Source organism: Guptibacillus hwajinpoensis, assembly GCF_020171785.1.
In the GTDB taxonomy this organism is placed as follows: Bacteria; Bacillota; Bacilli; order Bacillales; family Guptibacillaceae; genus Guptibacillus; species Guptibacillus sedimenti.
On record NZ_JAIVAE010000007.1, the window covers coordinates 115,344 to 173,014 of the forward strand.

At 39.1% G+C, this 57,671-nt stretch carries 43 protein-coding genes (2 of these 43 cut by a window edge); 36 read left to right on the top strand and 7 right to left on the bottom strand.

The genetic code is table 11. The features are described from left to right. The 4 genes from rhaI to LCL91_RS22040 all read left to right on the top strand — a co-directional run. Nucleotides 1-923: the 3' portion of an L-rhamnose isomerase gene (rhaI, locus tag LCL91_RS11565; RefSeq protein ID WP_224882537.1), read on the top strand. Its footprint begins 304 nt before the window's first position; the window shows 923 of its 1,227 coding nt (coding positions 305-1,227); its start codon lies beyond the left edge, outside the window; its stop codon occupies nucleotides 921-923. Then, nucleotides 920-2,401 carry a rhamnulokinase gene (gene rhaB, locus LCL91_RS11570; protein ID WP_224882750.1) on the top strand — a complete coding sequence of 494 codons (1,482 nt, stop codon included), beginning with the start codon at nucleotides 920-922 and terminating at the stop codon, nucleotides 2,399-2,401. The genes rhaI and rhaB overlap by 4 nt, the downstream gene beginning before the upstream one ends. Nucleotides 2,402-2,482: 81 nt before the next feature. Beyond that, nucleotides 2,483-3,247: a DeoR/GlpR family DNA-binding transcription regulator gene (locus tag LCL91_RS11575; RefSeq protein ID WP_224882753.1), complete on the top strand. Its 765-nt coding sequence runs from the start codon at nucleotides 2,483-2,485 to the stop codon at nucleotides 3,245-3,247. Between the two features lie 185 nt (nucleotides 3,248-3,432). Next, nucleotides 3,433-3,567, top strand: a complete 135-nt coding sequence (locus LCL91_RS22040) for a hypothetical protein (RefSeq protein WP_255640015.1) — start codon at nucleotides 3,433-3,435, stop codon at nucleotides 3,565-3,567. Nucleotides 3,568-4,202: 635 nt separating this feature from the next. Here LCL91_RS22040 and LCL91_RS11580 read toward each other — a convergent pair. Beyond that, nucleotides 4,203-4,994, bottom strand: a complete 792-nt coding sequence (locus LCL91_RS11580; protein WP_224882539.1) for a sulfite exporter TauE/SafE family protein — start codon at nucleotides 4,992-4,994, stop codon at nucleotides 4,203-4,205. A gap of 184 nt (nucleotides 4,995-5,178) precedes the next feature. Between LCL91_RS11580 and LCL91_RS11585 the strand changes: the two genes are divergently transcribed. Both LCL91_RS11585 and LCL91_RS11590 read left to right on the top strand, forming a co-directional pair. Further along, entirely contained in the window at nucleotides 5,179-6,156 is a 978-nt protein-coding gene (locus LCL91_RS11585; protein ID WP_224882540.1) for a formylglycine-generating enzyme family protein, read from the top strand. Nucleotides 6,157-6,197: 41 nt separating this feature from the next. Beyond that, nucleotides 6,198-7,079 carry a LysR family transcriptional regulator gene (locus LCL91_RS11590; RefSeq protein ID WP_224882541.1) on the top strand — a complete coding sequence of 294 codons (882 nt, stop codon included), beginning with the start codon at nucleotides 6,198-6,200 and terminating at the stop codon, nucleotides 7,077-7,079. 386 nt (nucleotides 7,080-7,465) lie between these two features. Here the strand turns inward: LCL91_RS11590 and LCL91_RS11595 are convergent, their stop codons facing one another. Then, entirely contained in the window at nucleotides 7,466-8,329 is an 864-nt protein-coding gene (locus tag LCL91_RS11595) for an AraC family transcriptional regulator (RefSeq protein WP_224882542.1), read from the bottom strand. A gap of 140 nt (nucleotides 8,330-8,469) precedes the next feature. On the opposite strand from LCL91_RS11595, the gene LCL91_RS11600 reads away from it, so the two are divergent. From LCL91_RS11600 to LCL91_RS11650, 11 genes are all read left to right on the top strand, one after another. After that, nucleotides 8,470-9,972, top strand: a complete 1,503-nt coding sequence (locus tag LCL91_RS11600; protein ID WP_224882543.1) for an L-fucose/L-arabinose isomerase family protein — start codon at nucleotides 8,470-8,472, stop codon at nucleotides 9,970-9,972. Nucleotides 9,973-10,391: 419 nt separating this feature from the next. Beyond that, nucleotides 10,392-11,735: an ABC transporter substrate-binding protein gene (locus LCL91_RS11605; protein ID WP_224882544.1), complete on the top strand. Its 1,344-nt coding sequence runs from the start codon at nucleotides 10,392-10,394 to the stop codon at nucleotides 11,733-11,735. An 81-nt stretch (nucleotides 11,736-11,816) separates the two neighbouring features. After that, nucleotides 11,817-12,728: a carbohydrate ABC transporter permease gene (locus LCL91_RS11610; protein ID WP_224882545.1), complete on the top strand. Its 912-nt coding sequence runs from the start codon at nucleotides 11,817-11,819 to the stop codon at nucleotides 12,726-12,728. Beyond that, on the top strand, nucleotides 12,728-13,555 hold the full coding sequence (locus tag LCL91_RS11615) for a carbohydrate ABC transporter permease (RefSeq protein WP_224882546.1): 828 nt from the start codon (nucleotides 12,728-12,730) through the stop codon (nucleotides 13,553-13,555). The genes LCL91_RS11610 and LCL91_RS11615 overlap by 1 nt, the downstream gene beginning before the upstream one ends. Nucleotides 13,556-13,606: 51 nt before the next feature. After that, nucleotides 13,607-16,264, top strand: coding sequence for an alpha-L-rhamnosidase (locus LCL91_RS11620; protein WP_224882548.1), 2,658 nt, complete (start codon nucleotides 13,607-13,609; stop codon nucleotides 16,262-16,264). 160 nt (nucleotides 16,265-16,424) lie between these two features. Then, the gene (locus LCL91_RS11625) at nucleotides 16,425-17,945 is read left to right on the top strand and encodes a sulfatase family protein (protein WP_224882550.1); all 1,521 of its coding nucleotides are present in this window, start codon (nucleotides 16,425-16,427) and stop codon (nucleotides 17,943-17,945) included. A gap of 141 nt (nucleotides 17,946-18,086) precedes the next feature. Beyond that, nucleotides 18,087-20,807, top strand: coding sequence for a glycosyl hydrolase (locus LCL91_RS11630; protein ID WP_224882552.1), 2,721 nt, complete (start codon nucleotides 18,087-18,089; stop codon nucleotides 20,805-20,807). Nucleotides 20,808-21,067: 260 nt separating this feature from the next. Beyond that, entirely contained in the window at nucleotides 21,068-21,694 is a 627-nt protein-coding gene (locus tag LCL91_RS11635; RefSeq protein WP_224882555.1) for a YesL family protein, read from the top strand. Nucleotides 21,695-21,937: 243 nt separating this feature from the next. Next, nucleotides 21,938-23,284, top strand: coding sequence for a sulfatase family protein (locus tag LCL91_RS11640; RefSeq protein ID WP_224882558.1), 1,347 nt, complete (start codon nucleotides 21,938-21,940; stop codon nucleotides 23,282-23,284). 227 nt (nucleotides 23,285-23,511) lie between these two features. Further along, nucleotides 23,512-24,276: a DeoR/GlpR family DNA-binding transcription regulator gene (locus tag LCL91_RS11645; protein ID WP_224882560.1), complete on the top strand. Its 765-nt coding sequence runs from the start codon at nucleotides 23,512-23,514 to the stop codon at nucleotides 24,274-24,276. Nucleotides 24,277-24,777: 501 nt separating this feature from the next. Further along, nucleotides 24,778-26,943: a GDYXXLXY domain-containing protein gene (locus LCL91_RS11650; protein WP_224882562.1), complete on the top strand. Its 2,166-nt coding sequence runs from the start codon at nucleotides 24,778-24,780 to the stop codon at nucleotides 26,941-26,943. A gap of 132 nt (nucleotides 26,944-27,075) precedes the next feature. Here the strand turns inward: LCL91_RS11650 and LCL91_RS11655 are convergent, their stop codons facing one another. Next, nucleotides 27,076-28,479 (bottom strand): trypsin-like peptidase domain-containing protein, encoded by a 1,404-nt coding sequence (locus tag LCL91_RS11655; RefSeq protein WP_369522951.1) that lies wholly within the window; start codon nucleotides 28,477-28,479, stop codon nucleotides 27,076-27,078. A gap of 274 nt (nucleotides 28,480-28,753) precedes the next feature. Here LCL91_RS11655 and LCL91_RS11660 point away from each other — a divergent pair, with 274 nt between their 5' ends. Then, nucleotides 28,754-29,623, top strand: coding sequence for an alpha/beta fold hydrolase (locus LCL91_RS11660; RefSeq protein WP_194219119.1), 870 nt, complete (start codon nucleotides 28,754-28,756; stop codon nucleotides 29,621-29,623). A 66-nt stretch (nucleotides 29,624-29,689) separates the two neighbouring features. Here LCL91_RS11660 and LCL91_RS11665 read toward each other — a convergent pair whose 3' ends face one another. Beyond that, a complete protein-coding gene (locus LCL91_RS11665) occupies nucleotides 29,690-30,310 on the bottom strand; it encodes a GntR family transcriptional regulator (protein WP_194219120.1) in 621 nt (206 codons plus the stop codon). A 203-nt stretch (nucleotides 30,311-30,513) separates the two neighbouring features. Here LCL91_RS11665 and garR point away from each other — a divergent pair, with 203 nt between their 5' ends. The 13 genes from garR to LCL91_RS11730 all read left to right on the top strand — a co-directional run bounded on the left by garR (nucleotide 30,514) and on the right by LCL91_RS11730 (nucleotide 51,458). Beyond that, nucleotides 30,514-31,425: a 2-hydroxy-3-oxopropionate reductase gene (garR, locus tag LCL91_RS11670; protein ID WP_255640017.1), complete on the top strand. Its 912-nt coding sequence runs from the start codon at nucleotides 30,514-30,516 to the stop codon at nucleotides 31,423-31,425. Continuing rightward, a complete protein-coding gene (locus tag LCL91_RS11675; protein WP_194219121.1) occupies nucleotides 31,418-32,845 on the top strand; it encodes a four-carbon acid sugar kinase family protein in 1,428 nt (475 codons plus the stop codon). Before garR ends, LCL91_RS11675 begins: the two co-directional genes overlap by 8 nt. Before the next feature lie 19 nt (nucleotides 32,846-32,864). Continuing rightward, entirely contained in the window at nucleotides 32,865-34,214 is a 1,350-nt protein-coding gene (locus LCL91_RS11680; RefSeq protein ID WP_224882566.1) for a GntP family permease, read from the top strand. Nucleotides 34,215-34,441: 227 nt separating this feature from the next. Further along, entirely contained in the window at nucleotides 34,442-34,915 is a 474-nt protein-coding gene (locus tag LCL91_RS11685; RefSeq protein ID WP_194219123.1) for a DUF2243 domain-containing protein, read from the top strand. Next, complete coding sequence (locus LCL91_RS11690) at nucleotides 34,916-35,725, top strand: cytochrome c oxidase assembly protein (RefSeq protein ID WP_224882567.1); 810 nt, start codon at nucleotides 34,916-34,918, stop codon at nucleotides 35,723-35,725. It abuts the gene before it with no gap. Between the two features lie 366 nt (nucleotides 35,726-36,091). Beyond that, nucleotides 36,092-37,048, top strand: a complete 957-nt coding sequence (locus LCL91_RS11695) for an ABC transporter permease (RefSeq protein WP_224882568.1) — start codon at nucleotides 36,092-36,094, stop codon at nucleotides 37,046-37,048. A gap of 15 nt (nucleotides 37,049-37,063) precedes the next feature. After that, nucleotides 37,064-37,981 carry a carbohydrate ABC transporter permease gene (locus tag LCL91_RS11700; RefSeq protein WP_224882569.1) on the top strand — a complete coding sequence of 306 codons (918 nt, stop codon included), beginning with the start codon at nucleotides 37,064-37,066 and terminating at the stop codon, nucleotides 37,979-37,981. A 99-nt stretch (nucleotides 37,982-38,080) separates the two neighbouring features. Beyond that, nucleotides 38,081-39,679 (top strand): ABC transporter substrate-binding protein, encoded by a 1,599-nt coding sequence (locus LCL91_RS11705; protein ID WP_224882570.1) that lies wholly within the window; start codon nucleotides 38,081-38,083, stop codon nucleotides 39,677-39,679. Between the two features lie 70 nt (nucleotides 39,680-39,749). Next, a complete protein-coding gene (locus LCL91_RS11710; protein WP_224882571.1) occupies nucleotides 39,750-41,969 on the top strand; it encodes a LamG-like jellyroll fold domain-containing protein in 2,220 nt (739 codons plus the stop codon). Nucleotides 41,970-42,131: 162 nt separating this feature from the next. Further along, entirely contained in the window at nucleotides 42,132-48,044 is a 5,913-nt protein-coding gene (locus tag LCL91_RS11715; RefSeq protein WP_224882572.1) for a GH32 C-terminal domain-containing protein, read from the top strand. 214 nt (nucleotides 48,045-48,258) lie between these two features. Continuing rightward, complete coding sequence (locus LCL91_RS11720; RefSeq protein ID WP_224882573.1) at nucleotides 48,259-49,284, top strand: LacI family DNA-binding transcriptional regulator; 1,026 nt, start codon at nucleotides 48,259-48,261, stop codon at nucleotides 49,282-49,284. 36 nt (nucleotides 49,285-49,320) lie between these two features. After that, nucleotides 49,321-49,917, top strand: a complete 597-nt coding sequence (locus LCL91_RS11725) for a YesL family protein (RefSeq protein ID WP_224882575.1) — start codon at nucleotides 49,321-49,323, stop codon at nucleotides 49,915-49,917. A gap of 41 nt (nucleotides 49,918-49,958) precedes the next feature. Beyond that, on the top strand, nucleotides 49,959-51,458 hold the full coding sequence (locus LCL91_RS11730; protein WP_224882577.1) for a glycoside hydrolase family 32 protein: 1,500 nt from the start codon (nucleotides 49,959-49,961) through the stop codon (nucleotides 51,456-51,458). A gap of 109 nt (nucleotides 51,459-51,567) precedes the next feature. Here the strand turns inward: LCL91_RS11730 and LCL91_RS11735 are convergent, their stop codons facing one another. Beyond that, a complete protein-coding gene (locus LCL91_RS11735) occupies nucleotides 51,568-51,984 on the bottom strand; it encodes a cbb3-type cytochrome c oxidase subunit I (protein ID WP_224882579.1) in 417 nt (138 codons plus the stop codon). A gap of 168 nt (nucleotides 51,985-52,152) precedes the next feature. Here LCL91_RS11735 and rpiA point away from each other — a divergent pair, with 168 nt between their 5' ends. Continuing rightward, nucleotides 52,153-52,824 (top strand): ribose 5-phosphate isomerase A, encoded by a 672-nt coding sequence (rpiA, locus tag LCL91_RS11740; RefSeq protein ID WP_224882581.1) that lies wholly within the window; start codon nucleotides 52,153-52,155, stop codon nucleotides 52,822-52,824. 60 nt (nucleotides 52,825-52,884) lie between these two features. Here the strand turns inward: rpiA and LCL91_RS11745 are convergent, their stop codons facing one another. Further along, the gene (locus LCL91_RS11745; protein WP_224882584.1) at nucleotides 52,885-53,214 is read right to left on the bottom strand and encodes a winged helix-turn-helix transcriptional regulator; all 330 of its coding nucleotides are present in this window, start codon (nucleotides 53,212-53,214) and stop codon (nucleotides 52,885-52,887) included. A 139-nt stretch (nucleotides 53,215-53,353) separates the two neighbouring features. On the opposite strand from LCL91_RS11745, the gene LCL91_RS11750 reads away from it, so the two are divergent. Beyond that, entirely contained in the window at nucleotides 53,354-53,848 is a 495-nt protein-coding gene (locus LCL91_RS11750; RefSeq protein WP_224882586.1) for a lactoylglutathione lyase family protein, read from the top strand. Between the two features lie 138 nt (nucleotides 53,849-53,986). Here LCL91_RS11750 and LCL91_RS11755 read toward each other — a convergent pair whose 3' ends face one another. After that, a complete protein-coding gene (locus tag LCL91_RS11755) occupies nucleotides 53,987-54,970 on the bottom strand; it encodes a metal ABC transporter solute-binding protein, Zn/Mn family (RefSeq protein WP_224882588.1) in 984 nt (327 codons plus the stop codon). 231 nt (nucleotides 54,971-55,201) lie between these two features. Here LCL91_RS11755 and LCL91_RS11760 point away from each other — a divergent pair, with 231 nt between their 5' ends. The 3 genes in view from LCL91_RS11760 to rpsN are tightly spaced (at most 26 nt apart) and all read left to right on the top strand, a layout consistent with a single transcriptional unit that may run on beyond the window. After that, on the top strand, nucleotides 55,202-56,353 hold the full coding sequence (locus LCL91_RS11760; RefSeq protein WP_224882592.1) for an FAD/NAD(P)-binding protein: 1,152 nt from the start codon (nucleotides 55,202-55,204) through the stop codon (nucleotides 56,351-56,353). A 26-nt stretch (nucleotides 56,354-56,379) separates the two neighbouring features. Then, nucleotides 56,380-57,555 (top strand): GTP-binding protein, encoded by a 1,176-nt coding sequence (locus tag LCL91_RS11765; RefSeq protein WP_224882596.1) that lies wholly within the window; start codon nucleotides 56,380-56,382, stop codon nucleotides 57,553-57,555. A gap of 15 nt (nucleotides 57,556-57,570) precedes the next feature. Further along, nucleotides 57,571-57,671: the 5' portion of a 30S ribosomal protein S14 gene (gene rpsN / locus LCL91_RS11770; RefSeq protein ID WP_224882601.1), read on the top strand. Its footprint extends 169 nt past the window's final position; the window shows 101 of its 270 coding nt (coding positions 1-101); the start codon lies at nucleotides 57,571-57,573; its stop codon lies off the right edge, out of view.

The following is a 57,671-nucleotide window of genomic DNA, read 5'->3' on the forward strand; positions in this document are numbered from 1 at the left end:
ATAATGTTCATCTAGGGGCAGTAAATCCAAATTTGTTTCAAGACGACGATTATAAATTTGGTAGCGTCACCAATTCTGATGCTTCGATTCGTCGGAAAGCAACAGATCATCTTTTAGAGTGTGTAGAAATCGCTAGAACGATTGGTTCTAAAGATGTGAGTCTTTGGTTTGCTGATGGCACAAACTACCCTGGGCAAGCTGACTTTAGGAAACGGAAGCATTGGATGCAAGAGTGTTTGAGTGAGATGTATGAGTCCATGGACGATGATATGAGAATGTTGATTGAGTATAAATTCTTTGAACCAGCCTTTTATCACACTGATCTAGCTGACTGGGGTATGGCCTATAATATGGCTCAGAAGTTAGGTCCACAGGCAGAAGTATTAGTAGATACTGGGCACCACCCCCAAGGAACGAATATTGAACATATTGTTGCATATCTACTAGATGAACAAAGGTTAGGCGGGTTCCACTTTAATAGCCGAAAGTATGCGGATGATGATCTCATAGCAGCCGCCCATAATCCATATGAACTGTTTTTGATTTTCTCTCAAATCGTTTTAGCACAGAAGGATAATGATCCAAGCGTTCGAAAAAATGCGGATAACATTGCATATATGCTTGATCAGTGTCACAATTTGGAACCGAAGATCCCAGCTATGATTCGCTCAATCACGAATATTCAAACACTTTATGCTAAAGCTCTCCTAATCAACTTAGCTGACGTTAAGGAAGCTCAAGAAAGAAATGATGTGTTAGGTGCTGAGCATGCGGTAAGGCAGGCGTTTGAATTTGATGTAGCCCCTCTACTTAAAGCGATGAGAGAAGAATCTGGTTTACCGATTGATCCAATGAAGGCTTACCAGGAAAGCGGTTATGGAGAAAAAATCCTTTCTCGCGGTAAGGGCGGTGCAAGTTGGTGAGCGTTTTAGCGGTTGATATTGGCGCTGGTAGCGGCAGGGCGGTGCTAGCTGAGCTAAAGGGTGATCTACTTGAACTGGTAGAAATTCATCGTTTTACTAACGATCCTGTCCGAGTGAGCGGACGATTCCAATGGGATATTCTTCGTTTGTTTCATGACATTAAGCTTGCGATAGGAAAGGCGGTTGAAACTGGGGCGAAGCTTGAGGGGATCGCGATTGATACCTGGGCTGTTGACTTCGGACTACTGGGTAAAGATGGAGAGCTCCTAAGGAATCCCTATCACTATCGAGACCATCAAACAGATGGGGTTATGAAAAAAGTTCATGAAGATTGGATTACTCAGGAGAAGCTGTTTGAAAAGACAGGAATTCAGTTCCTAACATTTAATACGATCTATCAATTGATGGCGATGAAAGAAAAGAATGGGTGGTTACTAGAAAAAGCTGAGTCGTTACTGATGATTCCCGATCTTCTGCGCTATTTTTTAACTGGGATAAAGAAAAGTGAATTTACGAATGCGACGACTACACAACTTTTTAACCCTAATTTAATGAAGTGGGATAGCGAGTTACTAGATACTTTAGGGCTTCCTGAGAAAATCTTTCAAGAAGTAGTAGGGCCGGGTACCATTATAGGACATTTAAAAGAAGACCTGTGTGAAGAACTGGAGATTTCTCCAATTCCCGTTATCGCTGTTGGGGAGCACGATACAGCATCAGCTGTAGCTGGCGTTCCAGCATTAGATGAGTCGTTTGCATATTTAAGCTGTGGGACATGGTCTTTAATGGGTACGGAAGTAAAAGAACCGGTGATCAATAAAGAGGCATTGGAATTGAATTTTACAAATGAAGGCGGAGTGGGAGGACGCTTCCGCCTTTTGAAAAACATTATGGGGCTTTGGATACTAGAAGAATGTCGACGAATATGGGGTCATCATGAAAGTACGAATTATGAGCGTTTAATGGAAGAAGCTAAAGAAGTGCCAGCTTTTCGATCTTTCATTGACCCAGATTATCCGTTGTTTTTAAACCCATCAAATATGCCGCAACAAATTCAAGAGTATTGTAAAAATACAAATCAACCGATTCCTGAATCTCGAGGAGAAATTGTCAGGTGCATTATAGAAAGTCTGGCAATGAAATACCGATATGTCTTTGAACGGACTGAAAAACTGTCGGAAAAAGAATTTTTTGGATTGCATATGGTGGGAGGAGGGATAAAAAATAAGATGTTGTGTCAATTTACCTCTAATGCCTTAGGTAAACCCGTCTGGGCGGGTCCTACAGAAGCTAGTGCCATAGGGAATATTCTTGTTCAATTAATGGCTCTAGGTCGAATTACGGGAATTGATGAAGCAAGAAAAATAGCATTGAAAGCAACGAAAATGGCGTATTACTTCCCGGAAAGTCAGGAATCCTGGAAGACAGCTTATGAAAAGTTTTGCCACTACATTGGTGAAAGCCAACCTACGATTTAAGAGGAGAAATAAATTAAATCAAATGATAAAATAAAGAGTGAGAATAGAAGAGTTAATGGTTTAAAGAGAGGTTGAATGCTGATGCTTGTGGCAGAAAGACAGCAAAAGATTGTTGAGCTCGTAAATGAAAAAACAAGTCTTCGTGTTTCTGAATTAAGTCAAATATTTTCTGTGACAGAAGAGACGATTCGACGTGATTTAGAAAAACTGGAAAAGGAGAAAAAACTCCGTCGAAGCCATGGCGGAGCAGTGAAACTTCACCAAAGTGCTAGAGAGATTCCCTATACTGAAAGGGAAGTGACGAATGTACAAGAAAAAAGAGAAATTGCTCTTGAAGCAGTAAAGCATGTTGTGGAACGCGACACCATTATTTTGGATGCGAGTACAACAGCTTATTATATGGCTAAAGCACTGCCCGATGTGCCTATTATTGTTATGACAAATTCTCTTAATGTAGCATTGGAACTTAGCAAAAAGAAAGAAATCACTGTGATATCAACAGGTGGAATTCTAGATTCTAAATCAATGTCTTATCTTGGTCCACTCGCTGAAGCTTCGCTAGAGGATTATCATGTCAACAAAGCTTTCATTTCTTGTAAGGGTATCCATCTAAGCCGAGGAATTAGTGAATCGAATGAACAGCAAGCTCGCATTAAGAGGAAAATGTTAGATACTGCGGATATTAATTTTGTGATGGTTGATTATAGCAAGTTCGGTATCCAGGCATTCGCTCGTTTTGCGGAGTTGGATATGATCGATCACGTTCTTTCCGATCAAAAGCTGGATAATGATTATGTTCAACAATTATCGGAACGTGCAATGAATGTGGTCCGTGTAGATACTTAGATCTTTAAATACGATCCAAATGGAACTCCAGTCAGTTGGCTGGAGTTCCATTTGGAATTACCGGGAATCACTGGGGCGGTTGTAGCGCCACGCAAAGGGTGCATCATATAGTGGGCGGGAATCCCCAGTGAGTAAGATTAAGCAAATCGCTCATATCGAGTCTTGGACATTAGCGGGTAACGGTGATGTTAAGCGTAGACAGCAAGCTAGTTGGCTCAAAGCATAAGCTGAAGGAACAAAGTCCCGAAATTCCAAATGGGAAGGTTCATACTTGGAACCGCGTAGAAAACAACTCTCCTTTAGTCGTTATGCGAGAGTAAAAAAGCTTCCCCAGGGCCAGTGCCCTGACATACTAGACACTGTTATGATTGATCAACGTGGGAGACCCTAAGCGTTCTTTACTTAGAGAAAGTAGGATAATAAAAAAAGGAAGCCTAATAACAATAGGAAGGGTAAGGTTAGGGCATAGTGCAGGTTAATGCGAGAGAGAGGGAATAGTTGCGGTGAATTGAGTGACAAAGCAAGACAATTATTCGAGGATTTGTTAGCCATAATAATCTGCGGTTTAATGTTGTTTGTGATTATAAAGAATATGAAAAAAATGGATGAAACGTTCCCAGGAGAATAATAGAGATGGTGCCTAAGTCATCTTTTGTATCAATTAGCAGTCCTGGTGAGTTAATTCAGGACAACGAGAAGAAGAATGATTAAATGAATTAGATTGTTGAAAAGCTGCTAAATAAGTCTGCTGATGATCCGGATGGTTAATGCACCCCCCCGAAATTTCCGAATATTGGGAGTCTGAGGTGAACATTAAGACGATTAAGGAGTTTGTAAAAAAGGTGACTGGTAGTCATTCATTAGAGGAAGGCAAAGTTTTAAAAGTTACGGATCACTTTAATGAAGAAACGAGCTAGCTACTTATTTTCCTTCTGGTTTTTTAACACCAGCTATATTAATTGAAGAATAATCGTACTCCTATAATTACTAATAAAACAGAAAGCATCTGAATAATAATTTTGCCGGGGATGCGTTGAGATAAAATAACTCCTAGCTGTGCGCCAATTATTACACCGCTTCCCCCCCACATGACAGATACCCAGTCAATACTTCCATAGAAAAATTGGGATAAGACGCCTACGGAGGAGTAGAGACATAATGAAAAGATGGAAGTCGCCGTTGCGTGATGAGTTGATAATTTGAAAACATAGATAAGTATCGGAACGAGTAACCATCCACCACCGATTCCAAGATAACTTGAAAGGATCCCCATTGTTATGCCTAGAGGAATGAACCAATTGAATGAAGGGTGACCAACACCATCAGACTCATCACTCTCTTCTTTTTCCAATAGTGTAGGCGGTATTTTAGGGGAGCGATTTAAAGTTTTACTGAATAAAAAGACGCCAAGAGCAACAAGTATAGTTGCAAATATGACATAAAAATATTGGGAGGAGTACCTATGAAGAAACCAAACACCCAAGATTGATCCTGGTAACGCACTTATTCCTATAGTAAGACCAGTTTTATAATCAATTAGGTTTTGCCTAGCGTATCCTATGACACCTGAAAGAGAGTTTATAAGTACAATAACCATCCCTGTACTGGAAGCAAGTACCGGATTCATTTGAAAGATTAGTAACAGAGCCGGGACAAAAATAAATCCTCCACCGGCGCCGACGATTGTACCATAACCGCCTGCCAGAATTCCGATTATAAGAATTAACACCCCAATACCTATGTCCAAGTGAATTCCCCCTTAGTTGATTTTCTATTAAATTTTCTCACTTCGGGTCCAAACTGTAAATTCAGTAAATGTAATATGGTATAACAAAATAGAATAGCCGTCATTTTTTTGTTACGTGATACAATTTTAATAATTACGATACTAATCTGTTATTAATTCTATTTGATAAGGGATGGGATAACTTATGAATGAAAAGAAACTTCATCACTCCTGCTGTACTGGAAGTCGAGCAGAAGTACAGAGTGACTCTGGAAAAGGAGAAAACGTAAAAAAACGCGAATTTTCTAAAAGAGAGCGGATTAAATTCCGTAATAAGTTGATATATATCCCGGGCGGGGAGTTTCTGATGGGGACAAATGATGAGGAAGGCTTTATATCCGATGGGGAAGGTCCTACTCGGTCTGTGAAATTATCCCCTTATTATATTGATTCTCATACAGTGACGAACGAAGAATTTGCACAGTTTGTCGAAGAAACAGGATACCGTACAGAAGCTGAAATATTCGGTTGGTCATTTGTATTCTATAAATTCCTTCCTAAAGATACTGAAATGAAAGTACAGCAGTTGCCATCAACCCCTTGGTGGTATGCGGCGGAAGGCGCGTATTGGTTCCAGCCGGAAGGGAAGGAATCTTCTATTGAAGAGCGAATGGATCACCCGGTCATTCACGTTTCTTGGAATGATGCCATGGAATTTTGTAACTGGTCAGGAAAGCGGTTACCTACAGAAGCTGAATGGGAAATGGCGGCTCGAGGTGGGTTAGAGCAGAAGAAATTTCCATGGGGAGACGAATTGACTCCTGGTGGAAAGCATTACTGTAATATTTGGCAAGGAGAATTTCCAAAAGTAAACACAGAAGAAGACGGATTTGTCGGAACAGCTCCATCTCAGTCTTTTCCACCGAATGGGTATGGTCTATATAACACGGCAGGAAATGTATGGGAGTGGTGCTCTGACTGGTTTGCAAAAAACTCTGACTTAATTTCTATAGTGAATCCGAGAGGGCCAGTAAAAGGTGAAGCGAAAGTAATACGTGGAGGCTCGTATCTATGCCATCCATCATATTGTAATCGATACAGAGTAGCTGCACGAAGTTCCAACACGATCGACAGCTCTAGCGGAAATATGGGATTTAGGTGTGTAGTTGATGCGAATAGTTAAAGGTATCTTATTCAATAATAAGAGCTGCAGGTGAGTAACCTATGAATATAGAAAGCTTACGAATGTTTTGCCGTGTGGTAGACGAAGGAAGCATTAGTAAAGCGGCGCGATTGGGGTTCGTATCCCAACCAGCGGTCACAAGGCAAATCAGGCAATTGGAAAGTCAGTATGGGTTAGCTTTATTCGACCGGAATGATGGGAAACTAAAGTTAACGAAGGCCGGAAAGGTACTCTATCCATATGCCCGAGAAATCATTGAGTTAGATCATATTTCTCATGAAGCGATGCAAGAAGTCCTTGGTAACCAGGAAACAGTGTTAAATGTTGGTGCCAGTTTAACGATCGGAGAATATTTGTTGCCCGGTTTATTGGGACGATTTAGCAATCTTTATCCAGATATAAAATTCAGCCTGTTGATTGGGAATACACCGTATATGTTATCCAAGTTAGACGCAAATGAAATTGATATTGCAATGGTTGAAAGTGAAGTGAAGAGTGAAGAATATAATATCCAAAAAATTGCTGATGATGAATTGGTTCTCGTGAGTTCCTTTAGGCATTCATGGAGCAAGAAGGATGTCATCAGTATTGACGACCTGGCAGGGGAAAAGATGATATGGAGGGAGAAAGATTCAGGGACGAGACTGATTGTGGAAAATGCTCTCAGGAAGAGAGGAATACTTCATAAGATCACTGATGAGATGGAACTAGGGAGTATGCAGTCCATTAAAAGTGCTGTAGAAGCGGACTTAGGTGTTAGTATTCTCCCTAGAATTACCATTCAAAAAGAATTGAAATATGGAACATTGAGAGAAATTCCGGTAAAAGATTTCACCTTGATGAGAGATTTGTGGATTGTGCAAAAGCTACATCGTTTCAAAAAAAGATCACAGTCAAATTTTGAAAAATTTATATTAAAGTAATCTATTAGTATGGTGACAAATACTAGGTAATAAGTAAAAAATGATAATCTGTTTGAAAGGAACAGAATTAGACATAGAATAAAATTCTTTGAGAAAGTACGTATTCTGGCTACTTGTTACTTTTGTTGAACCATGTAAATTTGGTTCAACCTTTTTTATTGAAAAGAGAATTTTATATTTCGACAATGTTAATTAATTCTCATAATGATTTCTATGGACATAAGTATTAATTCAATATAGAGGCAATACAACTGATATTTCTTAAGTTGTAACAAAGCTACTCAAATTAATTCCCTAAGATTGTACAGGAAAACAAGAATATTTAACGTTGAATATTAATAAAGTGGAAGGTTAAACTGAATAGCCTAAATGAAAAAACAGATATATTATTTCCAACTATTCCTAAATTTCAAAGGCGTTGTACCTACTCTTTTTTTAAATAAATTAATGTAATGGGTAACATTATCAATCCCAATTTGATACGTAATTTCATTAATGGGTAAATCAGTATACTTTAATAAATCCTTAGATTTATTTATTCTTGTTTCGATCAAATACTCAATAGGTGTAATACCTACGGAGGATTTAAATGTTTTCGCTATTTGATATTTGTTTAATTTATATCTCCTAGAAAGGTCATCTAAGGTTATTTTTTTTGAATAATTTTCTTCAAAAAACGATTGTATATCAAAAATGTATGTGGGTATTTTGGTTTCATCGTTGTAATTTGATCGTGTCTTTTCGATCATTAATAGCGTTAGAAGATTTACGATTTCCCTAGCCGTAATGATTTCAAGACTTCTAGTCTTATGCTTTTGTAAATTTATCATGGTACGAATGATATTTTGAGCTGTATTATCTTTAACCGTAGTACATACATTGTGATCTTGTGAAAAATCTAAATAATAATTCTCTACTTGACTCCCGTTAATATGAACCCAGTAAAATTCCCATAGTTCTTTACTAGTTTGATAATATTGATGATTTCTACAATCTATAAAGCATATTGTATTTGGTTCTAATAAATATTCTTCATTTTGATAGAACAGCCTCCCTTCACCGTTTCGTGTATAAATAATCAAATAGGACTCAAGGTTATGTCTCTCTGTAAAGTAAGATGAATATGCTTTAAAGTGTCCAACTTCCTGAATGTATAAATAAGAATTTACAGTATGTTTTGACGGGTTTAGTGAGAGCCTCAAAGAATCCTCCGTCCAATCAAAAGAACCATCTTCTAACCAAGCAGACAAAGTAATTCCCCCTTTTTTTAATTATGTAATATCCAAGTTAATTCCACCAAGATACTATTATTTTTTCACAATATAAGTCGATGTTATTACAAATGATAACGCGTACAATTATGATAATTCAGATAATAAGGAGGGTAAAGATGTCTCAAGTAAATACATTAATAAAATATGATAAACCTAAAATCGGTCTCTATTCAACCGGTCTTAATGCATATTGGGAGCAGTTCCCTGGTCTAAAAAAAAGGTTGATGGGTTACGGTAAATTTCTTGAAGCTAATATGAGCGAGTGGGGTGAGATTTATAACTTCGGATTGGTTGACTCAGCAGATAAAGGAAGAGAGGCTGGAAATTATTTTAACACAAATAATGTAGATATTATATTTGTACATGCAGCCACCTATGCAACGAGTTCTATGATCCTGCCGATTCACCAACGATCGAACGCAAAAGTAATTATTCTAAGTTTACAGCCGACTGATCAATTAAATTACAAAGAAACAAATACTGAAGAATGGTTAGCTAATTGTGGAGCTTGCCCTGTTCCAGAATTCGCAAACGCTTTTAACCGTTCGGGTATTGAATACAAAGTAGTAAGTGGCTTGTTAGGCCTTGACAAGTCATCGGATATTTCTGTTGCAAACGAAGTAACAAAAAGTCATCCACAGGCAATTCGTGCTTGGAAAGAAATTAAGGACTGGATTCAGGCCGCATATGTAAAAAGTGTATTAAATAATGCGAAATTTGGTTTTTTAGGCAATACCTATAATGGGATGCTTGATTTATATAGTGATTTTACCATGATTCAAGCGCAAACGGGCATTCAAGTGGATGTTTTGGAAATGTGTGACCTTAATGAAATAATGCAGAAGGTAACAGATGCAGAGATAAGACAGAAAGAAAAACAAGTGAAGGATATGTTTCTAATAAGTGAAGACTCTCCTTCAGAAAAACTAGCAAAGAAACCGACTAAGGAAGCATTGAATTGGTCATATCGTGTAGCGGCCGCTCAAGAGAAATTAGTGAATGAAAGAAAGCTAGATGGTTTAACTTATTATTACCACGGAGCACCTGCCAATGCTTATGAGAAACTGCAAAGTGGATTTATTGTAGGTAATTCTCTTCTTACTGCGCGAAATGTTCCGGCAGCTGGCGAGGGTGATCTAAAAACAAATATTGCGATGAAAATGTGTGACATTCTTGGAGTAGGTGGAAGTTTTTGTGAAGTAGTTACCACAGACTACGTACATGAAACGATTTTATTGGGACATGATGGTCCATTTCACTTGGATATATCTAATGGCAAACCTGTGCTGAGAGGTATGGGGTTGTACCATGGTAAACAAGGAAGTGGTGTTTCAGTAGAGGCTAAAGTTAAATCTGGTCCTATTACAACGCTTGGTTTGACACAAACTTGGGATGGAAAATTAAAAATGATTATCAGTGAAGGAGAAGCAACTAATGACGAGGTAATGAAAATAGGAAACACACAAACACATGTGAAATTTAATAATGATCCTGATACTTATTTTGAAAGATGGTTTGAAGAAGCTCCAACTCACCATTGTGCAATGTCAGTAGGGAAGAATGCAAGTTTATTTAAAAAAGTAGGAGATTTAATGAAAATAAAAACAGTTGTTATTTAAATTAAACTAAGATGTTATTACAATTCATAGTTTCAATAGAATGAAGTATAAGATCAAATAGGCTAGACTAGTTGCACATGAGAAATTTAGAAAGATAAGCTCATTCCATGAAAACAAACACAAACAAAATTAATGATCTTTGTTTATGTTGACTTAGTTGGGTTTTGAGTGTAATATAATAGCTAATAGATGAAGGAATATTACAAAAATTAAGAAAATTAATTATATTAAAGGGGGTATGCGGTTCAACTGGAATTTTTATCTTTTAATTAGAGTGTGGGTCTAGCTGGGTATTCAACATGATCATAAGTGTTGAACAAATTGATAGCGCTTCCATAATTATTAAATCTATTTGATTTTTTGTGAAATATGTTAGGGAAAGGTTATCAATATTAAAAATTTATAAGGGGGCGATTTGAATGAAAGGTTTTAAAAGAAAATCTGTTAGAAACCTGGGACTAACTAGTTTTATTTTAGTGATGCTACTCATATTTAGTGGTTGTTCAGGATCAAATGACACTAATAACTCAGAAGTGGAAGGATCTGAAACTGGTACGTTAAGAATAGCAATAAGAGATTATTTAACTGATGAGGCTGAGAAAGTGATAGCCGCGTTTGAGGAAAAGAATCCAAATATTAATGTTGAGCTCGAACCTTGGCCCACAGAAGAAGAACAATATAGACAGAAGATCACAACTAATCTTGCAGCAGATAATCTACCTGATATCATGGCAAGTTGGGGAGGAATGGTCACCTTTTTTGCAGATGCTGGAGTTACTATGAACTTAGATGAAATGCTAGAGTCTGATTCTGAATTAAAGAAAGATTCATTTGAAGAAGCATTTTTAAATACGGGTAAGTCTTTTGGTAGCAAAACGAAAGATGAGGTACATATGCTACCGCTAGGAGCTGATGCTGTAGTTATTTTTTATAACAAAAGGTTGTTTGATGAAGCCAATGTACCTTATCCAACAAGCGACTGGGATTACGATGAGTTTATTGATGTTTCTAGAAAACTAACTAAAAAAGATGAGAGTGGTAATACAACAACTTATGGAGCAAATATTAGATATAAGTGGCTGTCTGTTTATCAACCGGTATTAAAAAACTTCGGAGGGGACCTGGTTAATGATGCAGGAGATAAGGCAGTTTTTGATAGCCCTGAAGCAATAAAGGGATGGAAAGCGCTTTTAGAACCTGCGAAGGAGGGAATATTTGTCCCTTTGTCGGTTCAAAACGATATGGGGAGCGACAATGCTCCGTTTTTAGCTGGCAAAGCAGCTATGCACACTGGAGTTAGGGCCCAGGTACCAATGGTAAGAAATAGTTTGGAAGACGATTGGGATGTTGTAGAACTACCTTATATCAACGGTGAAAAGAAAGTCGGGGCAGGGGCTGTTGGATTCTCAATATCATCTGGCACAAAAAATAAAGAAGAAGCGTGGAAATTCATGGAGTTCATTTACGATGCTGAAGGCGGCATGAAGATATTTGCAGAGAATTATTCTGTAGTTCCACCTATAAAGTCACTATATGATAGCGCGTTTTGGACTGACCTACCAGGTCCGCCTTACTCAAATGAAGTTTTTACTGACACTTTAAAGTATTCCGTTACTTCACCTCCTTTACCGGTCGAAGCGGGTGGTACATTTAAAAGTGCAATCGATGAAGCTTTAGAAACATATTTATTGAGTGAAGAAGCAAATTTAGAAAAGGTGATGAAGAGTGCTGCAGATAAAGCAACTAAGGGACTCAATAATTAGGAGAAATTTATGATGAAACTAGGTGCTGGGGAATGCTCCCCAGTACCTAATATTAAATATTGATTGAGGTGAGTGATCACAGTGAGCAGTACGTCTGAAAAATATTTTACTCATATGAAAAAAGGTTTTAAGAATAGAGATAATTGGTGGGCACTATTATTTCATCTTCCAAACCTGCTTCTTTTTTCAATTTTCACTTTTATTCCAATTGTATTTGCTATTGTCCTTTCATTTTATAATTGGAATGTAGTAGAATCGCCAACTTTTATAGGAATAGACAATTTCATTAAATTTTTTCATGATGAGAGAGCAGTAACTGGATTGAAATTAAACATTCTACTCATTCTATATTCAGTACCAACTGCCGTTATTATTAGTTTCCTAATGGCAGTCTTGATTAATCGCAAGATGGTAGGAGTAAATATATTAAAGACTATGTATTTCTTTCCTATCATCATATCCTTGGTTTCTTCAGCGGTTATTTGGAAATGGATTTATTCGAAAAACTTTGGGATTTTAAATTACTTCTTAAATTTGTTCGGCATTCCTTCTGTTGATTGGTTAGGGGATGATCGAACAGCATTAATAGCTGTAGCAATCGTTATCATATGGAAACATATTCCTGCTACGCTTATCATTTATATGGCAGCTTTACAGAGCGTACCCAAGCATTTATACGAAGCAGCCTCTTTAGATGGTGCTAGTTCATGGAAGAAAATGATTTATATAACTTGGCCAATGGTTTCAAATGCGACATTAATTTTATTTATATTAAATATGATTTGGACGTTTTTTGGATCGTTTGATGCAATTTCGGTATTAACTCAGGGTGGTCCATATGGTTCTACGAATATTCTTATTTACTACTTGTATGAAAAAGCATTTGTTGAGCTTCAGTTAGGATATGCATCTGCTCTTGGTACAGTTTTAATTGTCATCTCGCTCATAATAACATGGGTGCAATTTTCATTGAATAAAAGAGGTGAAGGATAATGAACTTAGAGTGGATAAAAAAGAAGATCGTCGTTTTATTAGCATGGCTGTTAGGTTTTGCTATGTTCTTCCCTTTTATATGGTTATTCATTACTTCGATTAAACCTTCGGAAGAAGTGTATCTTTTCCCACCAGAGTTTATTCCTTCTACTATAGAATGGGTTAATTACTTGTTGGCTTGGGATGAATTAGGACTACAGACTTTTATTAATAGTACTATATTTACTAGTGCGGTTTTAATTGGACAAGCCATTATGTGTTTATTGTCCGGCTTTGCATTAGCAAAAATACCATCAAAGGGTCAAAAAGTATTTTTTATTCTACTTTTGATTTCTATGATGGTACCTAATCACGTTAGCCTTGTTCCGACTTTTGTGATTATTAAGAATTTGGATTGGATTAATACTTATCAAGGCCTCATTATTCCTATGATGGCGCAAACTGGTTTTGGAACGTTTTTATTTAGACAGTTTTTAGCTGAAATTCCTGATGAGATGGTTGAGTCAGCAAAAATGGATGGTGCGAATTGGTTTAGAATTTTCATTTCAATTTTTCTCCCTTTAAGTAAACCTATCGTAGCTACCTTCTCTTGTCTAACTTTTCTAACTGCCTGGAATATGTATCTATGGCCACTAGTTTTAACACAAGATACAGATCTTTGGGTACTTACATTAAAACTAGCAGAAATGGGTTCAGAATATTCTTCTGCACCGTGGAACGTTTTAATGGCTGCAAACTTATTAGCTGCTTTACCGGTAATTATTATTTTCTTATCTGCTCAACGCTTCTTTGTTGAAAGTTTAGCGTCAACTGGTATGAAAAACTAATGATTATTAAATTCAAAAAACATTTACTTAATGAGTCTGGAGAGAGAATAGATGGATTATAAAGTAGAAAGTCTGAGGTGTGAGTACAGAAAAAATCCAATCGGCTTAGACGTGAAACGACCAAGGATTAGTTGGAAAATAAGTTCCAATTATAGAGGTGTTGTTCAAGTAGCATACCAAATTCAAGTTGCTGTAAATGATCGGAATCTTTCGTCAGTCTTTTGGGATTCAGGAAAAGTAGAATCCGATCAATCAGTTCATATTTTGTATAAGGGGCCTGATTTGTCATCTCGTACAAGATATTATTATCGTGTCAGAGTTTGGTGCAATGATTCGAAAGTATCTGAGTGGAGTGATGTGAACTTTTGGGAAATGGGGTTTTTGGACAAAAGTGAATGGTTAGGGAGTTGGATAACAGGAGAGTTCTTTCCTAAATCCACCAATATCGATTCGTGTCTCATGCTTCGTAAGACATTCACTTTTAATAAGAAGGTTAGAAAAGCGAGGTTGTATGCATCTGCTCTAGGTTTATATGAAATCCATCTTAATGGACAGAGGATAGGTGATTGGCTTTTTACCCCTGGATGGACTTCTTACAATAAGAGGCTACAATATCAAACATATGATGTTACTGAGTTATTGAATAATGAAGTGAATGCTATAGGGGCCCATATTGGAAATGGATGGTATAAAGGTAACCTAGCCTTTCAAGATCAGCGAAATATATATGGTCAAGAATTAGCACTATTATGCCAGTTACATATTATTTTTGAGGATGGCACTGAAGATATAGTTGTAACGGATGAGCATTGGAAAGTCGCTACTGGACCGGTATTAATGTCAGAGATTTACCACGGGGAAACCTATGATGCACGGTTAGAGAGGGAGGGATGGACCCAGTCAGATTATCTAGACACAGATTGGGCAGGAGTAAAGGTCATCGACCATTCGAAGGACGTACTGATCGCTCAAGAAAATATGCCTACACGCGTCATAGAAGAATTAAATCCAGCTTCCATTATAAGAACACCTTCGGGGGAAACGGTGTTAGATATAGGGCAAAATATGGTAGGGTGGATTCACTTTAAGGTGAATGGAGTACGTGGGAAAAAAATCACACTACAACATGCAGAAGTACTTGATAAAGAGGGGAATTTTTATGTTGGTAATTTAAGGGCGGCGAAACAAACTATAAACTATGTGTTAAAAGGTGGCGGGGAAGAGGAATACGAGCCTTATTTTTCTTTCTATGGCTTTCGCTATGTGAAAATAGAGGGATGGCCAGGAGAATTTGATCTGAATGATTTTACTGCTAAAGTGATTCATTCAGATAATCAAATTACAGGAACATTCGTTTGTTCAGATCATATGATCAATCAATTGCAACAAAATATTGTATGGAGTCAGAAAGGCAACTTTCTTGATGTTCCAACCGATTGTCCTCAAAGAGATGAAAGACTAGGTTGGACTGGGGATGCTCATGTTTTTATGCGAACAGCTTCTTTCAACATGAATACAGCTTTATTTTTCACGAAGTGGCTGCGAGATCTAAAGGCTGACCAATTACCAAATGGAGGGGTGCCTCATGTCATACCACATGTACTTCGTGATGAAGACCATTCTTCATCAGCCTGGGGGGACGCAGCAGTTATAGGCCCCTGGACACTCTATGTCTGTTATGGAGATAAACGAATACTAGAGGAACAATATGAAAGTATGAAGGATTGGATAGAGTATATACGAAATCAAGGAGAGAACGAGTATCTTTGGAATACTGGTTTCCATTTCGGTGATTGGCTTGGTTTAGATGCGAAAGAAGATAGTTATGAAGGTGCAACTCCTAAGGATTTAATAGCAACAGCATTTTACGCTTATTCAACACACTTGCTTGGAGAAATAGCTCGCCTATTAAATTACAATGGAGATGCAGAAAAGTACGTACTTCTTCATCATAATATTCTTGACCATTTCCGCAATGAGTTCACCACTTCAAATGGTAGTTTGATAGCCAATACTCAAACTGCGCATGTATTGGCTCTAATGTTTGACCTCCTGCAAATAGAAGATCGTCCAAAAGTAGCGGACGCATTAGCTAATTTAATAATAGAAAACAATATTCATTTAACAACTGGGTTTGTCGGAACGCCATATATATGTCACGTATTGTCACGTTTTGGATACAGTGATCTAGCTTATAAATTAGTGTTTCAAAAAGATTATCCCTCATGGCTTTATTCAATAAATAAAGGAGCTACGACAATTTGGGAACATTGGGATGGCATCAAAGAGGATGGTTCTTTTTGGAGTGATGATATGAATTCTTTTAATCACTATGCTTATGGAGCTGTAGGAGACTGGTTATATCGTTCAGTTGCTGGTATAGATACAACAATAAGTCAACCTGGCTACAAACATATTAATATAAGCCCTAGTTTTGAAAAAGAGTTAAGTTGGGTTAAAGCTAGCTACGAAAGTATGTATGGCACAATTCGATCGGAATGGAAAAAGCTTTCAAAGGGTATGGAGATCAGTTTGGCTATACCCCCTAATACAAAGGCAACGGTCATATTGAAGGGGATAAGTAATAGAGAAATAATAGAGAGAGATGACTCGGTTATAATTGATATGGAAGGTTTGTTGGATTGGAATTTTGACGAGGGAAATATCACATTACAATTAGGATCAGGTGAATATAATTTTATTATTTAAATATAAAGTTCAATGAGATATTTCTATGTAACTTTTTTAGTTCAAACATAACTCTTTTAAGATCTATAATATCTCAAAAAATATACAATTACAGTCTGAAAGATAAGTGAAATAATCTATTAGAAGTGTTCGTTTTACTATTGTAAAGGGGTTGATAGACTTGAAGCCAAATATTATATTTTTAATGACTGACCAACAAAGATGGGATTGTATAGGAAGATACAATAAACATATTCATACTCCAAATATTGATCGATTAGCTGATGAGGGAATTGTATACAGCCAAGCGACATGTCAAGCGCCTATGTGTGTCCCGAGCCGCTATTCCATGATGTATGGTTTGTATCCGTCACAATTAGGCGTCCGAACTAATTATGACGGAATTACTGATGAAAATGCTTTACCATCTGAGCCACTTCCGGAGCTCATGCGAAAAGCAGGTTACCAGACAGCAGGATTTGGTAAGACGCATTGGAATCATAATACAGATGAAATTTCTGAACCATCCTCACGGGGATTCGAGCATCGTGCAGTAGGGTTGACTCGGTCTAATGGGCACTACGAACAAGGTGCTGTCATGATGGGGGAAACGCATCCGGAGCGGATGCAAGCCTACACGGATGAAACCAAAGATTATGGAGCGGGAGAAGAGAATTCAAATGGGTATATCGGCCGCACCAGCAAAATTCCAATGAACTATCATCGCGATGGGTGGGTAGCTGAAAAATGTTTGCAATTTATTGAAGAAGACAGGATAGATACAGAAAGACCATTGTTTTTGTATTTGTCGTTTTTGAAACCACATGCAGGTTTTAATGTTCCTAAAGAATTTGAGGATCTTTATAGCCTTGAATCCATCCCTGACATAGAGCAGCCACCCTGGGATATGGAAGCGGATACGCATCTCTCATCAACGGATGCTCTGAACCCTGAAAGTCTTAAGGATTATCATGAGAAGCGAGATGTATGGGAGGCAATGAGCCCACTAGAACGCCGGCGCACAACGTTGAGATATTGGGCAAATTGTTCATGGCTGGATCATTATTTCGGTCAGGTTTTAGAAAGTTTGCGGGAGCATGGTGCGCTAGACAATGCTTTGATCGTATTCTGTTCGGATCATGGGGAGATGTTGGGTGAACGACGTTTCCGTTTTTCGAAATATTGCTTATATGAAAGCAGTGTACGTGTTCCGCTTATTCTATCAGGTTCTTTTATTCATCAAAACAAACGTGGAATCACAGATGATAGGCCAGCCGAGTTGACAGATCTCGTACCTACGTTATCTACCGTTGCAGGCTTGAAACGGAATCCGATGCTTCCTGGTCTTAATTTACTGGATGATCAGTTACGGAAGGGTTCGTTTTGTGAATTTCATGGTAAAGGAGTACCGGTTCATGCTGCTCCAGCATATATGTGGAGAACAAGTGAATGGAAACTGATTCTTTATTTAGAAGGTGCAATTGGGGATGCTGGAGAGGCTTCCCATGAAATTCAAGGGGAACTTTATCATATAGTAAAAGATCCTAGAGAGTTTGTTAATATATATTCAAATGATGAATTTGCCAAAATCCGAGAACAATTGAAGACAGAACTGTTAATGCACTTGGCAGTTGTTTGGGCAAAAGCTCCAGCTTTTAACAGTCTGAGAGGAAAAGTGGGGTTAGAACCGTTGCAAAGTTAAATCAATTACGGGATCTAATGTCTGAATATTCAGATGAAGAAAATATATTATGCGCTAATAGATTTAAACTGATCTTTATATTAACGAATTTTTTAGCAAGTTATAACTTTGGGGTTTTACAACGTAGGAGGGAGTAGGTATATGGAAGATTATATAGAATTGAAAGAGCAGTTCACCTCAACTTCTCCGCCGAGTAGTCTTTTTCCATTGCTATGGTTGCATGGAGACCCACGAGAGGATGCATCTTCAATTCGTCAAGAAATTGCTGCCATGGATGAAGGTGGGTGTGGAGGATTTATTATTGAATCACGTCCGCATCGTGATTATTTGGGAGATGGTTGGTGGAGAGATCTTGACATTTGCATAGATGAAGCGAAGAAAAGAGGTATGAAGGTCTGGATATTTGATGAAGAATATTATCCATCAGGTATTGCAGGTGGTAAAGTGCTCCAGAGTATGCCTGAGGCTCGAATGAAAGTGCTCGTAAAAGAGTCTATATATTGGAATCCTTTAGAGGAAGAGTTTGATATTAAAAACTTAAATACTTTTGACAAGATATTTAAATGTGTGTGTGTGCCATACGATAAACATAGTGATCTCCAATGGGAGTTATGTAAACGTTTTAATGACTTAGATAACTTATTGTTATGGCAGTCTTCAGTAGTTAATGAAACGACATCTTGGATGATCCATGTTATAGGTATAAAACCATCGTGGAGCGGTCGAATGTATGAGAAAATGGTCGATTACCTGGATCCAAATGTTACCGATTGTTTTATTAATTTAACATATGAGAAAACAAAGGAACGTTACGGTCATATTTTTGGTGATATTATCCAAGGATTCTTTGGCGATGAGACAAGCTTTGAAAATTTTGCTTCCTATGATGTTTTATTTGGTGAAGATACCCCTTGTATGCCTTGGACACGATCTATGCGTGAGGCGTTTTACAAAAATAAAGGATATGACTTATTCGATGAAATTGAGTGGCTGTGGTACGAGCATACTGACGGTCGTGCTGCTAGGGTGCGTTTCGACTTTATGGATACGATTACCCAACTATTCTCTCAGAATTTTTTTGCAAGAATCCAATCTTGGTGCCATACAGAAGGAGTAAGTTTTATTGGGCATGTAGTTGAAGATAACCAAGCTCACATGCACCATGGGTATGGAGTTGGGCATTACTTTCGTGCAACTCGCCACTTTGATATGGGTGGCTATGATTTCGTACTGCGTCAAGTTGATTCAGAGCAAAAGTTGGAGCCTTACGAAGAAAATTACCCTCAATTTTCTCACTATCGAGAAGCCTCAAATCCTGATTTTTTTCATTACACACTGGGTAAGCTGGCACAATCTCAGGCCCATCTTGAAATAGGAACCGATTTGGTTATGTGTGAGAATTTTGGAGCTTATGGTTGGGACCTTGGTCTTCGTGAGATGAAATGGCTGACAGATTGGATGACCGTACGCGGTACAAACTGGTATGTTCCGCATGCATTTTCTCCTATCTTTCCGGACGAAGATTGTCCACCACATTTTTATGCAGGTGGTAATAACCCGCAATGGAAATTTTTTAGAAAATGGGCCGACTATGCAAACAGATCTTGCCTTATGCTAAAGCGTTCAGAGCACGTATCAAAAATCGCTGTATTGTATCCTGCTGAGTCACATTGGGCTGGTGATGAAACTTTGCTTGATAAGGTTACTAAGGAACTAATGAAAGATCAATATGATTTTGACATCCTTTCAATGGATTTATTAATGAATCATGATCGGTGTCGTCTTGTAGAAGGTAAGTTATGTATTGCTCAGCATCAGTTTTCATGTGTTATTTTGCCTGGGATAGAAACTCTACCAGTAGAGGTTCTCGAGCGACTTTTAGAATTTCGCGATTCTGGGGGACTTCTCCTTCAGGTAGAGTGCGGAGTAAAGAAAGACAGTGGGGGAAATCATCCTCTGATAAATTCATCACTATTATCTTTAACCGAGAAGGAAGAACCTGTTGGTTTATGCAATTTGCCTGACATTCTTGATCACTATCCATATTTGAGAAGCTTGCAATTGAAGAATGAATTCCCTGAACTTCGTTTTTGCCACTATCAACGGAGTGAATTTGATATCTTCTTTATCAATAATGAGAGCTTACAATCAGTATTTGAGGATACGGTTATGTTTAGCGCTTCCGGAACACCAGAAATTTGGGATGCGATGAGCGGTACTGTCATTCAATTGCCTGTTTATCATCATGTCGGTGAAAAAACGTTTATTTCGATGAGATTAGCTCCTTATGAGGGTGTATTTATTGTATTCCGTCCGAATGGTCTAGACGATCTCAACGTGCCGATAGGCAGTATCAAATATAATGATTTTATAACACGAGATGGTCAAGATAACTTAGTACACGTATCTGAAATGTACGCTCTTCCCCTAACTGACTGGAAAAGCACTCATATCAACAGCCCTATCTCATCCTTAGTTGATAGTAACCCCCTTCCGGATCCCGGAAACTGGATTACACAAGAAGGATTTGAATCTTTTAGTGGTACAATCTCTTATGAATGTAAATTTATAATGGATACCGAAATGTTGGAAAAGATTTATGATGGTCATGCTAGCATAGACCTTGGTGAAGTTTATGAAACGGCTAAAATGAGAATCAACGACCATAAGTTGTCTAGCAAGATATGCCCACCATATGTTTGGAAGGTGCCAAGAAATTTGTTGCAAGAAGGAATAAATACACTGATAGTCGAGGTAACGAATACGATAGGAGCTGCAGTTAATAGTGATTTTAATCGAATCAATCCAGCTCCTGCTGGTTTGATGGGTCCTGCTAAGTTGGTGATTTATTGGACACAATAATGACTGAAGACCCCCCTATGCCTTTTAACACAGTTCACTTAAATGAGGTTGTACAACAAACAGCATTGGTTAGCGAAACGATTGGATAATTTTGGTGGGTTAATAGAATAGAACAGAAGTGAGTTTCCCTTAAATTAAAAGTTAACAAAACCATGGGAGGGAGCTCACTGGTCTATATAAATAATAATCCCAAAATATTAGATACTCTTTGATATATAGGTGAAATGAGATAACTAACGTATTTAAGGGGAGATAGCCTTATGGAAATGAACGGCTTAATGGGAGGCTTATACCGAATATCTGAATGGATTATGAGGATAGCATATATCAATATTTTATGGCTAGCGTTTACTATTGCAGGACTAGTGTTTCTTGGTATTTTTCCAGCCACAACTGGTGTTTTTGCAGTGGCGAGAAAATGGCGATTAGGTGATACACAAATACCTATTTTTAAAACCTTCTGGAAATCATATCGAAGTGAATTTATTAGATCAAATGTATTAGGATATTTAATTGTCATTATAGGTTTTATCCTGTACCTCGATTTAAGAATTGTTCAAAATATTGATGGCTGGTTATCAACTTTGTTGTTAATTCTACTGTTCTCGTTAGTTTTTATTTACTTTTTTGTTGTTATATTCCTGTTTCCGGTTTTAGTACATTTTAACTCTAAAACTTTTCAATATTTAAAGAATGCCATTTTTGTAAGTATCGCTTACCCTATTCATACTCTCCTCATGCTTATAACATCTTTTCTTCTTATAGTTATGAATGTTAAGTTTCCGATTTTGCTTCCATATTTTTCTGTCAGTATTTTAATAGTTTCAATAATGTTTATTAGTTATGATGCATTTCGAAGACTAGAAGAGAAAGAAAATAATTATTAAAAATAATAGCTGAGGATGAATAGTTCTCTTTTTTATCTCCCGGATTGCTTGTCCTGTCCATAGGAAAAGTTAGCAGACAAACCGCTTCTTTTTCTATTTGATAATTTGAATGATGGTTAAACCTTAAAACTACTATCAAGATATCACTTTCTGTCAGTAAATGACATAATTTTTTGAGATCAATCGCTTGGAAAATAATAGTTAAATAAAGAGCTAGAGGATAATATGCGAGGAGGACCTGGTATGAACGCAAAAAAACCTAATGTTGTATATATCTTCAGTGATCAACATCGAGCTGATGCTGTAGGATATGAGAATGATCCCAATGTTAAGACACCAAATATGGATAAATTAGCAGATACGTCACTACAATTTTCCACAGCTGTATCTTGCATGCCAGTATGCGCGCCGTATCGTGCAAGTTTAATGACCGGACAATACCCATTAACTCACGGGGTATTTTTAAATGATGCTCAATTAAGCAATCAAGCCGTGTCTCTAGGCAAAGCTTTTAAAGATGGAGGTTATAGTACAGCTTACATTGGAAAATGGCATTTAGATGGCCCAAATAGAAGTGAGTTTATTCCCCGAGAAAGGAGACAGGGTTTTGATCATTGGTGTGTGTTGAATTGTACTCATGATTACAATGGATCAAAATATTATGACAATGAAAGTGTGTTAAAGCAATGGGAAGGTTACGATGCATTCGCTCAGACCAAAGAAGCGCAACGTTATATCTCTGAATATAATGATGATAAGCCTTTTATACTTGTCCTGTCGTGGGGACCGCCGCATGATCCTTATAAAACCGCTCCGAAAAATTATCAGGATATGTATGATCCACAACAAATAACTTTAAAGGAAAATATCCCAGAAGCATATAAAGAAAAGGCCAGGGAGGAGTTAGCAGGTTATTATGCCCACATTTCTGCCTTAGATGATTGTATTGGTGACTTAATGCAAACAGTGAAAGACAAAGGGATATTAGAGGATACAATATTTATATACACGTCCGATCATGGGGACATGCTCCACTCTCATGGAGAAACACGAAAGCAAAGACCTTGGGATGAATCGATACGTGTACCGTTTTTACTTCAATACTCGCGTGAATTCGATGATAATGCAAGAAAAGTTAGCATTCCATTTAACACACCAGATATTATGCCTACCTTGCTTGGATTATGCGATCTGCCTATTCCTGAGACGGTGGAAGGGACCAATTATGCCCCACATCTCCGTGGAGAAATGACACTTCAAATTGATGAAGCATTGATTATGTGTCCACACCCTTTTGGGGAATTTGTTCGAGCCAATAATGGGAGAGAGTATCGAGGAATTCGGACAGAACGTTATACTTATGTAAAGGATTTGAACGGGCCATGGCTCTTGTATGACAATAAAGAGGACCCATTGCAAACAGAAAATTTAGTTGATCTACATGAATATGAACAGCTTCAAAAAGATTTGGATCAAAGATTAATGCGGTTATTAAAACAGAGAAAGGATGATTTTTTACCTGGAGAAGCTTATATTAACAAGTGGGGATATGAAGTTGACCAGGAAGGAACGATCCCATTCAAGTTGTGATGTTGACGCGTGTGTATATCTTCAATGATAGTTAAGTGTCTTATATGTTACAAGGCATACGTTTTTCTAGATTGTAATTATACTAGGTTTCATTGTGATCAAAAACTTTGCCATCTAACTATGGGAAGACAATATGTCTCTCTTAAAGTGAAAGAAGCCAGATGAAATAATAAGACATTAACACTACTTTACAAGAAAGATGGCGAAAATAGAGAGGTCGATTTCCTATGCTTGTGGCAGAAAGGCAGCAAAAAATTGTAGATGCCGTCAATGAAAAAAATAGCCTTCGTGTAAGTGAATTAAGTCAAATGTTTTCTGTAACGGAAGAAACGATAAGGCGGGATTTAGAGAAGCTTGAAAAGGATAAGAAATTAAGAAGAAGTCATGGAGGAGCCGTTAAAATAAACCAAAGCTCTCATGAGATTCCTTACTCAGAAAGAAAGGTTATCAATGTCCAAGAGAAAAAAGATATTGGTATTGAAGCGGTAAAACATGTAGTTGAAGGGGATAGCCTTATCTTAGATGCGAGTACTACAGCATATTACATGGCTAAAGCCTTACCGAATGTTCCTTTAACTGTGGTTACGAATTCAGTTAAAGTTGCAATTGAATTAAGTGAGAAGAAAGAAATTACAATCATATCAACCGGTGGAATACTAAATACAAGGTCAATGGCCTATTTAGGGCCTCTAGCAGAATCATCTTTAGATGATTACCATGTCAATAAAGCATTTATATCTTGTAAAGGTATTCACTTAGTAAGAGGTATCAGTGAATCCAATGAACAACAAGCACGTATCAAGCGAAAAATGCTAGAAAGTGCGGAGATCAATTTTGTAATGGTGGATCATAGCAAATTTGGGATCCAGGCATTCTCTCGATTTGCGGAATTGGATATAGTTGATCATATTCTGTCTGATCAAAAAATGGATAACGAAATCTTTCAAAAATTATCGGAACGTTCTATGAATGTGATTCGTGTCGGGACATAATTATAAGAAAGACTTAGAGTCAAAGTGAATTTATCAATCTATATATGTGAGATTAAATTGGAAAGCTAAACGTATTCAGGATATTTGATTTCGATTATATATATTGTGTTATCACAACTCCTTTGTCTTTTGTGGCAACATAGGGGTGCAATTTTTCTGAAGAATATTATCCTCAAATAAATGGGTATACGGATTATGAATAAAAAACGAGTTAGCTCCTTGTTGAAGAAAATTGTGAAGATGAATCTATTGTTTTTATATCAATGTACATTTAATTAAATGATATTGATGAAAAACCCTCTTGCTCCAGCAAGAGGGTTTTTCATATAAGGCATTTAAGAAAACCACCGCCAGTATTGAAGACAGGATGATCTTGATGCCGCTTTTATATTATGAGGGTATGGATTGTAAGGTTTTTAGTATACTTGAGTTAGTAACAATTTAATCGACATATACTTGAACTAACGTAACCTCTGTTAAACGTTGAAAGGAGAGAAGCTCATGACTCTAAAGCGTATTCATACAGGCTATTTACTAGGCTTATCACTGCTGATCAGTAGCGTCATCTATTTCTTCGCTTCGAATTGGCAAGGGATCGGAAGGATCGAAAAGATCATGCTGGCGATTGGGTTGATGTTGTTGTTCTTTGTCGTAGCAACTCTCCTTAGCCGCTTCCAACATTCCCAACGATTTCTAGAAAGATGGCTCTGGCTGATTGGAACGATCGCGTTTGGGGTTAGTATTGCGCTTATTGGTCAAACGTATAATTCACACGCGGATTCGTATGTCCTATATCTGATTTGGATGGTTCCTGCGGTGATTTTTGGAATACTTACGGGATACAAAGCATTTTATGTTTTGAGTTTTTTATTAAGTCAGCTCGCTTTTTATTTCTATGTGTTTCCAACGTCCTATTTTCCAGATTGGAAGCCAGAGACAGCACTAATTCTAGTATTCGTCTATCTACTTATCACTCATGCGTGGTTTTTTCTGTCGAGCTCCTCATGGCTCCGTTCAAACTGGCTTATGTTTGGCAGCTTTTGTTTGATTCAACTTGTCTTTATCGCTTCAAGTTTTGGCTACTGGGAATACAGTATGCTATTGGCGTGGATTTACATTGGCTACGGAGTAATCAACGTGTTTCTTTGGAAACATCGAGAAGCTAGGGAACTGTTTATCTTATCAGGAATTGCTCTAGGATTATTCCTATTTGGGAAAATGTTAGAAGGATTAGGCGATGTACTTGGTGACCTTCTGCCGTTTTTCTTATTAGTTGTGGTAGGGATCATTGTGTTTCTAACCACTAAGTATCTTCCTAGATTGGAACGAAGTGAAAAGGGTTCGGATACTTGGAAACGGGTGTTTAAATCATCCATCCTTTTTGTGGTAACGGTAGTCTGTACAGTGATGTTAATTTCAGCCTTTTCGGGCATTCTGTTTCTTATCTTTAGCTGGGATAATGCCATTGCATTTGTGTTCTCATCTCTTTTACTTTTATTACTACCTGGTCTCGCACTAAAAAAGAAAATCCCGTTTTTGTCAACGATCCTTCTGCTGTCTGGATTATCAATCCTCTCATCAGCTAACCTGATAGACGCATTTTCGAATGGTTTTCAACCTGAAACGATCGTTGTGATGTTGATCTCATTCTGTACGATCGGTGCTGTACTTAAACTCATCACGAACGCATGGATTGGTTCGTATGCCTATCTACTGGCAAATGGAGTACTTCTCTTATTTTTATTTAAGGTGGAAGAATCCTTACTTTCGATGGATTCTTATGAACCACTGCTGTTGCTTATTCTTGTTTTGGGTAACGGATTGGTTCATATTCTCGGAAGTGACGGTTGGTTTAATCTCAACGCGCTCGTTTATAGTATCGTGCCCCTGTTTATCTTAACGTTTTTCTTTGAAGGACAGTGGTTATATTGGCTTTTAAATAGCGTGTTTCTTGTTCTAACCACGCTTCTCGTCTTTTACAAACCGTGGCAGTCTAATTCATTTCGCTATTGGGTGGGGCTCGTGTTGTGGTATGCGTTTCTGATCTACAAATACTATGACATCGCATGGTCGCTCGTTCATAAATCGATTACGCTGGTGGTAGCGGGATTGGTTGTACTAGTGATTACGCAATCCGTATCACGAAAGTATAAAGAAACAACGGTTGAAGAATCCACTTTCGTCGCAAATCGATGGAAATCAATCTGGTTAGTCGTTATCCTAATGGTTTCGTTCGTCGCCTATAATGGCATAAAAAATGAGGTAGCGCTTCAATCTGGGAAAGAGATCCGTCTTGCTCTTACACCAGTTGATCCCCGCTCGATGTTACAAGGGGATTATGTGACGCTGCGCTATGATATCTCAACGTTACCTGGTGCCACAAATCTTCCTGCTAATAAAAAAATAAAAGTTATCCTTTCACCTACTTCAGAAAAAACATATGAGTATGGAGGATATTACAAAATCGAAGGTAATTGGAATAAACCATATGAACCATCTGATAAGGACGTTGTCGTGAATGGCATCACCTATTCAGATCATGATGTCCAATATGGGATAGAGAGTTTCTTTATTCCTGAAGGAGAAGGGCAAGTGGTTGAGGATAAAACGATGGCCATTATTAAAGTTAGTGAAAATGGAAATGCGTTGCTCCTAGAGTTAGATTAAAAAAGAGCAAAGTCGCTTAAGGCGACTTTGCTCTGTGGATAGTTCTCTGAAAAGCCTTAATTCTGTTTCTCCTTTCTAGTTTGTTAAATCCAGGTAAATATCTAAAGGAGAAGAGAGCTGGTGAGTTCTTGCTCATTGATAAATCTCAATGTGCTTAATCTTATAATCCCCATATTCATCTGTTACCACATAATAGTCTTTAGTTCGTTCATACACGCTCCATTCTCCTGCCGCATTCATGAAATCAAAAACTTCATAGGTGCTAACGATTGCTTGATCGGTCTGCATGTCAATATTGGTTATATCATTTAACGTGAATTGAAAGACCATGCCCTGACCGCTTATCTCGTCTAGGTAATTAGCCATTTCATAATAGGCCTGACTGTCATATAGAAGCTGGTCTTCAATATAACCAAAGTCTTCCTTTCGCAATGCTGTTTCATAGTTTCCTCTGAAATTAATAATAAAGTTAGCGAGGCTCGCTTCGTCATATGGAACATCGTACGTTTCTTCTGCCTCTTCCGCACCTTCCTCATACGCTGAAGTCTCATTGTATAAGTTAAAGGTACTTGCAACTTCAGTTTCATCCATTGGAGACTTCGACCAGTTCATTAATAATTCCGTCATCGTGTACATGGGGATCGAGAAGGCGATGGATTCATCGCTCGTTAACAGGGCGGAGTTAATGCCGATCACTTTTCCTGTCTTTCCATCTAACAAAGGCCCCCCGCTGCTCCCGGGTGAAACTTGGGCATCGATTTGATAGACGTTTTCATATTGAAACTCGGATTCAAATGACCGATCTAGCCCGGTGAGATATCCGATTGATGCCGTGTTTTCTAATCCTTGAGGGCTTCCAAGTGCGATTACTTCTGTTCCAACTTCTGATTCTTTCATTTCCATCTCTAGAGGAGAAGTCCCTTTTAGATTCTTTACTTCAATTAGAGCAACATCATACTGATTTGAGATCCCAATCACCTTGCCATTCATTTCTCGACCATCCTGGTCCCGTAAAATAACATCAATATCGCCTGCCACTACATGTGCATTGGTTACAACTGTTCCATTATCCTGAAACAAGAAGCCAGAACCAAGCTGATCCTCCGTTAAAATGGTATACACTTTTGTTTGTGCTTCACGTATAATTTCTTTCTTATCTTTTTCTATAGGTGTTTGAGGGGAGGGGACTTTCTCTTCTGACTTACTCTTTTCCTTAGGAACGCTTGGTGTTGTTTGGGGACTCGCTTCTTTTTCTTCTTTTGGTTCTTCCTCTAGTTTAGTAGATTCAGAGATGGTTTCGACTGGGGATTGAATTGTCTCTTCTCCTGTTGTTTCGTCTGTTCGTTCTTTATCAAGAACGAAAGCGTAAATAAAGACACCGCTTATTAATAAAAAGGTAAGGATGATACCGGTCAACCACCATCGACTCCTCTGCTGATCCCTTGCATATGAGTGACCACACTGGCTGCAAAACCGAGCATTCTCCATGTTTTTCGTCCCGCACTTTGGACAAAACATAATCATCTCCTCCTTCATACTCTTTGTTGATTATTATACCTCAGTTAAAAGTATGAAAGGGGTCAAAAATAGAATATATAGGAAGTAAGGTAGAAATAGCGAAAGCGACTGATGATCCTTTGAATTTGTACTCCCTCTGTTTAGTAGGAATATCATCACACTTTCATCCCACTGTTATTAGGTTATATTTCCTATTTATCCAGAAAACGATACCTCCTAATTGCACATCAAATAGAAGAGGAGTAAAGTGTCTCGATGTTAACAGTCTATTTAAGAAAGGGTGGATGAAATGATGAAAGATGGCTTTGTGAAAGTGAATGATGTCAACCTTCATTACGTAACAGAAGGAGAAGGGGAACTGATGCTATTTCTCCATGGTTTCCCTTATTTCTGGTACAACTGGCATCATCAGATGGAAGAGTTTTCGAAGGATTATCGTGTTGTTGCTGTTGATATGAGAGGATACAACGTATCTGACAAACCTGAAGGTGTTTCTTCATATGATATGTCCATTCTAGTCGAGGATGTAAAACAGTTGATTGAAGCGTTTGGGGAGAAGGACTGCGTTTTAGTCGCCCATGACTGGGGCGGAGCGGTAGCTTGGACGTTAGCTTACACCTCACCTGAATTTGTGAACAAACTAATCATGTTCGATGCACCTCACCCGTATACATTTAGACGAGAGTTAGCAGAGAACCCAGGGCAGAGAGAAGATAGTAGCTATATGGCATTTTTCCAACGACCTGATTCTCATGAAGCGCTGATAGAAAATAACGCAGAACGATTAAGAAAGATGATGACGATTCCTGGAAAGAAAAAAGGTTATTTAACCGAAGAAGATGAAGAGAAATACATAGAGGCATGGACACAGCCGGATGCGATGGAGTCAATGCTTAACTATTACCGGGCTATTTCATTCTATCCGTTCGAAGAGCACGTACAAAAGCCATTGGAACTTCCATATCAAATGTTTGATTCGCCAACGTTAATCATTTGGGGCGATGCAGATCCCGCTTTTGAAAACAGCAATCTTGACGGGTTAGAAGAATATGTTAATGATCTTACGATTCACCGAATGGAAGGCGTAAGCCACGCCCCGCATCATGAGAAACCGGAAGTGGTGAACCACTATATGCGCGAATTTTTAAAAGGTAAGAAATGATGAAGAAGGCTGTCCCTGATAAGGGGCAGCCTTCTTTGCTACTCTAATAGGCATTGAAGTGTAAGGCTAATCCTGCCCCATAAAATGTAAGAAAAAAGCGAGGTCAGCTTCAAGATGTTTCTTCATAAGTTCTTCTGCTTCTTCGGGATTTCGATTCCGAATCGCGTTGCAAATTTGTTCATGCTCATCAATTAGATGAGGCCGCTTATGGTAGACAACGGTTTTACGGAAGAGGTAAATAATCGATTGCATTCGATCCATTATTTTAATCATCACCTTGTTATTGTTCGTGTCTAAAATTATTTCATGAAAGGCTTTATTTGCTTTCATAATTTCTTCGGTTGTTCCATTTCTTCCAATGTCTACACATTTTTGTAGCTCTTCTATCGCTTCTTCACTCATATAAGTAGCTGAAGCGCGTGCCGCAAAACCTTCTAAAAGAATACGGACTTGAAAAATTTCTCTCAAATCTTTTTCAGTTGGGAGGACGACTCGTTTATCCTGAATCAAATCTTCTTGCTCAAGCTTACGAATTGCCTCTCTTATAGGAGTACGACTCACACCAAGATCTTTAGCCAGTTTTTCTTCTACTAACTTAGTGCCGCCAGCAATCTCTCCATTCAAAACTTTATCTCGAATACTCTCATAGGCATGCAGATAGGCCGATTGTGAAGCGTTTTTTTTCATAATGAACTCCTGTTAATAACAATTTGGTTTTTAATGAACCATTTATTGAACCATTTTTCTATCTTAAATTATAGAGTTAAAAAGGGTTAATGAAAAGGATTCAATATTTTTTGTATACAATTTATATAATAATGTATACAAAAACAAATGTTTCGTGTACAATCGAAACAAGAAATGAAAGCGCTATACATAAAGGAGAGGTTATGATGAGTGAAAATATAGGTTTTATTGGGTTAGGAATTATGGGGAAGCCAATGGTGAAAAATTTAGTGAAGTCTGGTGCCAACGTAACTGTCTTTGATATTAATGAAACAGCCGTACAAGAATGTGTTGGATTTGGGGCAAACGGTGCACTATCACCAAAAGAAGTTGCTAAAGAGAGCTCAATCATTTTCACGATGCTTCCTAATTCCAACCACGTAAAATCCGTTATTACAAATGAAAGCGGAATCATTAAGGGAGCAAAAGAAGGAACTGTCGTCGTAGATATGAGTTCCATTTCTCCTGTTGTGTCTGAAGAGTTGGCTAATGAATTGAATACCTATGGTGTTCATATGCTCGATGCTCCTGTCAGCGGAGGGGAGCCAAAAGCGATTGATGGTACTTTGGCCATTATGGTTGGTGGAGAAGAGAAAGTATTTGAGAGAGTGCTGCCTATCCTTCAAATACTTGGTGAAGATATTACCTTAGTCGGTGGGAACGGTTGCGGTGCTACAGCTAAATTAGCCAATCAGATTATCGTTAACGTAAATATAGCGGCTATGTCTGAAGCACTCGTACTAGCTTCCAAAGCAGGAATCGATATAGAAAAAATGTATCATGCGATTCGTGGTGGACTTGCTGGTAGTGCTGTACTAGATGCGAAAGTCCCTCTCATCTTAGAAAGAAACTTCGTAGCGGGTGGTCGAATTGACATTAATATGAAGGATTTAACAAACGTGATGGAAACAGCACATGAAATAGGCGTTCCACTCCCACTTTCAAGTCAAGTTCTTGAAATGTTTAGTGCTCTTAAAGTAGATGGAAAAGCTGGTGATGATCACGGTGGACTAGTGCAGTATTATGAGCGTTTGGCAAATACAGTTGTAAAAAAGGATGTGAAGGAGCATGTCTAACCAGCTAGTAATAGAAAAGCTTCCGAAATTAAAATCAATTGATTACGAATCCATTTCTGATCTTTGGAAGAAAGAGAGATCTGATTTTAACCATCAGATTGTTGTACTAGATGATGATCCTACTGGAGTACAAACTGTTCACGGAGTGTCCGTTTATACAGATTGGACAGAACAGACAATCAAACAGGGATTTGAAGAAGATACTAGTATATTTTTCATTCTAACGAACTCCCGAGCATTGTCAGAGCAAGACACAGAAGTTCTTCATCGAACGATTGCCGAACGTGTTAGCCACGTTGCGAGAACTCTAAATAAACCTTATCTCATTATTAGTAGAGGAGACTCGACTTTAAGAGGCCACTACCCACTTGAGACAGAAGTGATGAAAGACCGCATTGAGGAGAGCGATAAACTGCTAGACGGTGAAGTGATTATCCCGTTCTTTAAAGAAGGCGGCCGCTTGACAATCGATAATGTTCACTATGTTCAAAATGACAGTGTCCTCATACCGGCGGGTGAAACTGAATTTGCGAAGGATCGAACATTTGGGTTTAAATCAAGTGACTTAACAGAGTGGGTTGAAGAGAAAACGGCTGGAGAGTTTAAAAAGGAGGATGTCCTAACGATCTCTCTAGAAGATATTCGTGAACTTCGAATTGATAGAATGGTAGAGCAATTATCAGGTGTTACTGATTTTGGAAAAGTGGTCGTTAATGCCGTGGAAGAAGAAGATATTAAGGTCTTCACGATTGCCCTAATGAAGGCTATGAAAAATGGAAAGCGCTTTATCTTCAGAACGGCAGCCACATTCACAAAAATAATTGGTGATATTTCATCAAAGCCACTTCTTACAAGGGAACAATTAATTGCGGAAAACGCTACGACTGGAGGACTTATTGTTGTTGGTTCTCACGTACAGAAATCTACTGATCAACTTAATGCTTTAAAAGAACTCTCTCAAGTTCATGCCATTGAATTTGACTGTCACCTTGTTTTGGAAGCTGAAGCGTTTAAATCCGAAGTAAAGCGTGTTAGGAAAGAAGCTGAAGCAAAGGTTGCAGAAGGAACAACGGTTGTGATCTATACGAGACGAGAACGGTTAGACCTTGGTGATGGAATGAAGGAAGAGGAGCTTAAACTTTCAGTTGAGATATCAAATGCTGTAACGAGCATTGTAAGAGATTTCTCCATTGCACCTAAATACGTTATTGCGAAGGGCGGCATTACGTCTAGTGATGTCGGAACAAATGGTCTGCAAGTGAAGAGAGCCACAGTTCTAGGACAAGCGGCGCCCGGTATTCCTGTTTGGGAAACAGATGAAGAGAGCAAATTTCCTCACCTTCCTTACATTATTTTCCCTGGAAATGTTGGGGCGGTTACAACGCTGAGAGACATTGTTCAGAATATAGAGACGGTATAACCTTTAAGGAGTTGACATGATGGTAACTGGCAACACGCTTATATTAATCTTTCTACTTTCTCTCGTTGCTTTGTTTGTTCTTATTTTAAAATTTAAGCTTGAGCCTTTTCTAGCACTGATTGGTGTAGCATTCGGAACAGCGCTAGTCATTGGCATCCCTATTGTGGAGATTCCAGGCATTATCACGAGCGGTTTTGGTAATACTCTTGCTGGCGTTGGAATTCTAATTGGACTTGGTGTGATTTTTGGGCAGTTTCTAGCTTCTTCAGGGGCCGTAGAGAAAATTGCCCAATCTGTACTTAAAGTTTTTGGAGCAAAAAAATCAGCAGCTGGTCTGGCTCTTACCGGGACCGCTGTATCAATTCCAGTTTATTTTGATGCCGCATTTGTTATCCTAACGGGATTAATCAAAAGTTTATCAAGAAAAACGGGTATTTCAATTGTGACGTTTGTAACCGCGCTTGGTGTAGGGCTGATTGTGTCGCACAGCATGATTGCTCCTACGCCCGGGCCACTCGTTGTTGCTGAAAATACTGGTTCAGATTTAGGACTATTTATCATATATGGATTAGTTTGCGCGATCCCTGCAACATTAGTAGGCGGCTATTTCTACGGGATGTTTATTGGAAAGCGCGTTCAGTCGAATCCTGATGATGAGGCTGAACAAGAAGTCGCAGTAGCAAGAGAAGAACCTTCAAAGGAAATTAGTACAGGATTAGCTTACGCGATGCTAGTCCTACCAATCGCTCTCATTTTAGCGAATACTGTTTCACAGCTACTGGTTCCAGGAACAACTTTTGCTTCAGCACTTGCTTTTGTTGGAGATAAAAACATGGCGCTGTTCATAAGTGTAATCGTTGCCATTTTAGTATTAACACCTTATATCAATGCACCAAAACAATCTCTGTACACGGAAGCTATTAATTCCGCAGGTGTCATTCTCCTTATTACTGGTGCCGGTGGTGCTTTTGGAGCTGTCATCAATCAAAGTGGGATAGGAGACCATTTAATTCAAACGATGCAGAACTGGAGTATTCCTGCTCTATTGCTAGCCTTTATTTTCTCTCAAATCCTACGAGCTTCATTAGGTTCAACAACCGTGGCGCTTGTCACCACTTCAAGTATTCTAGGCCCACTGGCTCTTGACCTTGGCGTTTCACCTGTCTTATTAGGTCTTGCGATTTGTGCCGGAGGGGTTGGACTCTCTCTTCCTAACGATTCTGGATTCTGGGTCGTTAGTCGATTCGGTAAATTGACCGTACCTGAGACAATTAAAGCGTGGACAATTGGAGGTTTTATAGCAGGATTAAGTGCGTTTGCAATGGTATATCTTCTTAGTTTATTCTCCGGCATTTTACCGGGTATTTAAGCAGGGCACTTGCCCTGCTTTTTTTATTTGTTAATTTGGCTATATTAGCTTATATTGTTGATTTCTCGTTTTTTGTGCATCACAGGGCGCAAGTGATCCAAATATCAACACCATTCATTAACATAGCCATTATTTTAGAGTTATCCCCGCATATACATATTGTTTATAAATAAAAGAGATGTGGTAAAAATCTATAAGTGAAAAGAGATGATTAAAGGAGAAAATAAATGGTGAAAAAAACGAAAAGATCAAAGCAACTAGTGTATAGTAAGAATCCTAATCTGTGGTCTGGCATTCTGTTTGGAATTGGTGTTGCTGCATTTCTAGATGAGGTGATTTTTCATCAATTGCTTCGTTGGCATCATTTCTATGATAAGTCTACTACGGATATTGGCCTAATCTCTGATGGCCTATTTCATGCATTTAGTTGGTTTGCCACTATTGGTGGACTGTTTCTCCTTGCTGATCTTAAAAGGAGGGGCGCATTCTTTCTGAAGAGATGGTGGGGCGGCGTACTAGTTGGAGCGGGTGGCTTTCAGTTGTATGATGGGACCATTCAACACAAATGGATGCAACTTCACCAAATTCGTTATGTGGACAATATTCTGATCTACGACCTTATGTGGAACGCTTCAGCTATTTGCATGATCCTAGCTGGTTTCTTACTATTGAAAGTTACTTCGAAAGAAGAGGTAGCGTAGATGAGTCCTCATCATTCAATAACTCATGGGGATGAGGCGACACATTTAGATATAATAGGAATCTTACCTCAGCTTGGGTTAGCATTGCCCTTTGCGATTGTTTTCGTTTTGTATGTGATAGCTATTGTTCGTTCAAACCGGTGGTACAAACCGTGGCCGAGGTATCGAACGGTATGTTGGACTATTGGTGTGGTGTTGGCTATCTTTTCAGTTATGGGCCCATTGGCTAGGTTGGCTCATATGAACTTCACGGCTCATATGATAGGCCATTTGTTATTTGGGATGTTAGCACCGTTACTTATGGCGTTTGGCGCTCCGATTAAGCTCATGCTTCGAACGTTACGAATTCCCACCGCAAGAAAAGTTTCTAAGCTCCTTAAGAGCGCGCCGTCACGACTTCTTACAAATCCTATTGTTTCGTCTATTCTTAACATAGGTGGGCTCTGGTTATTGTATACGACTAGTCTCTATTTTCTTATGCATGAAAACATACTCCTTCATCTTATTGTACATTTTCATGTATTTATTGCTGGCTACCTTTTTACCATTTCAGTGATTTATATCGACCCCAGACCTCATCGGCTTTCGTTTTGGTATCGTTCGATTGTGCTCGTCTTTGCCTTAGCTGGACATGGGATCCTATCAAAGTATATCTATGCTCATCCACCTATTGGTGTCTCCATAGAGCAGGCAAAAAGCGGTGCAATACTAATGTACTATGGAGGAGATGCAATTGACATTGTTCTGATTTTCATTCTTTGTTTACATTGGTTTAGAGCCAGTCGACCTAATGGTTTAGCTACAAGTTAGCAATAAATATAGTAATCCTATTCCACGATTAAAAGCCACATTTCTTAGAATACAACGAGAAATGTGGCTTTTTAAAAAGTTGGAGAGGGTAGTTTTACAACTCACGACTCTTGTAATCAAAAAGAGCACTCTGATTCTTAGTGTACTGTATTGCAAAGCGGCTATTTTAATTTTCTAAAAACTAGTTGACACTTAATTAGAAAACGCTTACAATAAAATCAATCAAAACATCTACGTAAACGATTACATGGATTCTTCTTTTTATGATAATAGGCTAATCAGATGAATCATTCACAGGGAATTCATTTTTTTTATCACAAAAAGTAATCGATTACGTAAACGATTAATTATAGGTGAGGAGAGATTATGGAGACGAAACTTAGAGCGTTACCTAGAAGAAATGTCCGTAGTGTCCCAAAGGTCAACAGCTCCTGGAAAAAGGTTTTACATAACTATGAATTGTACTTATTTTTACTTCCTACTCTTATTTACTTCATTGTCTTTCACTACGTTCCGATGTATGGCGTCCTCATTGCATTTCAAGATTACATGCCCACATTAGGGGTATCAGGAAGCCCCTGGGTTGGTTTTGAACACTTCGAACGCTTCTTTAATTCCTTTCAGTTCTGGACTTTGTTAGAGAATACACTCGAGCTTAGTGTGTTGCAGTTGTTATTTGGATTTCCATTGCCGATCATGATTGCGCTTCTCTTAAATCAGTTACGAAATCAACGTTACAAAAAATTTGTACAAACCGTCATTTATGCGCCACACTTTATCTCGGTCGTTGTTCTAGTAGGGATGGTGTACGTGTTTTTCTCACCGAATGGTCTCATTAACAATTTTCTTATGATCTTTGGCGCCGAACCGGTTCACTTTATGTCACAGGCAGGTTGGTTTAAGCCACTCTATATTTCTTCAGGGTTATGGCAAGAAACAGGGTGGGCAGCGATCATTTATCTTGCCGCATTAGCTGGTGTTAGTCCAGAAGTTCATGAAGCAGCGATTATGGATGGCGCTAGTAAGTGGCAGCGAATTCTTCATGTTGATATTCCAGCGATCTTACCTACGGCGATGATTTTATTAGTGCTCTCAGTAGGAAATCTCATGAACATTGGATTCGAGAAAGCGTATTTAATGCAAACGCCGTTAAATGTTTCAGCAGGTGAAATTATTCCAACTTATGTGTATAAAGTCGGTTTGCAGGGTGCTCAGTACAGTTTTGCTGCAGCGGTTGGGTTGTTTAATGCAGTCATTAACTTTATCTTGTTATGGGCAGTAAATCGAGCTGCTAAGAAATTATCTGGTTCAGGCTTATGGTAAGGGGGGGAGTAAGCAATGACTCAATATGTGATGAATCGATCGAAATTATGGTCTAGGAAATCGAAAGAGGATAAGATATTTGATCTGATAAATCTCCTTTTTCTTACAACGCTATCACTCGTTGTGTTATATCCGCTGTATTTTATCATCATTGCTTCAATTAGTAACCCGGATAGCGTCTATAATGGTGACGTTTGGTTTTGGCCACAGGGGATTACGTTTGAAGGATATGAACGAATTTTCCAGGATAACCGGATTTGGACAGGTTACAAAAATACGGTGTTGTACACCGTCGTTGGAACATTAGTGAATGTTACGTTAACCCTTATGGCAGCTTATGCGCTCTCAAGAAAAGATTTAGTGGGTAGAAATTTCTTCATGATCCTCTTTGTCTTTACCATGTTTTTCTCAGGGGGATTAATCCCTACTTATTTAGTCGTTAAAAACCTTGGTATGGTAGATACGATGTGGGCCCTCATTATTCCCAAGGCGGTTGCGGTTTGGAACCTGATTGTGGCTAGAACATTCTTTCAATCAACGATTCCAGATGAGCTGTTAGAATCAGCAAAAATGGATGGGTGCTCAAATACAAAATTTTTCTTAAAGATCGTGTTGCCGCTATCGAAACCTATAATTGCTGTCATGGTATTGTTTTATGCCGTTACACACTGGAATTCATTCTTTGATGCTTTGATTTATTTAAATAATGAAGACAAATATCCGTTACAGCTAATTCTAAGATCAATCCTGATTCAAAATGAAGCTTCTGCCAGCATGGTTGGCGATGTTGAATCGTTTGCTGCTCAGCAAAGAATTGCTGATTTAATCAAATATGGTGTCATTATTGTTGCCGCGATCCCGCTGCTCGTACTCTATCCTTTCATCCAAAAGTACTTTGTGAAAGGAGCTTTAATTGGAAGTATAAAAGGATAGCCATTTGTTTTACTTCGTTAATAGGAGGTGGATCGCTAGTCATATTGCAATACCGAAGTAGCTTGCCGTAAATTAAAACCATTCGGGGGGAATTTAGAGATGGGTAAACGAAAAATTTGGGCTTTTCCGTTCATATGTTTAATGCTCTGTTTCATTCTTGTATTAAGTGCTTGTTCTTCGAAAGATAGTAGTTCTGATGGGAAGGCAGAATCAGCTGAGTTTAATAAAGAAGGACTTCCAATTGTTGACGATCAAGTTACCCTGGAATTTGTATCACCAAAAGCACCACTTGCCCCAAAATACGATGAGATGGAAATTTTCAATACGTTAGAAGAAGAGACGAATGTGAAAATTGAATGGAGTAACATTCCGGATGACGGTTATGAAGAAAAGAAGAATTTGATGCTTGCAAGTGGTGACTTGCCTGATGCGTTTTATTCAGCTAAATTCACAGACCTTGACATTGTGAAGTATGGACAAAACGGCACGCTAATTCCTCTTGAAGATTTAATTGAAGAGCATGCACCTAACATTCAAAAATTGTTTGAAAAACGGCCTGAACTAAAGAGCATGGTAACCGCTCCTGATGGACATATTTATACGCTGCCTCGTGCAGAAGAAGCTGGACTTGGAGCTGTACCAAACTTTATGTCTATTAATAAAACATGGTTAGATGAGCTCGGCTTAGAAATGCCAACAACGCTTGAGGAGTATCATGATGTGCTTGTGGCCTTCAAAGAAAAAGATCCTAACGGAAATGGCAAGCAAGATGAAGTTCCGTTAAGTTTCATGTTCAACTTCTGGACTGGAAACTTCGGTGATATGTTTGCGGCATTTAATATGCCAGATAACGTGGATCATCGTATTGTAAGAGATGGAGAAGTGATCTATACAGCTGTTCAACCGGAATATAAAGAAGCCATTGACTATTATCATCAGTGGATGGAAGAAGGCTTGATTGATAAAGAATCCTTTACTCAAGATGTCTCTCAGTACTTCGCTAAAGGGAAAAATGAAAAATATGGCTCATATATTTGGTGGGAATCGGAAGAAGTAGTTGGACCAGAATTGAAAGATGATTATGTTCTCTTACCACCGCTTGAGGGCCCGAATGGAGATAAAGTTGTTGGTCGCTCCAACTACTCAGACTACTCTCGTGGCGAGTTTGCCATCACGTCGGCAAATGCAAATCCAGAAATTACAATGCGTTGGGTTGATCAGTTATATGAAACAAAGATGTCAGCTCAAATTAACTGGGGACCAATTGGTACCATTTTTGAAGAAAAAGATGGGAAACTCGTTTTAAAAGAACAGCCTGACGATGTTGTAATGGGAGAATTAAGACAAAAGGTTGCACCAAATGGACCAGTAGCAATCTTGAAAGAAGACTTTGAAGAAACAGTTGAAATGGAACCCCGTGCAAAACAGCGTTTGGAAGATTTGAATTCCATCTATGCGCCTTATCTTGAAGATGAGAATTACCCGCAAATTTTCTTTAGTCCTGATGAACTAGATGAAATTAACCGTCTAGAAGTAGACATTAAAGAATTTACGAATCAGAAGAAAGCTCAGTGGTTAATGGAAGGCGGCGTAAACGAAGAGTGGGATAGCTACAATAAGCAGCTTGAAGACATGGGCCTAAGTCGCTTAATGGAAATCTACCAGGAAGGTTTGGACCGCTTTAAAGAAAATCAATAGTAAATAGGAACAGGAAAGAAAGTTAGAACACTCGTGTTCTAACTTTCTTTCCAAATTGGGAGTGTGATTGATGGCGAATATAAAGTTGAAAAAATCATTGGTAGCGCATTGGACATTTTCAGAAGGCAGTGGAAGTATTGTCCATGACGGTTCTAATCAAGATGCCATTCATAATGTGTTTAATGAGCACCGATCCGCTTTACCTGCCGATGAACCGCAGTGGCGTAGTGGAATAAATGGACACGCCCTCTTATTTGACGGCTATTCAACTTGGATTGAACGAAAAGAAGGCATTCGTTCAATCGATCAAGCGTTTACCATTGAAGCTTGGTTAGCTCCACGTTCATTTGGTGGAATAGAGGATGAGCGACTGACGGGTATTGTGAATCAACATAATCGAGAAATGAATGAAGGGTTTATTCTAGGTGTTCATAGGCATGGGAAGTGGGCATTGCAGGTTGGTGTAGAAGGTGACTGGATCGAAGTGTGGGCAGAGAATGCTCCGATACCGAAGGCAAAATGGTCGCATCTTGCCGCAAGTTTTAACGGTCAAGAAGGGCAAATCGCATTGTATTTAAATGGTGAAAAAGTGGCCGAGAAAACCATAGATAAGAACGTATCCATGTCTGTTAGTCATGAAGCGCTTTTGATTGGTAAAAGTAACGATGCGAAGATGATTGAAAATGTGTTTTCGTTAAATATGTTCAGTGGTCTACTTGATGATATTAAAATCTATAACCGAGCATTAAATGAAGAGGAAATATCAAAGAGTTTTACCGATTACCTGTTACCTTATAAAGGTGAAATCCCGAAACTACTTTATCGAGACATTGCCATCGACAGAAGCGTTTATGATCGTGATCCGCACCGCCCAAAATTTCATTTAACACCACCTGGTCATTGGATGAATGAGCCGCATGCGCCTCTTTATTTCAAAGGGAAGTACCATTTGTTTTATCAGCATAATCCACAGGGGCCTTATTGGGGCAACATTCAGTGGGGACACTGGGTGAGTGATGATCTCGTGCATTGGCGCGATTTACCTCTTGCCATTGAAACTGAGGCAGATGAGTTAGCTCCGGACGGCATTTGGTCAGGAAATGCCGCTTACGATGAAGATGGATTACCCGTTTTGTTTTTTACAGCTGGAAATTCATCGAAGGTTCCCAATCAGATGACAGGATTAGCGAGAAGTACGTATAGAGAAAATCAAGATATCGATTTAAAGAAATGGAAAAAACATCCCGTACCCGTAACGATTCAGCCTAATCATATGGGTCTGCATCACGACGGATTTCGAGATCCTTTTGTATGGAAAGAAGGGGAAATCTGGTACCAACTCGTCGGTACTGGATTAGAAAGCGTAAGTGGAGCTGCGATTCTTTTCACTTCTAATAATTTAGTTGATTGGGAATGTAAAGGGCTTCTCTACGATGATAAAGAGCAGGAGTTTCCTTTCTTAGGAGAAGTGTGGGAACTGCCTATTTTACTGCCGCTTGGAAAGGGAAAACATCTATTTATCATTAGTCCTGTTGGAAGAAATGCTGATGTAGAAGTGTTTTATTGGATTGGGACATGGGATAAACGGCGTTATCGCTTTATACCAGATCAGAAAGAACCGCAGCTCATTGATGTAGGTGATTTTCATTTCACAGGACCAAGTGCTATGAGTGATCCGAAAACAGGTCGCTTGCTCTTGTTTACAATCGCTCAGGGGAGACGTTCCCTTAAAGATGAATATGAAGCTGGATGGGCACATAATGGCGGTCTTCCTGTTCAACTTTGGTTACGAGACGATGGAAGATTAGGTGTGAAGCCGATCGAAGAATTAAAAAAGCTCCGTAAGGAAAAACTCGTTTCGTTAGAAAATCTATCCGTTGAAGAAACCAATCGCATTTTAGCTCATGTGAAAGGGAATATGCTTGAAATCTGTGTTGAATTTCAAGGTGACGTTGCAAGTGAATATGGTGTAAAGGTTTTAAAGTCTGATTGTGGGAATGTCGAAACACTGCTTTCTTATAACAGTCGAGAAGAGACGTTGAATGTTATAAAGAAAACAAATGATTCAAGCCCTGCTCAAGCTCAAGGTGGAAAGCTTCTACTATATGGAGAGCAGTTAAAGCTCCATATTTACGTCGACTGTTCGATCGTCGAGTGTTATGCCAATGAGTTAAAAAGTATAACGACGAGAGTATACCCTGATATCGAAGCATTAGGATTAGAAATATGGGCGAATGATTCGGTAACAGTGAAGTCGATGGAAGTTTGGGAGATGGGTCCAGCATTTTAACACAATCTACCTTGGCGTCACATGGATAAAAGCTGATAACCAAAGTTGCCGGAATGGATATGTCACTTATTTTGAAGGGAGCTTTATAAACTCATGCTCAATCCCAGTAGGTTCAAATTGGTCTCTCTGACTGTCTTATTCGTCATAAGTAGCTTATTGCCAATGAGTATGTCGAACCCTGTTCATGCCCAAACGACTATTGCAAACCCAAGCTTCGAAACAGGAGATTTATCTGGTTGGAAGATTGTAAGCGGTAATGCGTTCAATGAGAAAGATGTGACAGAGGAAACTAGCTTTTGGGATAAGCAAACGTTTGATCAAAAGAACTTCTGGCATATATGGGGAGGGCGAGGAGACGACACTAAAGTTGGAGTCATGCAGTCTGAAACCTTTACTCTTGGAGGAGATGGTCAGATTGATTTTCTTACTGGGGGAGATTCTGATCCGGATCACTTATCGATCTCTCTCGTTAGAGAATCAGATGGAGTAGAGTTAATGAAGGAAACAGGAACTGGAACAGATACATACTCCAAAAAGAGTTGGGATGCCTCCGCTCATGTAGGTGCAGTCGTCAGAATGAAAGTTGTTGATTCAATGACAAACGGGCATATCAATATTGATGATGTGAATGTTCCAGCGACACCTTCCTTACATGACCATGTGGAACCTTCCATCTATAATCATGATTTTGAATATACGGCGTTAACTCCTTATGAAATAAGAGGATGGGAAATTGTGAGCGGAGATGCGTTTGGCCCAGAGAGCCTTGTTCATGAAGAAGAGTGGAGTGAAGGCGATGAATTTTCACATGAGGGGCGCTACCATTTATGGAGTTTTAACGATGGTGGAGACGATCAAGTAGGCGAATTGCACTCAGAGCCATTTACGATCGATCAAAATGGCGGAATCGATTTTCTTATTGGAGGAGGGAATGACGAAGAGAATCTCTATGTTGCTCTCGTAAGAACGTCTGATGGAAAAGAGTTGCGAAAAGAAACCGGACGAGATACGGAAAAGTACCGGCGTGTTTACTGGGATGTTTCAGAATACATTGGTGAAGAAGTGGTTATTAAAATCGTCGATCATGCTAAAGGGGCGTTTGGACATATCAACGTTGATGACTTTCGAACGAACAGTTCTCCTTTTGCTGACGGATTAATGGCTCACTGGAGTTTAGATGAAGGTACTGGTCAGGATACTGTAGAGCAAGTAACAGGTGAAACCAATTTAATTGATTACCATCTTAGTAAGGGAGTCTTTCAGGAAGCACAGGATCCACTGTGGAAGGACGGCATTTCAAACGGTTCCTTATTATTTGATGGGTACTCTACCTGGATTAAACAGAGCCCTACGAAACTACCTGCGCCTAAAGAAGCTATAACAGTTGAAGCGTGGGTCGCGCCAAGAAATTTTGAACATGGAGACGAAGGCCGCTTATCTGCAATCGTGAATCAGCATAACCGGGAGAAGAAAGAAGGATTCATACTCGGGAATTTTCGCCACGGTACGTGGGGGTTACAGTTTGGTACTGGAGAAGAGTGGCATGAAGTGATGTCAGATACACTACTCCCTTTAAATGAGTGGTCATACGTCGTCGCAACGTACGATAGCACAACTGGAGAAGCAGTTCTCTACCAAAATGGTGAAAAGGTAACATCACGAAAATTTGATGCAGGAGCTGCGATTAAACCGAGTGTAAGAGATTTGTTAATTGGAAAGAACAATGATGGCATGTGGTTGTATGGCTTTGATTTAAATATGTTTAGTGGGCTTATGGATGAAGTAAAAATCTACAATCAGGCTTTGAGTGCTGGGAATGTGAAAGATTCCTACGAATCTTATGTAAGCGCTTTAAATGGTAATCTGCCAACCGCTGATATAAAAACCGATCGCAGTCTTTTAGCGGACGACCAACATCGGCCACAGTTTCATATGTCTCCTCCGAACCATTGGGGAAATGAACCAGGTGGTCCTATTTACTTTAATGGTCAATATCATGTGTTCTATCAGAGTAATCCTAGAGGTCCATACTGGAATCATATTCGCTGGGGGCATCTAGTAAGTGATGATATGGTTCATTGGAGAGATGTTGACGATGCCGTTATCCCTGGGCGATATGATGTGGATCCCGAGGGGGCGTGGGCGGGTGGTGCTGTTGTCGATGATAACGGTGTGCCTGTTATCTTTTACACAGCGGGTGATGATCGTGATCAGCCTAATCAGCGCATTAATTTAGCAAGAAGTACGTTTTTGCAGGATGGGGATAACGATCTTAACCGTTGGGAAAAGAATTCAGAAGTGATTCTAGATCAAGAAGAAGGGCAGGGGATCATGGGTGAATTTCGAGATCCTTACGTTTTTAAAGATGGTGATACCTGGTACATGTTAGTGACTTCTGGTAAAGAAGGAACTGATGGCAAAGCCGTTGGAGGTACCGCGCTAGTGTATTCTACAAAGGATGAGAGCTTTGAAGATTGGACCTTCGAAGGAGACTTATTCGTTGGAGATTATGGAACCTATCCAGAAACTGGACGCGTTTGGGAACTGCCGATTTTACTCCCATTAGGAGATAGCGGGAAACATATTTTCTTAATCAACCCTGCCAAAATGGAAAGAGAGGAGTATCAGTCGAGGTATACGTACTATTGGATTGGAACGTGGAATCCAGATACCGCTAAGTTCACGCCAGATAATGAAACCCCGCAATTACTCGATGTTGGAGACCATTTTACTGGACCAGCTGGAATGGTAACGCCTGATGGAAGAACTGTTATTCATAGTATTACGCAGGGCAGGCGTCCAGCAAACGACGATTATGATGCGGGATATGCCCACAATTATGGTTTGCCTACAGAGGTTTTTTATCGAGATGACGGAAAGTTAGGGATAAAGCCGATCCAAGAATTGAACGAATTACGAGGCGAAGAGCTTATTAATCTTACTTCTGACACTTCTATGGAAGAAGCGAATCAACTTCTTTCCAACATAGAAGGAGATATGCTTGAGATCCAGTTAGAATTAGACAATGGATCAGCTAATGAAGCGGGAATTAGCTTAAGACGTTCACCGAATGGGGAAGAAGAAACGATTGTTTATTTCAAAGAAAGTAGCAAGGAGTTTTGGGTGAACCGAACCAAATCAAGTCTCGATCCCGATGTCGAAAAATGGTACCAGGGTGGAGAGGTAGATACTGATTCAGAGACGATCAATCTCCATGTATATGTGGATCGTTCTGAGATCAATGCTTATTTAAATGAACAAAAAGGGTTAACCACAAGAGCCTATCCGACAAGAGACGATGCGAAAGGTGTTCAGCTCTGGGCAAATGAGCAAAGTGAATCCGTCACCGTAAAATCATTACAGGTTTGGGAGATGAATTCTGCGTACGAAAAGGTGAACGCTACTGGGGTGGCACTCAATCCAGATTCGCTAGAATTAATTGCTGGAGATACAGAACGGCTAACTCCTGAAGTGAAGCCAGCTCAAGCAACCAATAAAGAGGTGATCTGGACTTCAAGCAATCCAAGCGTTGCGACTGTGGTGAATGGAAAAGTTACGGCTCATTCTGATGGTGCTACTACGATTAAAGCGGAAACAAGAGACGGAGGTCATACGGCAACGAGTGCGATTACTGTCGTTGAAGAGCCCTCTCACGATGAGTTAGTGAATCATGATTTTGAAGCTGGTAACTTAACGGGGTGGACTGTTATGGAAGGCGATGCCTTTAGCGATCTTGATGTCACGTCTGCTGATAATTGGGGGTGGGGAGGTCCATTTAATCAAAACGGAGCTTTTCATCTATATAGTGTTCATAACGGTAATGATGCGGCGACTGGAACGATACGTTCACAGAAATTCACGCTTGGAGGAAATGGACAAATCGATTTCCTCGTTTCTGGAGGAAACGATATTTATAACCTTTATGTTGCGCTAGTAAGGAGTTCCGATGGGAAAGAGGTAATGAAAGTAAGTGGTGGAAACCAGGAAGGTTATACACGAGTTAAGTGGGATGCTTCTGACTACATTGGAGAGCAAGTTTATCTAAAAGTTGTTGATCGTTCGAAAGGTTCATGGGGACACATTAGTATTGACGATGTGAATGCGCCTGTGAAGCCTCCGAATAACGTGACGATAGCGAACCCCAATTTTGAGACGGGAGACTTGAGCGGATGGAAGGTTACCGGGGAGGCCTTTAGTGATCAGGATATCACACAGGATGAAGAGTGGGAGTGGGACTGTTGTTTCAATCACCAAGACGCCTATCACCTGTGGAACTTCAAAGATGGGGGAGACGCCGACATAGGTGAAATACAATCTCAGCCCTTTACACTCTATGGAAGTGGGTGGATTGACTTCTTGATTGGCGGAGGGAAGGATAATGATCACTTATATGTTTCCCTCGTACGCGAGGCTGATGGAAAAGAACTCTTGAAATCGACCGGTACAGAGAGTGAAAAGTATAAGAGGGTCTACTGGGACGCTTCTTCCTATATAGGGGAAGACGTATTCATCAAAGTAGTGGATAAGGCTACCGGCGGATGGGGTCATATCAATGTTGATGATTTTCATGTATTCAATTCAGAAGAAGATATTCTAAAGAGTGAGCGGTACGAAAAATACCGTTCACAGTTTCACTATACTCCCGAAAAAAATTGGATGAATGACCCAAATGGGCTTGTTTATCATAACGGAGAATACCATGTGTTTTATCAATATAATCCAACTGGCATATCATGGGGGCCAATGAATTGGGGGCATGCGGTTAGTACGGATTTAGTAAATTGGGAACGACTGCCGACTGCGCTAGAAGAAGATGAGAACGGATTTATATGGTCAGGTAGCGTTGTCGTAGATGAAGACAATACGGCCGGGTTTGGGAAAGACGCCATGGTGGCCATGTTTACGCATGAAAAAGGCGGAAATCAAAGTCAAAGTCTCGCTTACAGCAATGATAACGGTCGGTCGTGGCAGAAGTATGCTGGAAATCCCGTCCTCACAAACCTCGACCAATTCTCCGTTTTCAGAGATCCGAAAGTATTCTGGCATGAAGCATCCAATCAATGGGTGATGCTGCTTGCAGTGGAAGATCAATTTCAAAAGCAATTTGTTCGCATCTATCATTCGAAAAACATGAAAGATTGGACGTTTGCGAGCGACTTTGGTGAAAATCAAGGGTCTCACGAAGGGGTTTGGGAAGTGCCAGATCTATTTCCATTACCTGTCGATGGTGATCCACAAAACACCAAATGGGTGATGCAAGTAAGTCTTAGTAAAGGTGCCCCTGCTGGTGGTTCAGGTGTACAATATTTTATTGGCGATTTTGATGGAACGAACTTTCGTAATGACAATCTAGCAAGTACCGTACTATATGCCGATTATGGGGCTGACTATTATGCTCCGCTAACTTTTAATCATGTACCTGATGGACGTCGAATTGCGATGGGGTGGATGAACAATTGGGAGTATGGTCAAGCAATCCCAACTTCCATATGGCGAAGCAAACTAACGGTTCCAAAAGAATTAAGTTTAAAAAGCATATCGGATTTAGGAGTTCGCCTCGTTCAAAATCCTGTCAGTGAGCTTCAGAGTTTAAGAGGGGAAGAAAGTTATTGGACGAATGAAATAGTGGTGCCGGGTGAGAATCTATTATCGGATATGAAAGGAGATACGTTAGAAATTGTTGCTGAATTTCAAACAGAACAATCAACAGCGAAAGAATTTGGTTTTAACGTTCGGGTAGGTCGTGACGAATTCACAGAAGTAAGTTACAACATAACAAATGCGACGTTATCGTTAGATCGTTCGAAGTCTGGGGATACGAGTTTTAGCCAGTCTTTTGCTGCGAAGCATGAAGCAATCATGATGCCTTCTGAAGGAGTAGTTACCCTCCATTTACTTGTTGATCGATCTTCTATAGAAGTTTTTGGGAATGATGGTCAGGTCGTATTCTCAGATCAAATCTTTCCACATCTAACAAGTAATCAGATAGAGCTGTACGCAATTGATGGAGAAATAAGCATGAAATCTTTAGCGATCTATCAGTTAGATAAAGCAACTATTAGTAACGGAAATTGAGATGTATTATATCGAAATAGACTCTTTTTAGATAAAGAAGAAAGGTAATTGACAGCGCTTACTTTAATAACTATAATTAATGCTATAGTATACGTAATCGTTTACTTAAGCTCTTTTTAAGAGCTTCTTTTATAAAAAGTAACGTAATCGATTACGCGTCATGGGATTCGCAGCTTTAAAGGAGCGAGTAATTTGATAAGTAGGTGAAAAAGATATGGGCACCGTTAAAGATGGAAGCAATATGCGTTCAAAAATGAAAGATGTCGCTCAAAAAGCAGGTGTCTCGACGGCCACGGTTTCTCACGTGATTAACGGAACGAGGTATGTTTCTGAAAATACGAAAAAAAAGGTCTATCAAGCTATGCGGGATCTTAACTACAGTCCGAACTTCGTAGCGAGAAGTCTTCGAAGCAGCAGTTCAAAAACGATCGGTTTGATCATTCCTGCTAAAGAAATGGATACCTCGGGCTTTTTCTTTATGTCGATTGCTCACAGCATTGAGAAAAAGCTGAAGGAAATTGGCTATCAGTTAATTTTAAGTAATTCAAATGAAGAAATTGAAAATGAGATTCAACAAATTAATATGTTTAAAAACCAAATGATCGATGGGTTAATCATGGCGCCAACTTACGGGGATCATAGTTATTTAAAAGAATTTGAAGATCAATTACCCATTGTATTTATTGACCGAAAGCCAGAGGGAATTGATTGTGACTGTGTACTGGTCGATAACTTTAAAGGCACTTATGAGGCGATGAATCATTTAATTCATAAGGGACATCAAAGAATCGGATATATTTCCGGTCCGCTTGGCCTAACGACGAGTGATGAACGGTTTAGAGGATATAAACATGCGTTATTAGAAAACGATCTTCAGGTTGATGAATCAATGATTGTAATTGACGAAGCTTCATTGGAAGCTGGCAAAAATGCGATGGCATTTTTACTGGAGCAGTCCAAATGCACGGCGGTTATGATTGGGAACAACATTCTCACATTAGGATCAGTCGTAACGTTAAATAAAAGCAAGATTCAAGTACCAGAACAGATGGCTGTCATTGGCTACGATAACTATGAATGGACTGAAGCAACCAATCCACCGTTAACCATTATTAAACAGCCAATTCATGAGATAGGCGAAAGAGCAGCAGAATTGTTGCTCGCTCGTTTAGAAAATCCGCAGAAAGAATCTTCCTGTGTGAGCTTGCCATCTAGCTTAGAGATACGAAGTTCATGTTAGGAGAACAGTCGATGGATATGATGGGAGGAGAGTGAGTTGGGGGATCATAAATACAAGGTATTTTCTTTTCTAGAAAAAGCAGTGGATTTCCTCTTTCTCAGTTTTATATGGGCGATCATGTGCGTGCCAATCATCACGATTTTCCCCTCAACAGCGGCTATGTTCGGTGTTGTACGAACGTGGCAACTTCAAAAAGGAGAAGCGGGTGTACTCATTACATTCCTTAAGTTATTTAGAGAGAATTTCAAACAAAGCTTTGGACTATCCCTTATTTGGAGTTTAATTGGATTTTCTTTATACCTTAATTTCCAAATCGTATCGCTATCTGGCTCAATGATCGAAATTATGATTTTTATCGTAAGTGTTTTACTCAGCATCATTTTTATTCTTATAACGATCTACTTATTTCCGATGATGGTTCATGTAAAAGCAAAGTGGCACGAACTGGTCAGAAATTCGTTTTTTCTTGTTGTAACAAGTCCATATTCAACGATCATCATTGGTGTTGTCACCCTAGGTACAGTTTATTTCTTGTTAGATAATCCAGCAGGACTATTCTTTATCTCAAGCATGTTAGCTTACTTTATTAGTTACTGGTTTCTAAAAGCCGTTAGTAAACTACAAATCAATTAATCGTTTCGTTAAAACTTTGTTGATGGAAAGGGTGCTGAATATTGGATGTTGAACAAGTGATTCCTCGAAGCAACTATTCAGAGAAGCATAGGCCTCAGTTTCATTTCACGCCGGAATCAAATTGGATGAACGACCCAAATGGGATGGTTTATTTTAACGGAGAATATCATTTATTCTATCAATACCATCCTTACAGTAGCGTGTGGGGACCGATGCATTGGGGACACGCGGTGAGTAAAGATTTGATTCACTGGGAGCATCTCCCTATTGCGTTAAAACCAGATCAAAACGGGGCTATTTTCTCGGGCAGTGCAGTTGTCGACTGGGATGACACAACAGGTTTCTTTAATGGGCAAAGTGGTCTCGTAGCTATCTTCACTCATGCGGATACATACCCTGGATCCGAGAGACCAAGGCAGCGGCAGAGTTTAGCTTACAGCAGCGATAATGGGAGGAGCTGGACATTTTATAAAGGCAATCCGGTTCTTTCAGAACCTCGAATTCTAGATTTTCGAGATCCTAAAGTTTTTTGGCACAAGGAAACAAATCGTTGGGTGATGGTGATTGCATCGGGGCAATCCATTAGTCTTTACACATCATTCAATTTAATTGACTGGGAGTTTGCCAGCACGTTTGGAGAGAAAGAAGGATCGCATCAGGGGGTATGGGAATGCCCTGACTTATTTAAACTACCAGTCGACAACGATCCATCCAAACAAAAGTGGGTATTACTTGTTAGTCTAGGCGACCATCCAGATGTCGATAGCGGTTCAAAAACACAATATTTCATTGGTGAATTTGATGGTAAAACGTTTCGAAATGATCATCATCCAGATCATGTGTGCTGGCTTGATCACGGAAGAGATAATTATGCAGGTGTAACGTGGTCAGACTTACCAGATCATGATGGGAGAAGGATTTTAATTGGATGGATGAGTAACTGGCGCTATGCGAATGAAACGCCTACAGAAGGTTGGCGAAGCGCGATGACAATTCCTAGAGAACTCTTCCTGAAATCCACCTCTGCTGGTGTCAAACTTACTCAACTTCCTGTTACAGAACTTAATAATATTAAAGAGTCTTTAGCGCTGTTCAAAGAACAAAAAATACAATCAGGAGAGAATATGCTAGCTGGTATTAGTGGAAACGCCCTTGCGATAACGATTGATCTTGATCCAGGTTTATCAGAAGTCGTTGGCTTAAAGGTCTTAAAGTCTGATAAAGAAGAGACGGTTATCGAATATCATACTAAAACAGAAAGTCTAACCTTTGATCGCACTCAATCAGGTGACTCATCTTTTCATAATTCGTTTGCCTGTAAGCAGACAGTAAAGATGCCACTTTTTCGAAAGCGCTTGCAGTTGGCCGTGTTAATTGATTGCTCCTCTATTGAGATTTTTGGGAATGGTGGGGAAACGGTCCTTACAAATTTGGTGTTTCCGAATGACGATTGTAATGGTCTGGAGTTATACAGTAGCGGTGAAGTTTTTATTCATTCGATGGAGATAAATCGATTGAAGTCAGTGTGGTCTAATCAATAACTTGTATTCGGAAATAGGAGAGAGACTTTGAAACGTCATAGGTAAAGGCCGAGTTTCCAAATAGGAACTCGGCCTTTACCTATGCTTCTTCTAAAACGCCTGAATAGAATTAGAGTGACGTGTTTTCATTTTTTTTAATTAGGTGAGTCATGTCTTCTGATTTCACATTTAAAAACATGTTTACAACGAACAGGATAACGCTTAAGAGAAGGAGGTTAGGAAAGATCATGAGCAGAACGGTTAGGGAAGTATTGCCGGCAAGGAAGAAAGATAGCCCAAGCATAAATAGAGGGAATGAAACGTTATAAAGCCAGAAATGAAGTTTTGCTAAACGTGTTTGACTAGCTTTTGGAAATAGAATATAGATAAAACCAAATAAACCCATTGAAACCCATCCCAACAGGTTTATATGAGCGTGAGCACCTGCCAAACTGTGATCCTCCATAATCTCCATCACTAACCCCATACTCACTCCAATTAGGAAATAAAGAGCTGCCAATTTAAGAAACCATACGCCCATTTTCATTGAATCCCTCCTATACATGTTTGATAGCCCGTTTAAGTATATCTACCTAGAAGGTAGATTATGACGAGTACTTTTCAATTTTCTTAACTTCACATTTGGTATAATAAAAACAACCAAAGATAACTTTCTTACAAAAAGTTAAACTCTGAAAAAAAGGTAAGGTGTATAATGAACGTTAAACAAAAATGTGCTAATGCAGCGCTAGCATACATAACAGATGAAACCATCATCGGTCTTGGTGGAGGAAGTACAATTGGTTATTTAATTGATTTTATTAAGGAAGAAAAGTTAAATGTAAAAGTGGTAACGCCATCTCTAAAAACGAAGCATCTATGCGTAAATCAGGGACTCGAAGTGTTACCAACAAGTACCGTTGAGGAAGTAGATGTTGCATTTGATGGGTGTGATGAGGTTGATGAGAATTTGCATGCACTGAAGAGCGGAGGAGGCATTCATACGCAGGAAAAACTCATTGCGCATATGGCAAAAGAATATATATTGCTTGTTGATGATTCGAAAGTTGTGCCAGAGTTAACTTACAGGCATCCAGTCGTGCTTGAAATCTTGCAGGATTCACTATCATTAGTCTTAAGAAAAGTGAGCGAAATGGATGGAAAGGCAGAAGTACGTTCAAGTTCTTCGAAGGATGGCTATACCGTTAGCGATTATGGAAATTTTTTAGTGGATGTGTGGTTTGAGGAGGGGCGAAATGGTAGGCAACTTGAAACAAATCTGAAAGAAATACCTGGTGTACTTGATGTGTCGCTCTTTACAACGGTAGTGTCAAAAGCATTAGTGGCTAGTGAAGGAGGAATTCACGAGATTTCAAAAAGAGATTAACGATCCTAAATGAAAAAAGGTGCCTGTCACTCCTTGCTAACTAGGAGGACGAGGCACTTATTATTTTTGATTTTCTGTCCCCCACAAATGCATCTGCTCTAAAATTGGCATTAACGTTTTCCCTTTTTCCGTTATGGAATATTCCACTTTTGGAGGAACGGTATTTTCTTGTTTGCGATCGATGAAGCCCTCTTCTTCTAATTCTTTTAACTGCTGACTCATCACTTTATGTGTGACTCCCGGTAGTAACTGGCGTAATTCATTGTAGCGAAAACTGCCATCAACACCGAGGTGCCATAAGATGACTGTTTTCCATTTGCCACCGATTTTCTTTAGCGTATATTCAATCGAGCATTTCAATTTTCCGTTTTGGTCGACTGGAGAAGTCATTTTGGGTCGACTCCTTTCTTACCTTTTGGTTAGTATCGTACAAAAAAGTGCGGTCTTACATGATTTTTTTGTTCTCCGTATAATAAACGTGTGTTGTCAGAACATAATCATGATCATCACTAAGGAGGAGTACAAAACTATGTTACCATATCCACGAAGTTTTTCTCATATCGGACTATCTGTCCCAAACCTTGAAGAGGCGATTAAATTTTATAAGGAAGTATTCGGATGGTATATTTTGATGGAGCCGTCTGATGTACAAAATGACGATTCTGCAATCGGTCAAATGTGCCGTGACGTCTTTGGCGACGATTGGGATACGTTCCGAATTGCTCACCTCTCAACAGGAGATAAAATTGGAGTTGAAATGTTTGAGTTTCCAGAAAACAAAAAGCCAGAAAACAACTTCGAATACTGGAAGACAGGCATTTTCCATTTCTGTATTCAGGATCCTGATGTCGAAGGAATGGTTGAGAAAATCGTACAGCACGGTGGGAAGCAACGTATGCCGATCCGCGAGTACTATCCTGGCGAAAAGCCATACCGCATGGTCTATGTAGAAGATCCATTTGGCAACATTTTCGAAATCTATTCTCATAGCTATGAGCTGACTTATTCTGATGGTGCTTATTAATTAGAATGAAGAAGAACCAAGAGACTTATTCCCTTGGTTCTTTTTTCATATGTTAAATACCTACGTAGTTAAAAGAAGAGAAAAGTAGAGGAATGAAATCAATATGTTTACTTAAGGAGAAGGGTTTCTTTCGTGATTTTACTTTAATGCTTGATCAAGCGTTTCAAGATTTGTACGCATTAAGCTAAAGTAATCTTCTTTGTTGTTAATATCTTCCTCAGTAAGAACAGATAAATTGTGAAGACGAAGCGCTTTTGCTCCAATTTCGGATTGGAGGCTTTGGGCCACCTTAGGCGTGACGTTTTGTTCGAACAATACATAATACAACTTTTTCTCCTTAGCCATATGTATAATTTCTTCAAGCGCTTTTTGAGATGGCTCATTTGACGGAGAAAGCCCTGAAATCGCAATTTGATGAATGCCATAACGATTTTCCCAGTACCCGTAAGCAGCATGAGAAACAATCATTTCAGGATGATCTTTGGAATCCACTAAACTAGCAAATTCTTTATCTAGTTTCGTTAAATCGTTTTTAACTTTTTGAAAGTTGGCTTCGAAATCCTCTTTTGCATCTGGATGAAGTTTAATCAATGTTTCTTTAATGTTCTCCGCCATTTCTATCGCTTTATTAGGGTCAAGCCATACGTGAGGATCTTCATCACCGTGGTGATGCTCATCCGAGTGTTCCTCTTCAGAGTGCTCTTCGTGTTCTGCTTCCGAATGCTCTGCATGTTCTTCACTATGTTCTAAGGTTTTAATTCCTGATGAAGCTTCAATAATCTCTACATCACCTACCGAATCAGCAATAGCTTCAGCATAGCTTTCCATTCCTAATCCGTTATAGATAAAGGCATCGGCTTTTGCAATCTTAATCATCGTTTGTGTCGTTGGTTCGTATGTGTGTGCATCCGATCCAGGTGGTAAAACCGAAACAACATCAACATGTTCCCCACCTATTTTCCTTGTGAAATCTTCAATTGGAAACAACGTTGTATAAATACTTAGTTTCTTTTCTTCACTACTTTCATTCGAAGCAGTCGTACTCGTTTCTTTCCCCCCACACGCAGCTAATACCAAGACAGTCATCAAGCATAATAAAATTTTGCCGTAATTTAAATTCAAACTATTTCCCCCTCGTAAAATTCTATTTTTAATATTATCGTAATGTTTTCGATTTGTAAATCGATATCATTACGTTTTGTGTTAAGGTATTTAGAGTCGAATGGATAGGGGGGATGAAGCATATCTCTTTCTTTTATTTCATACAAAATCAATTTGCGATGATCGATTGCATTATAAATTTATCTAGTATACAATACAAATCGTAATAGTTACGATTTGTGGGGTGGTTATATGTATGAATGGATTATTATAGGTGGAGGTATTCACGGTTGTACGATCGCAACGTCCCTTATAAAAAGCGGAAAAGTAAAAAAAGAGGAGATTTTAATCATTGATCCTCATTCCGGACCTCTTGAAAGGTGGAAAGAGAGAACCAAGCGCATACAGATGCCGTTTCTTCGATCTCCTTCTGTTCACCACATTGATGTATCTCCTTTCAGTTTAGACAAATATGCGAAAAAGAGGAATTATGACAACCCTTTTTACGGTTACTATGATCGCCCCTCATTAGGTCTCTTCAATCAACATGCAGCTTCCGTTTTTGAAGAAGCTTGCTTACAAGGTAGTTGGTGTCAAGCGAAGGTGAAGAAAATGAAGAAACAAGGACCATTTTGGGAAATTGAAACGGATGATCACCGCATTTATTATACAAGAAATTGTGTTATCGCAATCGGTAATAATGAACTGCATTATCCGCCATGGGCAACTGAATGGAACAATGGGTATCACATTTTTGATTCTGAACTAAACATGGACCACTTAAAGCCACCTTTTTTAATTATTGGAGGTGGAATTACGGCAGCCCATACAGCTATTGGTCTATCTGATCGATTTCCTGGTCAAGTCACATTAATGTCTCGTCATCCATTTCGTGTACATAACTTTGACAGCGATCCTGGGTGGCTTGGGCCTAAATATTTGGACGCTTATTCACAGGTTAAGAACTATGATGTTAGAAGAAAGATGATTCATCAAGCAAGACATCGTGGCTCCATTCCTTCTGAACTTTACAGTCGATTGCATCACTTAAAAAAACAAGGGAAATTATCGATTGTTCAAAATGAAATTCAAACTGTTTCTAGTGAATCCAATGAATTAATGACAAAAGAATCAATCGTTTATCAACCAGCCACTGTGCTTTTTGCTACAGGGTTTGAACGAGCGTTAACAAAGCAACGTTGGCTTCTTCAATTAATCGCTAAAGAAGACCTTACGTGTGCTAATTGCGGTTATCCAATTGTGGAAGAAAGCCTGGAATGGTGCCCCCACCTATTTGTTATGGGTCCTCTTGCGGAGCTTGAGATCGGTCCAGCTTCACGCAATATTATTGGAGCGAGGAAAGCGACAGAACGAATTATGAAAAGCACACATTTTAAATCGTAATAATTTTGATTTGTAGGATGGAAGGTATGACCAACAAAGTTCCAGTGACAGTGTTAAGTGGATATTTGGGATCTGGTAAAACGACGTTACTAAATCATATTCTAGCAAATCGAGAGAAACGTCGGATTGCTGTGATCGTCAACGATATGAGTGAAATTAATATTGATGCAGAACTCATTAAAAGTGGTTTTGCTCGAACTGATGAAAAGTTGGTGGAACTTCATAATGGATGTATTTGCTGTACGTTAAGAGAGGATTTGATGATTGAAGTTAAAAAATTGGTGGAAGGAGGGGAGATTGATTATCTGGTTATTGAATCAACAGGCATTTCGGAACCGGTTCCCGTCGCTCAAACCTTTACATATATGGACGAGGCGTTAGGCATTGACCTTAGTCGATTGTGCAGGTTAGATACAATGGTTACCGTCGTTGATGGTAATCGATTCTGGCATGACTATCATTCAGGAGACTCTTTATTAGATCGTGAGGAAGAAGCGTCAGTGGATGACGAGCGTGAAGTGGTGGATTTATTAATTAATCAAATTGAATTTGCAAATGTTCTATTGCTTAATAAAACGGATTTAATGGATAAAAGAACAATAGGTAAATTAGTCTCCGTCTTAAGTACACTTAACCCTGATGCCATTATTGTACCAACCACTCATGCCAACCTTTCGCTTGATCAAGTGCTCAACACAAAGTTATTCAACTTTGAAGCTGCAAGTCAGAGCGCTGGATGGATCAAGGAACTTAATAACGAACATATTCCCGAAACGGAAGAATACGGTATATCTTCTTTTGTGTATCGGAGGAAGCGGCCTTTTCATCCTGGGAGGTGGCTATCTTGGCTTGAACAATGGCCAGACGAAATTGTGCGCGCAAAGGGTTTTTTCTGGCTTGCTTCACGAAATGATGTCACAGGATTATTGTCTCAAGCAGGTCCATCCCTCAGTATTGAAGCGGCTGGGAACGGGATTGCAACCTACTCGATTGAAGAGAAAAAACAGTTGATTCATGAAGCTCCTGAACTACTAGAACGATGGGATGATCTTCACGGCGATCGCATGACGGAACTTGTGATGATTGGTCTTCATTTGGACCAGGAGCAAATCGAACAGTCGCTTGATCATTGTCTATTGACTGATGATGAGATGGAGGAAGATTGGACGACATTCCCTGATACATTACCAAAATACCACTAAGAGAGGAAGAGTTAGATGGCTAAAAAATCTAAAGTTGCGAAAGAAAAGAAACGTCAAGAGCTTGTTCAACAATACGCTCAAATTCGAAAAGAGTTAAAAGCAAAAGGAGATTATGA

What these genes read in the sequence shown, in the direction of transcription:
- LCL91_RS11575 (WP_224882753.1), top strand. Translation starts at nt 2,483, where the DNA reads ATGCTTGTGGCAGAAAGACAGCAAAAGATTGTTGAGCTCGTAAATGAA.
- LCL91_RS11615 (WP_224882546.1), top strand. Translation starts at nt 12,728, where the DNA reads ATGAACTTAGAGTGGATAAAAAAGAAGATCGTCGTTTTATTAGCATGG.
- LCL91_RS11685 (WP_194219123.1), top strand. Translation starts at nt 34,442, where the DNA reads ATGGTGAAAAAAACGAAAAGATCAAAGCAACTAGTGTATAGTAAGAAT.
- LCL91_RS11605 (WP_224882544.1), top strand. Translation starts at nt 10,392, where the DNA reads ATGAAAGGTTTTAAAAGAAAATCTGTTAGAAACCTGGGACTAACTAGT.
- LCL91_RS11635 (WP_224882555.1), top strand. Translation starts at nt 21,068, where the DNA reads ATGGAAATGAACGGCTTAATGGGAGGCTTATACCGAATATCTGAATGG.
- LCL91_RS11705 (WP_224882570.1), top strand. Translation starts at nt 38,081, where the DNA reads ATGGGTAAACGAAAAATTTGGGCTTTTCCGTTCATATGTTTAATGCTC.
- LCL91_RS11630 (WP_224882552.1), top strand. Translation starts at nt 18,087, where the DNA reads ATGGAAGATTATATAGAATTGAAAGAGCAGTTCACCTCAACTTCTCCG.
- LCL91_RS11655 (WP_369522951.1), bottom strand. Translation starts at nt 28,479, where the DNA reads ATGAAGGAGGAGATGATTATGTTTTGTCCAAAGTGCGGGACGAAAAAC.
- LCL91_RS22040 (WP_255640015.1), top strand. Translation starts at nt 3,433, where the DNA reads ATGTTAAGCGTAGACAGCAAGCTAGTTGGCTCAAAGCATAAGCTGAAG.
- LCL91_RS11640 (WP_224882558.1), top strand. Translation starts at nt 21,938, where the DNA reads ATGAACGCAAAAAAACCTAATGTTGTATATATCTTCAGTGATCAACAT.
- LCL91_RS11745 (WP_224882584.1), bottom strand. Translation starts at nt 53,214, where the DNA reads ATGACTTCTCCAGTCGACCAAAACGGAAAATTGAAATGCTCGATTGAA.
- LCL91_RS11675 (WP_194219121.1), top strand. Translation starts at nt 31,418, where the DNA reads ATGTCTAACCAGCTAGTAATAGAAAAGCTTCCGAAATTAAAATCAATT.
- LCL91_RS11735 (WP_224882579.1), bottom strand. Translation starts at nt 51,984, where the DNA reads ATGAAAATGGGCGTATGGTTTCTTAAATTGGCAGCTCTTTATTTCCTA.
- LCL91_RS11650 (WP_224882562.1), top strand. Translation starts at nt 24,778, where the DNA reads ATGACTCTAAAGCGTATTCATACAGGCTATTTACTAGGCTTATCACTG.
- LCL91_RS11585 (WP_224882540.1), top strand. Translation starts at nt 5,179, where the DNA reads ATGAATGAAAAGAAACTTCATCACTCCTGCTGTACTGGAAGTCGAGCA.
- rpiA (WP_224882581.1), top strand. Translation starts at nt 52,153, where the DNA reads ATGAACGTTAAACAAAAATGTGCTAATGCAGCGCTAGCATACATAACA.
- LCL91_RS11590 (WP_224882541.1), top strand. Translation starts at nt 6,198, where the DNA reads ATGAATATAGAAAGCTTACGAATGTTTTGCCGTGTGGTAGACGAAGGA.
- LCL91_RS11765 (WP_224882596.1), top strand. Translation starts at nt 56,380, where the DNA reads ATGACCAACAAAGTTCCAGTGACAGTGTTAAGTGGATATTTGGGATCT.
- LCL91_RS11720 (WP_224882573.1), top strand. Translation starts at nt 48,259, where the DNA reads ATGGGCACCGTTAAAGATGGAAGCAATATGCGTTCAAAAATGAAAGAT.
- LCL91_RS11600 (WP_224882543.1), top strand. Translation starts at nt 8,470, where the DNA reads ATGTCTCAAGTAAATACATTAATAAAATATGATAAACCTAAAATCGGT.
- LCL91_RS11680 (WP_224882566.1), top strand. Translation starts at nt 32,865, where the DNA reads ATGGTAACTGGCAACACGCTTATATTAATCTTTCTACTTTCTCTCGTT.
- LCL91_RS11690 (WP_224882567.1), top strand. Translation starts at nt 34,916, where the DNA reads ATGAGTCCTCATCATTCAATAACTCATGGGGATGAGGCGACACATTTA.
- LCL91_RS11750 (WP_224882586.1), top strand. Translation starts at nt 53,354, where the DNA reads ATGTTACCATATCCACGAAGTTTTTCTCATATCGGACTATCTGTCCCA.
- LCL91_RS11700 (WP_224882569.1), top strand. Translation starts at nt 37,064, where the DNA reads ATGACTCAATATGTGATGAATCGATCGAAATTATGGTCTAGGAAATCG.
- LCL91_RS11695 (WP_224882568.1), top strand. Translation starts at nt 36,092, where the DNA reads ATGGAGACGAAACTTAGAGCGTTACCTAGAAGAAATGTCCGTAGTGTC.
- LCL91_RS11660 (WP_194219119.1), top strand. Translation starts at nt 28,754, where the DNA reads ATGAAAGATGGCTTTGTGAAAGTGAATGATGTCAACCTTCATTACGTA.
- LCL91_RS11715 (WP_224882572.1), top strand. Translation starts at nt 42,132, where the DNA reads ATGAGTATGTCGAACCCTGTTCATGCCCAAACGACTATTGCAAACCCA.
- garR (WP_255640017.1), top strand. Translation starts at nt 30,514, where the DNA reads ATGATGAGTGAAAATATAGGTTTTATTGGGTTAGGAATTATGGGGAAG.
- LCL91_RS11760 (WP_224882592.1), top strand. Translation starts at nt 55,202, where the DNA reads ATGTATGAATGGATTATTATAGGTGGAGGTATTCACGGTTGTACGATC.
- LCL91_RS11645 (WP_224882560.1), top strand. Translation starts at nt 23,512, where the DNA reads ATGCTTGTGGCAGAAAGGCAGCAAAAAATTGTAGATGCCGTCAATGAA.
- LCL91_RS11665 (WP_194219120.1), bottom strand. Translation starts at nt 30,310, where the DNA reads ATGAAAAAAAACGCTTCACAATCGGCCTATCTGCATGCCTATGAGAGT.
- LCL91_RS11620 (WP_224882548.1), top strand. Translation starts at nt 13,607, where the DNA reads ATGGATTATAAAGTAGAAAGTCTGAGGTGTGAGTACAGAAAAAATCCA.
- LCL91_RS11710 (WP_224882571.1), top strand. Translation starts at nt 39,750, where the DNA reads ATGGCGAATATAAAGTTGAAAAAATCATTGGTAGCGCATTGGACATTT.